Below are 54036 nucleotides of genomic sequence, written 5' to 3' on the forward strand. Positions count from 1 at the left end.
GGTCGGGGCAGGCTCGAACATGCCGTCCAGCCATGCCGCTGGACGCGCCATGTGAATCCCGGACAGGCTTCGTGCAACTAGGCCGTTGTTGACGGTTCCTTGGAAACCCGAACGTCATCGAGCATTAATGAGACGTTGTTGCATAAAAATTTGAGCGGGATTCACTTGGTGGATCCTGACTGTTAAATCGGACGCATGCCCACGCCTTCTCTGATCCGCCACCGCACGGCGAACTGATCAGCCTACAATGCCGCGCCGTGCAAGCGGAGCCCGTTGTCGGTCTAGTTCGACCCCACCATGGTTTTGCCCGTGGAGAAGCCCGGCAGGCGGGGACGGCCCGAGGCCTTCTCGGATGTCGCGATCCGGACCTGCCTGACGTTGAAAGTGCTCTTCGGCCGTCCGCTTCGCCAGACGGTTGGACTGGCCGGGAGCCTGATCCGGATGGCGGGCCTTGAATGGCCGGTACCGGACTTTTCTAAGCTGAGCCGCCGCCAGACGCGGATCGCGGTGCAGATCCCGTATCGCGCCCCCGGTCTGCCGCTGAACCTCCTGATCGATAGTACCGGCATCAAGTTCCGTGGTGACGACGAGTGGCTGGCCCGCAAGCATGGCTCCTCGCGTGGAAAACAATGGAGGAAGGTACGTATCGCCATGGACGCAGGCACGGGCGACGTCCGGGCGGTCGAGTTCACCTCGAGCCGCCAGGGTGACAGCCCCCTGTTACCGGAGTTGTTGGCACAGATCCCGCCGGGCGAGCCGATCGGCACCGTTACCGCAGATGGTGCCTACGACACCCGGAAGTGCCATGACGCAATTATCGAACGAGGTGCAAACGGGATCATACCCATTCGCCGCAACGGGCGCGTATGGAGGGAAGATTATTCCGCTGCCATCGCACGAAACGAGAGCCTGCGGGCAACCCGACATTTGGGCCGGGCGTTCTGGAAGAGGTGGACCGAATACCACGTTCGCAGCCGGATCGAAGCGCGCATGAACTGCTGGAAGCTCTTCGGCGAAAGGATCATGTCGCAAGAGCCCGGCCGCCACACAGCCGAAATCCAAATCCGCATCGCCATCATGAACTGCACCTTGGCCCTCGAAAGGACTGAGATCGAGCCTGTCACCTGAACCGAGCGGGGAAGAGGGGCGGCACGCTTGACGCAGGGATAGCACAACACCGTCAAGCTGAAGGCTCGCCTCCGCCGCATCGGCGCACGTGCTTACGATCCCCTTCTCCAAGCCCTGAGCGACATCTGCGGCCTGTTCGATCCCGGGGAGTGCCGGAACTTCTTCAGTGCCGCAGGATACGTGCCTGATTAAACGCAAACCGCTTTAACCGGAACGATCGGTGCTGCCACGGTCGCCGGAAGGGCTTCAGCGCAGGCGTCGTTCGGTCGTTGCGTCGAAATACAGCGCGTTTGCAGGGTCGAAGCGCAACGCGACCTGCGTCCCCTCCGGAATCTCTCCATCGCTCCGGGTCTCGACCACGATCCGCGCGTCTTTGCCGTCGACCAGGTAGTCGTAGGCGACACCGCCGAGACGCTCGCGGATGTCGAGCCGGAGCGCCGATGCGCCTTCGTACACGCTCAGGTGCTGCGGACGGAGCCCTACGATGACGGGGGCCCCCTCACCCGGCAAGGTCACGTCGGTCTCGATCGGCACATCACTCAGGAGCGAAGCCACGACCTTGCCGTCTTTGACGGTCCCCTCGATGAAGTTCATCGAGGGCGAGCCGATGAATCCCGCGACGAATTTATTGTCGGGATCGGAGTAGAGGTGCATCGGCGTGCCCACCTGCTCGATATGGCCGGCGCGCAGCACCACGATCTTGTCGGCCAGAGTCATCGCCTCCACCTGATCGTGAGTGACGTAGATCATGGTCGCGCCGATCTCCTTGTGAAGGCGCGCGATCTCGATCCGCATGTCGACCCGAAGCTCGGCATCGAGGTTGGAAAGCGGCTCGTCGAACAGGAACACCTCGGGCCCGCGCACGATGGCGCGACCGATCGCGACGCGCTGGCGCTGGCCGCCGGACAGTGCTTTCGGCTTGCGCTTTAGATAGTCGCCGAGCTTGAGGATGCGGGCGGCCTCGGAGACCTTGCCGCGGATCTCCTCCTTCGGGTGCCCGTTCATCCTCAGGCCGAACCCCATGTTCTCCTCGACCGTCATGTGCGGGTAGAGCGCGTAAGTCTGGAAAACCATCGCCACGCCGCGGTCGGCGGCATCGATACGGGTGACGTCGCGCCCGCCGATGTGGATCGTGCCGTTGCTTGTCTCCTCGAGTCCGGCGATCATCCGCAGAAGCGTGGACTTGCCGCAGCCCGAGGGTCCTACGAAGACGCAGAACTCGCCGTCGTCGATCCGAAGATCGAGATCATGGATGACCTGCACTTCGCCGTATCTCTTGACTGCCTTTTCAAGCGTGACGCCGCTCATGGTATCTTCCTCCCTGGATTCCGTATGTACGTCAGCCCGGGAACTGCCAGTCCGCGGCGGCTCCGGCGATCTCGGTCGCGGTTTCGACCAATGCCGACCGCAGCGCGGCGAGGTCGTCGAGCGTTTTTCGGGCCGTAGCGCTGGTGACGGACAGCGCGCCGAGGACGCGCCCGGCAGGCGCAAGGATCGGCGCCGCGATGCAGACGATACCCGGTTCGTGCTCCTCGCGGTCGTAGGCCACCCCCTCGGCCCGGACCTGCGCCAGTTCCACCTCCAGCGCCGCGGGTGTCGTGATCGTGGTCGCGGTATGGGCGTGGAAGGCCTGCAGCTTCAGCGCGGCCGCACGCTCGTCGTCGGGCAGATGGGCCAGCATCGCCTTGCCGAGGCCGGTGCAATAGGCCGGGCCGACCTTGCCCGCTTCCGAGAACATCTCGATCGGATGACGGGCGTTCCGCTTGTCCATGTAGAGAACCTGACCGCGTGCCAGCTGCGCGAGATGGATCGTTTCGCCGGACCGCGCCGAGAGCGCGTCGAGATAGGGCCGCGCGATCGGCGCCAGTGAGGTCTGCCGCCAGGCCGCATGCGCCAGGCGCACGAGACGCAGTCCGGGCGCATAGGTGCCCGCCGTCGCCTCGAAGGTCAGCATGCCCTGGTTCGTCAGCGTCTGGAGCAGCCGGTAGAGTGTTGCTCTGGGCCAAGGCGATCGGGCCAGCAGTTCGCCGAACCGTACGGGTCGGCCGTGCCCCGCCACCATGTCGAGCACCTCGAGCGCCTTGCCGACGGTACCGTCGCCGCCTGTCTGGGGTGCCTGCTGGTTCATGTGCGGCTGCAGCCTCCGATGGTCGGGTGTTGACAGCCATAGACTGCGTCCCGCATAGTTTCAATAGTTGGACAGATGTTTCACATAATGGAACACCCGATGTCGAATTATAGGGAGGACTTCATGCTCAGACTTTCATGCTCGGCAATGGCGGCGCTGGCGATGACGGCATCGCTGGCGCCGCCTGCGGATGCACAGGATCTGTCCGGCACGCTCACCATCTTCTCGGACATGTCGAATCCGGCGCCGCGCGCGGTGATGGAGGGCATGGCGGAGCGGTTCGACGCGATGCACCCCGACCTCGAGGTCGAACTCACGATCATCGACCGCGAGGCGTACAAGACGCAGATCCGCAACTTTCTTTCCGCGAACCCGCCCGACGTGGCGAACTGGTACGCGGCAAATCGGATGGCGCCGTATGTCGGCGCCGGTCTGTTCGAGGACGTCTCCGATCTCTGGGCAGAGCCCGAGATCTCCGAGAACCTTGCCTCCACCAAAAGCGCTCTGACGCTCGACGGCAAGCAGTGGGGCGTGCCCTACACCTACTATCAGTGGGGCGTGTACTACCGCGAAGACATCTACGAGGAACTGGGTCTTGACGAGCCGCAGGACTGGGCGGCGTTCAAGTCCAACTGCCAGGCGATCCTCGATTCGGGCCGCAAGTGCTTCACCATCGGAACCAAGTTCCTTTGGACCGCAGGCGGCTGGTTCGACTACATCAACTTGCGGACCCATGGCTACGACTTCCACATGCAGCTGACTCAAGGCGAGGTGGAGTGGACCGACGACCGCGTCCGCGAGACCTTCGCCAACTGGCGCGAGCTCATCGACATGGGAGCCTACGTCGACAACCATCAGTCCTACAGCTGGCAGGAAGCGCTGCCGTTCATGGTCAACGGCGAGGCCGCGGCCTACCTGATGGGCAACTTCGCGGCGGCCCCGATGCGCGAGGCCGGGCTCGGGGACGACCAGCTCGACTTCTATCAGTTCCCCGCGATCAACCCCGACGTGGAACTGGCCGAGGACGCGCCGACCGACACGTTCCACATTCCGGCGGGCGCCGACAACAAGGAGGCCGCGCGCGAATTCCTGCGCTTCGTGGTTTCCGCCGAGAACCAGACCGAGATCAACTCCGGCGACGCGTTGGGTCAGTTGCCGGTGAACGCTCAGAGCTCGGTCGACGACGACGAGATGCTGAAGCAGGGCTTCGAAATGCTGTCGTCGAACAGCCCCGGCGGCATCGCGCAGTTCTTCGATCGCGACGCGCCGGCCGAAATGGCCGCGATCGCGATGGAAGGGTTTCAGGAATTCATGGTGTTCCCGGACAACCTCGACGACATCCTCGGTCGTCTGGAGCAGGCCCGCCAGCGCATCTATCAGTAATCCTTGCATGCGTCCCTGCGGTCAGATGCCTGCGGGGGCGCCGGCGACCTTTCCCGCGTCGCGGCTCCGTCCGGACGCTCCATGCACGCTTCCAAGGGAGGAGAGCGCGCCATGACCACCGCCACCTTGCCGGACACCCACGCCGATCGCGGACCGGGTTGGTTCCGACGCAACCGAAGGACTCTCGCGCCTTGGCTCTTTCTGGCCCCGGGGGTGGTGTTCTTCCTGTTCTATGTCGTCTTTCCGGTCTTCCAGAGCTTCCAGATCTCCTTCTACCGCTGGGACGGGCTGAGCGATCCACAATATGTGGGTCTCGCCAATTATCGGGAACTCGCGACCGACCGCGCCTTCGAGGTCTCGGTCTGGAACAACTTCAAGTGGCTGCTGCTCTACCTGCTGGCCATTCCCGGCGGGCTTTTCATCGCGCTCTTCCTGAACCAGACGGTGACGGGAATCCGCGTCTACAAGTCTTTATTCTTCTTCCCCTTCGTGATCAGCCAGGTCGTCGTCGGACTTGTCTTCACATGGTTCTACGATCCGACTTTCGGTCTGCTGAACACGATGCTGCAAGGCATCGGCTTCGGCCCGGTCAACGTACTCGGCGATCCGACGCTCGCGACCTACGGCATCATCGCCGCCGGTCTCTGGCCGCAAGTCGCCTACTGCATGATCCTTTTCCTGACCGGCCTCAACGCGGTCGATCCCGAACAGGTCGAGGCGGCGAGGCTCGACGGCGCCAGGGGGGTCCGGATGCTGTGGTACATCATCCTGCCGCAGCTGCGGCCGGCGACCTTCATCGCCTTCGTGGTGACGATCATCGGGGCGCTGCGCTCGTTCGATCTGATCTCGATCATGACCAATGGCGGGCCGTTCGGCTCGACCCGGGTGCTGTCCTTCTACATGTTCGAGAAGGCGCTGTCGGAATACGGCTTCCGCATGGGCTACGGCGCCGCGATCGCCGTCGTGCTCTTCCTCATCATGCTTTGCTTCATCGCCTATTTCCTGTGGTCGATGTGGCGCCAGGAACAGGGGCGCTGAGATGTTTCCCAGACCGATCCAGCAGGCGTCGCGGGGCGCCCAGATCAGCTACCAGTCACTGATCCCGGTAGCGCTCATCCTGTGGCTCGCGCCCCTGATCGCGGTGGCGATCTTCTCGATCAAGCCGGACACCGACTTCACCACCGGCAACTATTGGAGCTGGCCCTCGCGGTTCGAGGGAGCGGCGAACTACGGCAAGGTCTTCTTCGAATCCGACATGCCGCGGTACCTGATGAACTCGGTGCTGATCACCGTGCCCACGGTGATCGGTGCGGTGGCGCTGTCGTGCATGACCGGCTTCGCGCTTGGCGTCTACAAGTTCCGCGGCAACCTGTGGCTGTTCTTCATGTTCGTCGCGGGCAACTTCGTGCCGTTCCAGATCCTCATGGTGCCGGTGCGGGACCTGACGCTCGATCTGGGGCTCTACAACACCAAGACCGGGCTCGTGCTGTTCCACATCGCGTTCCAGACCGGGTTCTGCACGCTCTTCATGCGCAACTTCATCCGGGCGCTGCCGTTCGAGCTGATCGAGGCCGCCCGGGTCGAGGGCGTGGCCGAGTGGCGGATCTTCTGGTTCGTCGTTCTGCCGCTCATGAAACCCGCCATCGCTGCGCTGTCGGTGCTGATCTTCACCTTCATCTGGAACGACTATTTCTGGGCCGTCGTGCTGACCCAGGGCGCCGAGAGCCAGCCGGTCACCGCCGGCATCACCTCCTTCAACGCGCAGTATCGCGCCGCCTATCACCTGATGAGCGCGGGTTCGATCGTGGCAGCGCTGCCGCCCGTGGCCATGTTCTTCATGATGCAGCGCCATTTCATCGCGGGTCTGACCCTCGGCGCGGTGAAATGATCCGCACGTGGACGCTCGAGGACGAAACCCAAAGCCTCGTCCTCGCCTCCCGGGACGATCGACTGCCGCAGGTCGTCTATTGGGGCCCGCGTCTGCCCTCGGACGAGGCGCGGACGCTGGCCGAGGCGGCCGCCCGCGACGTCACGGGCGGGATGCTCGACCGCAATCCCGACCTGTCGATCTGTCCCGAGGCGTCGCAGACCTTCGCGGGCCAGCCCGGCCTCCTCGTCCGCGCGGCCGACGGTACACCGCTTGTACCGCGCTTCCGTTACGTCGAGGTGCGCACGGCGCCGGGCGCGGTCGATCTGGTCTGGCGGGACGATGATTTTGGTCTGACCTATCATGCGAGACTGGCGCTCGATCCGCAGACCGGGATGATCGCCGCGCGCGCGGCGATCGAAGCCGACGAGGCCGTCCTTCTCGACTGGCTCGCCGCGCCGGTCTTTCCCGCCGCCGATGCCTGCCTCGAGATGATCGACGTCTCGGGCCGGTGGTGCGGCGAGTTCGCGCTCAACCGCGTGCCGTGGGTGCCCGGCATCCGCCTGCGCGAGAACCGCACGGGACGCACCGGACATGAGCATTTGCCGCTGCTCTACCTTCCGGAGGCGGGCGCCACCAATACCGGGGGCTGCGTCACCGCCTTCCATTACGGCTGGTCCGGTGGGCACCGGATGGTTGCCGAGGAACTGCCCGACGGCCGCCGCCAGATTCAGTTCGGCCACGCGGGCCGGACCGAGACCGCGCCGGGCAGGCGGTTCGAGACGGCGACGCTCTACGCCTGTCGCTCCGACCGTGGCCTGAACGGCTGCGCCGTATCCTTCCAGCGCCACCTGCGAGACCGCATCTTGACGTGGCCCAAGCCCGATGCGCCGCGCCCGGTGCATTACAATTGCTGGGAGGCGGTCTATTTCGACCATGCGCTGCCCGAGCTGACCAAGATCGCCAGCCGTGCCGCCGCACTCGGCGCCGAGCGCTTCGTGCTCGATGACGGCTGGTTCGGCCGGCGCGACGACGACGCCGCGGCCCTGGCCGACTGGACCGTCGATCCGCGCAAGTATCCGGACGGCCTCGGCCCTCTGATCGATCACGTGCATGAAGAGGGCATGTCGTTCGGGCTCTGGTTCGAGCCCGAGATGATCAGCCCCGACAGCGATGCCTACCGCGCGCATCCCGACTGGGCGCTAGGCCATGCCGACCAGACGCTGGGGCGCCGGCAAATGGCGCTCGACATGAGCCGCAAGGATGTGCGCGACCATCTGTACGAGCGGATCGCGGAAATTCTGTCGGCCTACGAGGTCGACTACATCAAGTGGGACCACAATCGCGTCCTGCCTCTGCCCGACGGCGCGCAGACGCGCGGCACCTACGCGCTGCTCGACCGGCTGCGCGCCGCCTTTCCCGCCGTCGAGATCGAGAGCTGTGCCAGCGGCGGCGGCCGGATCGATTTCGGGATCCTGGAGCGGACCCAACGTGTCTGGCTCTCGGATTCCAACGATGCGCTCGAACGGATGCGCATCCAGCATGACGCGGCGCTGCTCCTGCCGCTCGCGGTCACCGGCAGCCATGTCGGCCCGCGCCGGTGCCACACCTCGGGTCGGATGCTCGATATCCGCGTACGCGCCTGGGTCGCCGCGCAACGCCACATGGGATTCGAGATGGACCCGCGCGAACTGACCGAGGACGAGGCGGAGGTGCTGACCGAAGTCACCGCCTGGTGGAAACGCAATCGCGACTGGATGCGGCAGGCCGACATTCTGCGGCTCGACAGCGCCGATCCCGCGATAATCGCCGAAGAGCAACTGGCCGCCGATGGCGGACGCTTCGTGGTCTTCGCGGGCAAGGCGCGCAGCTCCGACCAGATCGTGCCGCGTCCGCTGCGGCTGACCGGTCTCGACCCGGCGGCGCGCTACCGCGTCACACTGCTGAACCGCGAGGAAGCGCCGGCGGGCCTGTCGCGCGGGGCGACCGCTCTCTCTGTCGGACCGGTCACGATGTCGGGTCAGGCGCTGATGCATCACGGCCTCGTCCTGCCGTGGAGCTTTCCCGAAACAATGTGGGTGCTCGAGGGCGCGCGGCTGTGATGTCGCGTCAGCCCCCATCCATGCAGGACCACCCCGCGGGACGGAAGCGAGCCGCATGGACATGACCGCCACCTTTTCCGATCTCAACGGAGTCTCCGTCCTCATCACCGGCGGCGGGTCGGGTATCGGCGCCGCGCTGACCGAAGGTTTCCTGCGAATGGGTGCCAGGGTCGCCTGGATCGCCGTCGACCGGGGCACGTCGAATCTGCGGCTCTGGCTCATGGACGCCGAGGGGACCGTGATCGAGAAGCGCGGTTCCGACAAGGGGATGAACGCGCTCGACCGCACCGGGTTCGAGCCGACGCTGGTGGAGATGGCCGTCGACGTACTGCCCGAGAACGGTTTGGCGCCGGTGATCGTCTGCGGGATAGCGGGCTCGCGCCAAGGTTGGACCGAGGCGCCCTACTTCCCCGCGACAGCGCGGGCGCAGATGAATGGACGGACCACATGAGTCGAGAGATCATCGCGATCCTGCGCGGCATCACGCCCGATGACGCGGTCTCGGTCTGCGAGGCGCTGATCAGCGCGGGCATCGACCGGATCGAGGTGCCGCTCAACTCGCCCGAGCCCTTCGACAGCATCGGCCGCATGGTGGAGACGGCCGGCGATCGCGCGGTAATCGGCGCATGCATGGTCGTCTCCCCCGATTGCAATCCCGAGGTGATCCGCGCCACCAAGGCGGCGGGCATGCTGTCCTATCCCGGCGTCTTTGCCGCAACGGAATGCTTTGCGGCACTCCGCGCGGGTGCCGACGGGCTGAAGGTCTTTCCGGCCGGCAAGCTCGGCACCGACGGGCTGAAAGCGCTGTCCGCAGTACTGCCGCGCGAGACCAGGATCTATGCCGTAGGCGGCGTCGGGCCCGGCGATTTCGCCGCGTGGCATGCTGCCGGCACGACCGGCTTCGGCATTGGAACGGGCATCTACACGCCCGGGCTCGGGGTCGCCGAAGTGACCCGCAAGGCCGCCGCCCTGGTCGCCGCCTGGGACGCGCTGCACGTGTGAGCCATTCTGGTGCGAAAGGAAATCCGATGAAACGCACGCTGGGCGTCTGCTATTACCCGGAGCACTGGCCGCGCGAGATCTGGGACGAGGATGCGGCACGCATGGCCGCCGTGGGTCTGACTTGGGTCCGGATCGGCGAATTCGCCTGGAAGCGGATCGAGCCGCAGCCCGACGTGCTCGACTGGACATGGCTCGACGACGCGATCGAGGTGCTCGGCGCGGCGGGGCTGAAGGTCGTACTCGGCACGCCAACCGCGACGCCGCCTCGCTGGGTTCTGAACCGCCATCCCGACATGCTCGCCGTCGACGCGGAGGGGCGCCCGCGCAAGTTCGGCTCGCGTCGCCACTACTGCTTTTCGCACCAGGGCTACCGTGCTGAATGCCGCCGCATCGTGACGCTGATGGCGGACCGGTACGGCCGCAACCAACACGTCGCCGCCTGGCAGACAGACAACGAGTACGGCTGCCACGAAACGGTGATCTCGTACTCCGACGCCGCGGGCGCGGCATTCCGTGACTGGCTCGCGCAGCGCTACCAGTCGGTGGACGCGCTCAACCGCGCATGGGGCAACGCTTTCTGGTCGATGGACTACGACAGCTTCGACGAGATCGACCTGCCCAACCTCACGGTGACCGAGCCGAACCCGGCCCATGCGCTGGACTTCCGGCGGTTCTCCTCCGACCAGGTAGCGAGCTTCAACCGGGCCCAGGTCGAGATCCTGCACGCGCGCACCGATGCGCCGCTCGCGCACAACTACATGGGCCGCGAGATCGGCTTCGATCATTTCCGGGTTGGCGCCGACCTCGATATCGCGAGCTGGGATTCCTATCCGCTGGGCTTCCTCGAGGATCGCGTCGGAGCGGATGCCGAGACCCAGCGGCTCTACGCACGTCAGGGCGACCCGGACTTCCAGGCCTTCCACCACGATCTCTACCGCGCGGTCGGGCGCGGACGCTGGTGGGTGATGGAGCAGCAGCCCGGTCCGGTGAACTGGGCACCCCACAACCCCGCGCCGTTGCCCGGCATGGTCCGGCTCTGGTCGTGGGAGGCCTTCGCCCACGGCGCCGAGGCGGTGTGCTATTTCCGTTGGCGGCAGGCGCCGTTCGCGCAGGAGCAGATGCATTCGGGGCTGCTGCGTCCCGACAGCTCCGACGCCCCCGCGATCGACGAGGCTTGCCAGGTCGCCCGCGAGATTGCAGCGGCGCCCGAGTTGGCACCGGTGCGGGCGCCGGTCGCCCTGATTTTTGATTTCGACGCTGCCTGGGCCTGGCAGGTCCAGCCGCACGGACAGGGGCTGTCCTATTTCGAGCTGGTCTTCGAACATTACCGTGCCCTGCGCCGACAGGGCCTTTCGATCGATATCGTGGCGCCGGAGGCGGACATCGAGGGCTACCGCGTCGTTCTTGCCCCGGGCGTGATGCACATGCCGGACGAGATGAAGTCGCGGCTGGCGCGCAGCGACGCGCAGGTCCTGATCGGGCCGCGCAGCGCCGCCCGCGACGCCAGCTTCTCGATCCCGGTGCCGCTGCCGCCGGCTTGGCCAGGACTGGACGTGACCGTCGCCCGCGTCGAGACGTTGCGCCCGGACCTGCCGGTCACGCTGGCGGGCGGGGGCCACGCCGTCCGCTACCTCGAAACGCTCGAAGGCACCGCCGAGCCGGTGCTCACCACGGCGGCCGGAGCGCCGGTCGCGATGCGCAGCGGCGCGGTGACCTACATGGGCGGCTGGGGCGATGACACGGCGCTGGACCGGCTGGTGGCGGACCTCGCGGCCCGGGCCGGGATCGAGACGCGCAAGATGCTCTCTGGCGTGCGTGTGCGCGAAACCGGCACCGAGCGGTTCTGGTTCAACTATGGTCCCGACCCCGTGGAGACGCCCGTGGGGCGGCTGGAACCGGCAGGGATGTTGCGTGAAAGGTTGGTTACCTGACCGGAAACCAATCGGTCGCAGCAGTCGGTCTCAGCGGAGTCCGCGGGAAAGTTCAGCGCGCGGGTGCGTCTGGAGGACGGGCGTAGGAATATGACGGTTGCATCAACGCTCCACTCGGGCGCGGACTTTCACACCGTCGGCAGAAAAACCCTGTTTGTCCGGATCGCCATCGCTCTCTGCGAATGACCGGTACGGCGACCTGCGCTTCGCTTCGGAGTTCCAGATGCTTCGGCCGAGCGCGCCCCGCCGGATATTCTGCACGTGGACTGGAGAAGTAGCGAACGACTGAAAAGTCCAAGGTTTCGAAGTCTAAGGTTTGCGGCTGCTGAATGCTCGCCATTCAGCGGCGATAAACCTGACAAGGAGGAAAGCGCGGGCGGATTTCGGTGCTATGGGAATCGTGGTTCAGGGCGTTCTCAGGCGATGCGCCGAACTTCGGGCCCGCTGACGCCGAGCGGCGCAGGCCCGTCGATTTTGGCAGACCGATGTTGTCGCGCGGTGTTCCGTTTGGCCATCCGGGACCTGTTTCGATGCAAGTTCTGATCGAACGGTCACACACACTATTGGGTCCGACGCCTCGGGATCGCAGGGCCGGGTGTGACGGGTGGATCATGCGGCATCCTCCCCCGGCGGCGCGCGGGACTGCGGGATCCGGTCGCGGGGTAAGGTCTCGACGACGCGCATCGCACCGCCGCATCGGGGGCATGCCTGGCACGGGTCTTGCGCATCGGCATCTGTGCGCCCGTTCTTGCCGGTTGTTCGATCCGGCTCTCGCTCCGTGTCTATCAGACGCCTGATCGTCTCGATCCTGTCGCGGCGGATGCCGTTGGCGAGGAAGCCGGTGTGGCGGATGCGGTGGAAGCCGGACGGCAGGACGTGGACCAGGAACCGGCGGATGAACTCGATCGTGGCCAGGCGCATGACCCTCATCCGATCTCAGCGCTTGATGCGGTAGTCCTTCCACCGGAAGGCCACGGTGCCGGCGTCCGCGCTGACGAGACGGTGGTTCGAAATAGCCACCCGGTGGGTGTACCGGCTGAGATAGGCCAGGACCGCCTCGGGGCCGCCGAAGGGCGGCTTGGCGTAGACGACCCAGTCGACCTTGCGCAGCGGCGCGAGATGGGCCGCGAAGGTGCTCGTGTCGGCCAGCTCCGACAGATCGCCGAAGAAGGCCAGCTCGCCCGCCTCGTGCAGCCTGACCAATTCTTCGAGGAACAGGCGCCGGAACAGCCTCGATCTTGGCATGACCCAGCGGGACCTGGATCACCCGGATATCGGTCTTACCCTCCATCAGATGGGTGGCGAAGCTGTGTCGCAGCGTGTGCGGCGAGACCCTCTTCCTGATCTCGGCGAAGTCGCAAGCCGCGCCGAACGCGCGGTTGAACTGCCGAGTCGAGATCGGGTCGACCCGGTTGCGAGCGGGAAAGAGCCAGCCCGCGGGCCGGGCTTCGCGGTATTAGTCGCGCAGCAGCGTCAGCAGGCTGGGCGACAGCATCACATGCCGGTGCTTGCAGCCCTTTCCCTGATCGATCCGGATCAGCATCCGGTCACTGTCGATATCGGTTTCACGGAGATGGGTCACCTCGCTGGCACGAAGGCCGCCGCCATGTGCGGTACGCAGGGACCGTGGCTCCGGCGGGGCCGCGTAAGCCCGAGCAACGAACGCGGCCCGGTACTTCAGGCCGGGGCCCTGGGCGACTTCGAGAATGCGCGTCACCTCCTCGGCGCTGAGCACCACCGGGATCTTCTTCGCCAGACGCTGATACCGCATGTGGCGGTTCATCTCGGCGCGCGTGGGTCGCTGACGGTCTGGTTCGATCCCGGCATGGCTTGGCACGCGGCGCCGTCGGGCAAGCGCGGCGCGCAGCCGGTCTAGAGCGAAGCTGCGATCCAGGCCTGCCTGACCCCTGCCCGGCAGGTCATCACGCAGTGATGTCCCGAAAGGGATCGAAGTTCTCTTCGGCCTGCCGCTGCGACAGACGAACGGCTTCGTCGCGAGCCTGCTGAAGCTGGCAGGGCTCGACTGGCCAGTCCCGGCCTCTGTGCCGGCGGCAGAAGATCCTGGCCCTGCAACTGCCCTATCGTGGCAGCGGCGGGCTGCTGCACCTGCTCGTGCCCTCCCGGGATCATGCTGCGCATGACCCTGCGGGGCAGCGGATGGCGCCTATGACGGCCGGACCTGTCGCGACGCTATCGCCCGCCGGGGCGCCGACGCGAGCATCCCGCCGGGACGCAACGCCAAGCCGTGGAAGAAGGACAGCCCGGGGCGGGGGCGAGAAACGAGGCCCTGCGTGCGATCAAGCGCTTCGGCCGGGCGTTCTGGCGCAAGTGGAGCGGATCCCATCGCCGCAGCCGTGCGGAAACGAAGCCTCTCGGGACATTGCTGCGCAATGCCCTGCCGGCCAATGGATGAACCGCCTGAAGCTGCTGGGTCAGAGGCTCGCCGCCCGCGACTCCGATCGACAGACCGCCGAGCGTCAAATCCGCATCGCCATCCTCAACCGCTCCACCGCCCTCGGTATCCCCGTGACGCGGCCCGTCGGATGAAATCAGACGGGGAAAGGGAACCTTCAGCCTTCAGACGCTTCGTGCAACAGCGCCCTACCCGGCCCATCATCGACGCCGCACCGTGTTGACACTCCGCTTCCACTATCATACCGACCAACCGTCGGTTTTTAAGGTTGGAGCGATGCGGTGGATCACGACGGCGACTCCCGCACCCAGATCAATCTGCAGTCCAAGCGGGTCCGCCTGGCGCGGGACATGCGACGGTCGCAGATCCTCGACGCCGCGCAGGCGCTGTTCGTCGCGCGCGGCTGGGACGCCGTGACCATCGCCGACGTGCTGGCCGAGGCGGGCATCTCGAAGGGCGGCTTCTACCACCACTTCTCCGCCAAGGAGGATCTGCTCGACGCCTTGGTGGAGCGCTTCACCGAGCGGGCGATGGACGGCACGGCCGGGGCGCGGGAAGCTGAAGGCGACGCACTGGCACGCTTCAACACATTCGTCGACGCGTCGAACCGGTGGCGGGCCGAGCACGGACCCGAGCTGCGCTTCTTCCTCGACGTGATGCTGCAGCCGGGCAACGAGACGCAGTTCGCGCGCATCAACGCCGCCTCGGCGGAGGTCACGCTGCCGGTCCTGCGCGGGCTGATCGAGGAAGGCGCGTGCTCCGGGCGCTTCGATGTTCCCGACGCGGGGCTAGTGGCGGAAACGATCCTCGCCCTTGGGCATGGCCGCCGCGCGGCGCTGCGCGCGGCCGTGAAGGCGACCGACGCGGGCGATCTTGACGCCGCCGCGCTGACGCTGGAGGCGCGGATGGCGGGCGAGGCCCGGCTGATCGACCGGCTGCTGGGCCTGCCGCCGGGCAGCGTCGTGCTTTCGGAGGCGGGCAAGCACCGCGAGATGCTGGCCGCCATTGCCGCGCCGTGCGGCGACCGACGACCGCGGGCACCGAAACCAACCCGGACACCGAAACCAGGCAGCGAAAGGAGACCCCCATGCTGACCGTCAAGGAACTGAAACCGAACGTCTACGAGCTGACGCTGAAGGGCGTCGTCGACAAGACGGACATCGAGACTATGGAGCGGGAGTTGACGCCTGCGCTCAAGGGCGACGGCCCTCTAAGCCTGATCCTGCGCGCGGAGGAGTGGCGCGACATCACCGCCGACGCCATGGCCGCCGACATGCGCTTCGAGTTCGGCCTCCTGCCGCAATGGGCGAAGATCGCCCGGATGGCCGTCGTCACCGACCTGCAGGCATTCGAGGCGCTGATGCGGTGGGTCGACCCGATCGTGCCGATGATCCACATGCGCTCCTTCCCCGCCTCCGAGGCCGCGGCGGCCGAGGCCTTCGCGTCGGACCTGCCGGACCGCGCCGCCGCCGCGGACGGTTCGGGCATCCGGCTCCTGTCGGACGGCTCGGACGGGCTGGTCGCCTTCGAGGTGACGGGCCGGATCACGAAGTCGGACGTCGACGCCGTCTTCGCGCCGCTGGAGGACGTGATGCAGGGCGACCGCAAGGTCGGCGTCCTGGCGAAGTTCAACGACTGGGACGGGTTCGACCCCGGCCTCTTCACGGATGCCGGCGGAATGATGGGCTCCAAGATGGGAATGGCGGGCCACATGACGCGCTACGCTGTCGTCGGCGCGCCCGGCTGGATGCGGGGCATGGTGTCGGCCATGGCGCCGATGATGCCCTTCGAGATGCGCAGCTTCGAGGCGTCCGATGCCGCGCAGGCCGAGGCCTGGGCCCGCGCGGGCTGAACGACAACGGTTCGCCGCCTCGCGGCGCGGCGCGGCGAACCGTCCGACCACATCGGACGCGTGGCCACGGAGGCACGGGAATGGGACGTTTGCAGGACGGGATCGCCCTCGTCACGGGCGGCGCGGCGGGGATCCGGCTGGAAACGGCGCGGCTCTGCCTGGCCGAGGGCGCGCGGGTGGCGCTGGTGGACTCGTGCGTCGCGGATCTCGCGCGGCGACCGCCGATCCGGACGGCGGCGCGGACGTGCTGACGATCACGGCGGACGTGAGCGGAGAGGAGGACACCCGGCGCTACGTCTCGGAGACGGTTCGGGCGTTCGGGCATATCGACGTCCTCTTCAACAACGCCGGGATCGGGGGCCGTGTGGTCCCGCTAACCGAGCGGAGCGTCGAGGACTTCGACCGCGTGATCGCGGTGAATGTGCGGAGTGCGTTCCTGAGCTTGAGGCAGGTCCTCCCGGCCATGAAGAAGGGGCGGGCCGGCAGCGTCGTCAAGATGTCGTCCATCGCCGGGCTGAAAGGCAGCCCGAACGTCGCGCGCTACATTCCCTCCAAGCACGCCGTCGTGGACTTGACCCGTGCGGCGGCGGTAGAGGCGGCGTCGTTCGGCGTGCGCGTCCACTCGGTCCACCCCTCCCCGGTCGATACGCGGATGATGCGGTCGCTGGAGGCGCAGTTTGACCCAGATCATGGTGACGCGGCGAAGCGCGGGCTAGTGTCACAGACACCGCTCGGCCGCTACGGCCGGTCCATGGACGTGGCGCAGTTGGCGCTGTTCCCCGCCCCCGACGCGTCGCGCTTCGTCACCGGGGCGCGATATGCGGTCGGCGGCGGCATGGCCGCGACCTGACCGCCCCAAAAGATTGGAGCTCGCTTGATGAAACATTTCCGCCTCGCCTTCGGCGCCCTCGCCGTGCTGGCCGCGATCGGCGCGGTGGCCTGGTACGTCTGGGATCGGAACACCGGCGGCCTGCCCGCGGGCATCGCCGCGGGCAACGGCCGGATCGAGGCCGATCAGATCGACGTGGCGACCCGCACGCCGGGCCGCGTGGCCGAGATCCGCGTGGCCGAGGGCGCGTTGGTCGAGGCGGGCGAGGTGCTGGCGGTGATGGACACGCGCGAGCTGGAGGCGCAACGCGCGCGGGCGCGGGCCGACGCCGCCCGTGCGGCGAGCCAGGTCGAGGAGGTCGCGGCCCTGATTGCACAGCGCCGGGCCGAACTGGCGTTGGCGGAGGACGAGTATGCGCGCGCCCGGACGCTGGCCGAGCGCGGCGTCAACGCGGCGTCGGTGGCCGAGCAGCAGGCCACGCGACGCGCCTCCGCCGGGGCGGCGCTGGACGCGGCGATCGCGCAGCTCCACACCGCCGAGCGCGGGGTCGAGGCGGCCGAGGCGCTGGTCGGCCAGTACGAGACGCAGATCGAGGACGCGACGCTGACCGCGCCGATCTTCGGCCGCGTCCTCTACCGCCTCGCGCAACCGGGCGAGGTACTTGCGGGCGGCGGCAAGGTCCTGACGCTGCTCGACCTGTCCCAAGTCTATATGGAGGTTTTCCTGCCCGCGAACGAGGCCGCGACCACGGCGATCGGCGCCGAGGCGCGCATCCGGCTCGACGCCGTCCCCTACGCGATCCCCGCCTATGTCAGCTTCGTCTCGCCCGAGGCGCAGTTCACGCCCAAGCAGGTCGAGACCGCCGACGAGCGCGAAAAGCTGATGTTCCGCGTCAAGGTCCGCGTGCCCGAGGAGCTGGTGCGCGCCTATATCGATCAGGTGAAGACCGGGCTGCGCGGCGAGGCCTTCATCCGCCTGCTGGGCGATGAAGGGGCACCGTGGCCCGCCGGCTTCGTCGGCCAGCCGATCCCCGAGGACGCGTTGCCGCCCGCTGCCGCAGCCGTCGCGGACTGATGCCGGTGGACCGCGACGCACCCCCGGTCGCCCGCCTGGGCGGCGTCACGCATCGCTACGGCAAGGTGCCGGCGCTCGACGACGTGACGTTGGATTTGCCGGCCGGCCGGATGCTGGGCCTGATCGGTCCCGACGGCGTGGGCAAATCCACCCTGCTCGGCCTCCTGTCGGGCGCCCGGAAGATTCAGGCGGGGAATGTGGAGGTGCTAGGCGGATCGATGGCCGACGCGGCGCATCGGGAGGGGGTCTACACCCGCGCGGCATACATGCCCCAGGGGCTGGGCAAGAACCTCTACCAAGAACTCAGCGTCTTCGAGAACCTCGACTTCTTCGGCCGCCTCTTCGGCCACGGCGCAGCCGAGCGCCGCCGCCGGATCGACCGCCTCCTGCGTGCCACCGGGCTCGACCCGTTCCCCGACCGGCCCGCGGGCAAGCTGTCGGGCGGGATGAAGCAGAAGCTGGGCCTGTGCTGCGCGCTGATCCACGATCCCGACTTCCTGATCCTCGACGAGCCGACCACCGGCGTCGATCCGCTCTCACGGAGGCAGTTCTGGGATCTGATCGACGACATCCGCGAGGACCGGCCGGGGATGAGCGTTCTGGTCTCGACCGCCTATATGGAGGAGGCCGAGAGGTTCGACTGGCTGGCGGCGATGGACGCCGGCCGCATCCTGGCCACCGGCACGCCGGACGAGCTGCGTGTGCGCACCGGGGCGGACGACCTGGAGGCGGCGTTCGTCTCTCTCCTGCCGCCGGGCAAACGCCGTGCGGAGGGGGCGCTGGAGATACCCCCGCGCGCGCCGCGGGAGGGCGAATCCGCGATCGTCGCCAAGGGCCTTACCCGGCGCTTCGGCGATTTCACCGCCGTGCGCGACGTCAGCTTCGAGATCGAGCGAGGCGAGATCTTCGGCTTCCTCGGCTCGAACGGGTGCGGAAAGACCACCACGATGAAGATGCTGACGGGCCTCCTGCCCGCCTCCGAAGGCGAGGCGTGGCTGTTTGGCGAGCCGGCCGATGCGAACAACATCGAGACCCGCCGGCGCGTCGGGTTCATGTCGCAGAACTTCTCGCTCTGGGGCGGCTTGACGGTCCGCGAGAACCTCGCGCTTCACGCGCGGCTCTTCCGTATCGACCGCGCGGAGATCGCCCCGCGGATCGACGGGCTTCTCAACGAGTTCGACCTCGTCCCCCATGCGGGTGCAATCACGGGCGACCTGCCGCTGGGGCTCAAGCAGCGGCTGTCGCTGGCCTGCGCGATCATCCACCGCCCCGACATGCTGATCCTCGACGAGCCGACCTCCGGCGTCGATCCGGTCGCGCGCGACGAGTTCTGGGCGCTGCTGATCGGTCTGTCGCGACGCGATCACGTCACCATCTTCATCTCGACGCACTTCATGAACGAGGCGATGCGCTGCGACCGCATCTCGCTGATGCATGCGGGCGAGGTGCTGGTCTACGACACCCCGCAGAACCTGGCGGCCGAGGATGGCTCGACCTCGCTGGAGGAGACCTTCATCCGCTACATCGAGAGCGCCATCGGCGAGCCCGCAGACATCGGCGCCGCGACATTGGCGCCCGCCGCGGACGCGCCCCGGCGGCCGCAGCCTCGGCCGCCTTCTTGCCGTCAGTCGGCGCGAGATGCTGGAGGTGACGCGCGACCCGATCCGGCTCGCCTTCGCGTTCCTTGGCTCGATGGTGCTGATGCTGATGTTCGCCTACGGCATCTCGTCGGACGTCGAGGACCTGCGCTTCGCCGCCTTCGACCAGGATCGCACCCCCGAGAGCCGCGCCTACCTCGCCAACTTCGAGGGCTCCCCCTACTTCATCGAGCTGCCGCCCGTCGCGAGCCTCGACCAGCTCGAGACGCGGATGGCGGCGGGCGAGGTGACGTTGGCGCTGGAGATCCCATCGGGCTTCGGCCGCGCGGTCACGACCGGCGAGCCGACGCGTGTCGCCGCCTGGATCGACGGGGCCAACACCCTGCGCGCCGCCACCATCGAGGGCTACGTCCAGGGCGCGCACGCGACCTTCCTCGGCGACCGCGCCACGGCGGCAGGCCTCTCCGGAGCGGCCGGCCCGGTTGTCGAGATCGAGCCACGCTACCGCTACAACCCCAGCTTCGAGAGTATCTACTCGATGGCGCCCTCCGTGCCCGCGATCCTCCTGATGCTGTTCCCCGCCATCCTCATGGCGGTCTCCATCGCGCGCGAGCGCGAGATCGGCACGATCACCAACTTCTACGTCACGCCGACCTCGAAGCTAGAGTTCCTGCTCGGCAAGCAGCTTCCCTACGTCGCCGTCGGCTTCGTCAACTGGCTGATCCTGACGGCGATGGCGGTGCTTCTGTTCGGCGTGCCGCTGACCGGCAGCGCGTCGGCGCTGGCGCTCGGGGCGCTGACCTACGTCTTCGCCGCGACCGGATTCGGCCTGATCGTCGCGGTCTTCACCCGCAGCCAGGTGGCGGCGGTCTTCGCCACCATGATCCTCGCCATGCTGCCTACCGTGCAGTTTTCGGGCCTCAACCAACCGGTCTCGACGCTCGAGGGCGCGGCGCGGGTCATGGGGCAGCTCTGGCCCACCAACTACTTCATGCAGATGAGCGTGGGCGCCTTCAACAAGGGGCTCGGTTTCGGCGCGCTCGGGACGAACATCCTGCTGATCGCGGCCTTCGTTCCGGTCTTCGTCGGCACCGCCGCGCTGCTGCTCCAGAAGCAGGAGCGGTGATGCGCGCCCTCGGCAACATCCTGTGGCTCACCGGCAAGGAGCTGCGGACGCTGTGGCGCGACTTCGTGCTGCTGCTGCTCGTCATCTACTCCTTCGGGCCGGGCATGTATGTCGAGTCCAACGCCGCCGGCGAGACGATCAGCAATGCCGCCGTCGCCTTCGTGGACGAGGACCGATCCTCCCTGTCGCGCGGCCTGCGCACCGCGCTCTACCCGCCCTGGTTCCTGGAGCCGCGCCTGATCGAGGCGGACGACGTCGACCGCATGATGGACTGGGGCGAGGTCACCTTCGTCGTCGTCGTCCCGCGCGGGTTCGAAGCCGACGTCCGGGCAGGCCGCACGCCCGAGCTTCAGATCAACATCGACGCGACCAAGACGCAGGCCGCGGGCGTCGGCACCGGCTACCTCACCGCGATCCTGACCGAGGAGGCGCAGCGCTTCGCCGCCCGCGCCGACGTCACGGCCGACCCGCCCATCGACCTGGTGGTACGGCGCGCTTTCAACCCCGCCGGCAACAACGTCTGGTTCGCGGCGATCGGGGGATTGCTGAATTCGCTTTCCATGCTGACGATCGTGCTGGTCGGCGCCGCATTGATCCGCGAGCGCGAGCACGGCACCATCGAGCACCTGCTGACGATGCCGGTCACGCCGATCGAGATCGCGCTGGCCAAGGTGCTGGCGAATGGCGGCGTGATCTTCGCGGCCTTCACCTTCTCGCTGTTCGTCGTGGTCGAGGGCGCGCTCGGCATTCCCTTCGCGGGCTCGCAGGCGCTCCTGCTGGCCGGGACGGCGATCTACGTCTTCGCCGCCGCCGCGATCGGCCTGCTTTTGGGCATCGTGGCGCGGACCATGGCGCAGTTCGCGCTGCTCATCATGCTCGTCATCATGCCGATCATGATCCTGTCGGGCGGCATGACCCCGGTGGAGAGCCAGCCCGCCTGGCTGCAGCCCATCACCTGGCTGCTGCCCTCGCGGCACTACATGGCCTTCGCCGAGGCGATCTTCTACCGCGGCGCGGGCCTGAGCATCGTTTGGGCCGACTTCCTCTGGACCTTCCTGCTCGGCGCGGCCTTCCTCGCGCTCGGCCTCGTCCTCTTCCGCCGCTCGGTCGCGGGGGGCTGACGGATGCGGCCCCTCCCCCTTGCCGCGCTCCTGCCCGCCGCATGCGCTTCGCGCGCCCCGCTCGTCCTCGCCCCGGACGCGCCGGGCCGCGTTCACGGGATCCTCGTCGCCGCGACGCGCGCGGAGGCGGGACAGGGAGCCGACCTACGGGCGCTACGCCGTCGCCGTGCCGCCCTGTCACGTGCCGGGCACCGTCGCTTGGCCGGACGCCACGCCCGATCCGGCAACGGACATCACCGTGTCGAATGCCGCGCTCACGGACGACCGCGCGGCGTTCCGCACCGGGATCGACCCGCGACCGTCGGAGCGGCCCCGGGGGCGGCGCGAGGTCGTCGTGTTTGTCCCCGGCTACAACGCGAACTTCGCCGAAGAGCTCTACCGCTTCGCGCAGACGGTCCACGACTTTGGGACGACCGTCTTGCCGATCCTCTATTCCTGGCCGCCGGCCGCGCCGGCGGGCGACTACCTTTACGATCGCGACAGCGTGCTCTTCGTCCGTGGCGGGCTGGAGGCGCAGATCGACCTCGTGGCCGACCTGGGGTGGACAGCGTCACGTCGGTCGCCCCTTCCCTCGGCTCGCAACTCCTGAGGGAGACGCCGCGGACCCGAGCGCTGCGTACAGGTGGCGCGCTTTGGCCCGAACTGGGCCACGTCGCCCTGATCTCGCCCGACGTCGAAGCGGGCATGTTCCGCCAGCAGGTCGCGCCGATCAAGATGTCGCCGGAACCATTCGTGATCTTCGCCTCCGCGCGAGATCGGGCGCTGCGCCTGTCCGAATGGCCGAGCGGGTCCGGCCGACTGGGCGGGATCGACGACGTCGCCGCGTTGTCGGGCCCCGACGTCACCGTGATCCACACCGGCGCCGCTGCGGCCCGAGGCGCGCACCACCTCACGCCGGTCGCGTCGCCCTGGATGATCTCGGTCTTGCGGGGGCTGCAGGCGAACGAGCGCTTCGCCTTGGGCCGGCCGGAGCCCTCGGCGGCGCTGCCGATCCGGATCGTGGCCAGCGGCAATGCCTTGGTCCTGGTGATCGCGCCACCCACGGCGCTCACCCGCTGATGCGAAGGAGTATGCCGATGTTCTTGCAGGGCGCCGTCGCGTCGATGGACGTTTGCAGGCTCGCACCCCGGCTCGGCCCCGCCGTGGTCTGGCTCGTGCTGGCGCTTCTCCTCGCCACGCCCGCAGTCGCTCAGACGATGCCGGACCTCGCGGGCGGGGCGGAGCCCGTCGCGACGACCGTCGTCGATCCCTTTGGTCGTGACACGCTCCGGGGCATGGTCGACGGCCTGATCGACGCGCTGGCCGACGCGGATACGGATCGAGCGGCGCGCTACCTCGATCTGTCGGCCGTCCCGGAGGCGCTGCGGGAATTGCGGAGCGCCGAGTTCGCCACCGCGATCGAGGCGGTGCTGGACCGCTCGGGCGGTATCCTCCCGACTTACCTTCTGAGCACCGCGCCGGAAGGGAACACCGACGACGGCCTGCCTGCCGACGAGGACGGCTTTGCGGTGATCCGTACCGATGAGGGCTCCACCGAGCTCACCGCGCATCGGGTGACCGGACCGGAGGGCGCGCAGGTCTGGCAGGTGACGCCCGAAACGCTCGCCCTGGTCCGCCGCCTGTCATGGACGGCGCCCGTCGGCCTGGTCGACCGTCTCACCCCCGCTTCGTGGGCCGTGCCGCGGTTCGCCGGCGCCCCGATTACGCATTGGGCGGCCTTGGTCGTGCTCGCGCTCGCGTCGCTCGCCATTGCCCGCACCGTGGCGCTCGCGCTCCTCTGGATCGCCGGGCGCGCCTGGTCCCCACTGAGGACGGGTCGGACAGCGCATGTCGGGCAGGCCGTCCTTCTGCCGATCGGGCTGTTCCTCGCTTGCGTTCTGTTCTCGCTCGCGAGCTTCCTCGCCGGCATCTCCGTGATCGCGCGCGCCCTCGTGGCGCCCCTCGTCGAGATCGTGGCCTGGTTGGCGCTTGCCTGGCTGGTCTGGCGCGCCATCGACGCCGCGACCCGCGCGAGCTTGGACAGCATGACGCGTCGAGGCAGGGTCGGCGCCATCTCGGTGGTGACCCTGATCCGGCGCGGCGGCAAGATCATGATCATCGCCGTCGCCGTCGCCGCCGTCCTCGGTTCGCTTGGCGTCAATCTGACGGGCTGGATCGCGGCGCTCGGTCTGGGCGGCCTGGCCTTCGCGCTCGGCGCGCAGAAGACCATCGAGCACTTCGTGGGCTCGCTGACGCTGATCGCCGATCAGCCCGTGCGCGTCGGCGACTTCTGCCAGGTCGACGGCTTGCTGGGCACGGTCGAGGACATCGGCATGCGTTCGACCCGCATTCGCACCCTCGATCGGACGCTGGTGACGATTCCCAACGGCGTCATGTCCGGGGCGACGATCGAGAACTACACCAGCCGGGACCGCTTTTTGTTCCGCAAGACCCTGTCGTTGCGCTACGAAACCACGTCCGACCAGATGCGCGTCGTGCTCTGGCGGCTGCGCGGCCTGCTCGAGGCCGACGCACGCGTGACCGAGGATCCGGCCCGCGTGCGGTTTCTCGACTTCGCCGACAGCTCGCTCGACCTGGAGATCTTTGCCTACGTGCTGGCCGAGGATTACGACGCGTTCCTCGCCGTCGGCGAGGATCTGAACCTCGCGATCATGGACGTCGTGGACGAATGCGGCGCCCGCTTCGCCTTCCCGTCGCGCACCGTCTACCTCGAAAAGAGCCTGACCCCACAGGAAACCCAAGGAGTATCGCATGGAAACGAAGATGAAAGCCGCCGTCGTGACCGAGTTCGGGCGGCCGCTCGACATTCGTGAGATTCCGGTGCCTCGGATCGGCCCGGGGCAGGTTCTCGTGCGCGTCCGGGCGTCCGGCGTCTGCCACACCGACCTGCACGCGGCGGAAGGCGATTGGCCGGTGAAGCCGCACGTGCCGTTCGTGCCGGGCCACGAGGGGGTCGGCGAGGTCGCGGAGATCGGCGCGGGGGTCACGCATCTGAAGGAAGGAGACCGGGTAGGCGTGCCTTGGCTGCACACGGCCTGCGGCCGTTGCGAGCATTGCGTCGGCGGATGGGAAACGCTGTGCGACACGCAGCAGAACACCGGTTACAGCGTCGACGGGGCCTATGCCGATTACGTCGCCGCGGATGCCAACTTTGTCGGCGTCATTCCGGCCGGCCTGGACTGGGGCCCGGCTTCGCCGGTGCTCTGCGCGGGCGTGACGGTCTACAAGGGTCTCAAGGAGACCGAGGTGCGGCCGGGTCAGTGGGTCGCGATCAGCGGCATCGGCGGACTCGGGCACATGGCCGTGCAATACGCGAAGGCCATGGGCATGAACGTGGTGGCCGTGGACGTGGCGGACGACAAGCTCGACCTGGCCCGCGCGCTCGGGGCCGACGAGGTAATCAACGCCAAGGAGGTCGACCCGGCAAAGGAAGTCTCGTCGAACCTGGGCGGCGTGCACGGGGCGCTGGTGACGGCGCCGTCGCGCCCGGCCTTCGCGCAGGCCGTGGGCATGCTGCGCAAGCATGGCACTCTGTCCCTCGTCGGAATTCCGCCGGGCGATTTTCCCCTTCCGATCTTCGAGGTCGTCCTCAAGCGGCTGACGGTCCGTGGCTCCATCGTCGGGACGCGGCTGGACCTCGCCGAGTCGCTGGCCCTTGCTGCGGAGGGCAAGGTCGAGACGGAGTTCGCCTGGGACGAGCTGGACAACATCAACGCCATCTTCGACCGCATGCGCGAGGGCAAGATCGAAGGTCGGGTCGTGCTGCGGATGTGATCGTTCGGATTCCTGCGGTTCGGAATGACCTCGATCCTCGGAGGCGACCAGCCCCCGTTTGAACGTCAGAGCACGACAAGGAGGAGGGCGCCGCCCGCCAGAGCGTAGAGGGCGCAGGCCGGCGCGGTGCGGGCGAGGATGTCGCCCTCGCGCGCCACGAGGCCCACGGTCGCGCTGCCGGCGATGATGTTGTGCGGCGCGACGACGTTGCCGATCGCGGCGCCGAAGCCCTGCGCCGCCAGCATCGCCACCGGCGGCAGCGACAGCGCGGCGGCGCTCGAGACCTGGAACTCGCTGAAGAGGATGTTCGAGGCCGTCGCCGAGCCGGTGACGAAGGTGCCGAGAACTCCTACCGCGGGCGCCGCCAGCGGCCAGAGCGGCCCGGCGCGCGCCGCTGCCCCGGCGAGGGCGTCGATCATGCCGGAATGGACCATGACCCGGCTGAGCGCGAGCATCGCGAGAAGCGCCAGCGCCACCGGTCCCAGTCGACGCAATGCGGCGCCGAGGGCCGGCGCGACCTCGGCGCCGCGCCCCGTCGCGATGGCGCCGATCAGAAGTCCTGCGAAGAGCAGCGTGCCGGGGTGGTAGAGCGGCTGGAACGCGCCCGAGAAGACCCCGGCGAAGGACCAGTCGAGGGCGAGACCGCCGAGCCCTTCGCGCAGCGGCGGCACGAGGCGAGTGGCGAGCACCAGCGCGAGGATCAGCATGTAGGGCACGAGGTCGCGCCCGAGGCCGCCGAAACCGCCGTTCTTGCCCGACCGGTGCCGGAGCACGGTCGCGAAGACGGCGAGGCCCGCGAGCGCGCCGCCGAGCGACGGCAACTCGGGCCCGGCAAGCGCCGCGATCGCCAAGAAGGGGACCAGGAACGACGCCGCCGCGAAGCCGGTCCAGCCGAGGTCGCGGCGGGTCAGCGGTCCGTCGCCCGCGAGCCGCATCACGGCCAGGAGCAGGAGCGTGCCGAGCGCGGCATGCAGCGCTGCGGTCGCCCGCGCGATCTCGGTCGCGGGCAGGCCGGTGATCTCGGCCTGCGTCAGCGCCGGCGTGCCGACCGCGCCGAACGAGACCCCAGCGGCGTGGCCCAGAAGCGCCAGCGCCACCGCCCGGACCGGAGGGAAGCCGATTCCGACAAGCAGCGGCGCGGCGAGGGCGACCGGCGTGCCGAACCCCGCCGCGCCCTCCATGAAGAGGCCGAAGAACCAGGCGATCAGAACCGCTTGCAGCCGCCGGTCGTCGGTGAGCCCAGCCAAGGCATCACGGATGCGGTCCACCGCGCCGGTCGCGCGCTGGAACTCGTAGAGCGCCAGCGCCGGCAGGATGATCCAGAAGATCACGGCCGTGGAATGCAGCGCCTCGGCGGCGAGGCCCAGCCCCGCCTGCGTTTCGGGCACCGGTCCGGCCAAGTCGAAGGCGGCAAGCGCCACGACGGCCGCAGCAGCGAGCCCCGCGACCCCGGCCCGCGCCGCCGACCAGCGCAGCCCCGCCATCCCGACGAGCACCACCGCAAGCGGTGCGAGCGCAAGGAGCGCGGGCACCCGTTCAGCCGGACCGGCCGACGGCGCTCATGCCCGATGCGCCTCCGCGCGGACTTCGTGCGGCACGCGGCCGTCGCGCTCGAAGGCGTCGATGTTGGCGATTGTCGTCTCGGCGATGGCCTGCAGCGCCTCGCGCGTGAAGAAGCCCTGATGCCCGGTGACCAGCACGTTGGGAAAGGTCAGCAGCCGCGCGAACACGTCGTCGGGGATGAAGCGGTTCGACAGGTCCTCGAAGAACAGATCCCCCTCCTCCTCGTAGACGTCGAGGCCGAGCGCGCCGATCGCGCCGCGCTTCAGCCCCCGGATCAGCGCGCGGGTGTCCACGACCGCGCCGCGCGAGGTATTGATGAGCATGACGCCGGGCTTCATGCCCGCGATCGCCGCGTCGTCGATCAAGTGATGCGTGGCGGGCGTCAGCGGGCATTGCAGGGTGACGATGTCGCTTCGCCGCAGCAGCTCGTCCATCTCGACATAGTCGACGCCCATCGCCTCGCAATCGGGGTTCGGCGTCGGGTCGTGCGCCAGCACTTCGCAGCCGAAGCCCGCCATGATCCTGGCGACGACGCTGCCGATGAGGCCGGTGCCGACGACACCGACGGTCTTGCCGTGGAGATCCATTCCCATCAGCCCGTCGAGCGCGAAGTTGCCCTCGCGGACCCGGTTGTAGGCGCGATGGATGTGCCGGTTGAGCGTCAGGATCAGCGCCACGGTGTGCTCGGCGACGGCATGCGGCGAATACGCCGGCACGCGGGCCACCGTCAGCCCCGCCGCCGCGGCGGCCTCGAGATCGACGTGGTTGAACCCGGCCGAACGCAGCGCGATCAGACGAACGCCCGCCTGCGCCAACCCGCCGACGACCTCGGCGCCGAGGTCGTCGTTGACGAAGGCGCAGACCACCTCCGCCCCTTCGGCGAGCCGGACCGTCTCGGGCGTCAACCGCGCCTCGAGGAAGCGCATTTCGTGGCCGCCCCTGGCTCGGCCGAGAAAGGCCTCGTCGTGCGGCTTGCTGCTGAAGACGGCGACGCGCATCGACAGGTCCCTCCCTTCCCCTCGCGGACCTTGCGGCCGGGTGCGTCCGACGTCAACACGGCGGGGTCTGGCCCGCGTCGATCGCGCCGCTATAGTCCCGGCCGCAAGAGCTTTCCGGAGGAGCCAATGCTGCGCCCGCGCCGATACCCGCCCCGTGACGTGTTTCCGGTCGATCCCTGGGCGCTCACCGCGACGCGGTTCGACGCCGATCTGCTTGAGCGCTATCCCGGCCAGGCCGAGACCATGTTCGCGATCTCGAACGGCTATCTGGGCGTGCGCGGCACGATGGACGAAGGTAGCCCGGTCGAGGAGCCGGGCACCTACCTCAACGGGTTTTACGAGACGCGGCCGATCACCTACGGCGAGAGCGCCTACGGCTTCCCGAAGGTCGGCCAGAGCATGCTCACCTGCCCCGATGGCAGCGTCATCCGCCTGACCGTCGACGACGAGCCGTTCGAGCTTTCCCGCGCCGAGGTTCTGGGCTTCTCGCGCCGGCTGGACCTGAGGCGCGGCGTGCTGACGCGCGACGTGACCTGGGCGACGCCGCGCGGACACCGGTTGCGGCTCAGGACGACGCGGCTGGTGTCGCTGGCGATGAAGCACGTGGCCGCGGTTCACTGGAAGCTCGTGCCCGAGGACGACGTCGACCTGCTGATCTCCTCCGATCTCGTCGAGCGCGCGCCGCTGCCGGTCGAGGACTTCGACCCGCGCCTCGCCGATGCGCCCGGCGCGCGGGTGCTGAACCCGACCGGCACCGAATGCGGCGGGCTTCGTGCGGTCATGGGTTACGTCACCGGCGGCTCGCGCCTCGCGCTCGGTTGCGGCATGGACCACCGGCTCGAGACGGCATGTCCGCACGACGCCGGCGCCGCCTGCGGCGCGGAGGGCGCCACGGTCACGATCCGCGTCGCCGGCAAGGCGGGCGAGCCGATCCGCTTGACCAAGTTCGTGGCCTACCACCACGCCCCCAAGGAAGCGGAGGATACACGCGCCGCCGCTGGCCGCAGCCTCGATCACGCGATAGCGACCGGGTTTCCGGCCCTTCTCGCCCGCCAGGAGGACGAGGTCGGTGACTTCTGGCAACGCGCCGACGTCGAGATCGACGGCGATCCGGCGACGCAGCAGATGGTACGCTGGAACCTGTTCCAGTTGATGCAGGCCTCGGCGCGCGTCCACGGCCACGGCATAGGTGCCCGCGGTCTGACCGGGCGCAGCTACGAGGGGCACTACTTCTGGGATACCGAGATCTACGTCCTGCCATTCCTGATCTACACCGCGCCCGACATCGCTCGCGCCGTGCTGAAGTTCCGCTACGACATGCTGCCAAAGGCCCGCGCGCGCGCGACCGAGCTGGGGCATCGCGGCGCGACCTTCCCATGGCGGACGATCAACGGCGACGAGGCGTCGGCCTATTACGCCGCCGGCACCGCGCAATACCACATCAACGCTGACATCGCCTATGCGCTCGGGAAGTATGTCGAGGTCACCGGCGATGATGACTTCATGGTCCGCTACGGCGCAGAGATCCTCGTGGAGACCGCACGATTCTGGCTCGATCTCGGCTTCTTCTCGAAGCGCCGCGACGGACGGTTCTGCATTAACGCCGTAACCGGGCCCGACGAATACAATGCCGTCGTCGACAACAACTACTTCACCAACCTGATGGCGCAGGCGAACCTGCGCCAGGCCGCGGCGGTGGTGGCGGCGCTCGATGCGCCGGCGCGGGCGGTCCTGGCGCAGCGCACGGGACTGGCCGAGGGCGAGCCTGCAGAATGGGTCGAGGCCGCGGACCGGATGTACCTGCCCTTCGACGAGCGGCTTGGCGTCCACCCGCAGGACGACAGCTTCCTCGACAAGGAGGTCTGGGATTTCGAGAACACCCCCGACGAGCATTATCCGCTGCTGCTGCACCACCATCCGCTGAACCTCTACCGGTCGCAGGTCATCAAGCAGGCCGACACGCTGCTCGCGATGTTCCTGATGAACGGGCGGTTCTCAGGCGAGGAGAAGAAGCGCAACTTCGACTATTACGACCCGATCACGACGCATGACAGCTCGCTTTCGGTCTGCATCCAGTCGATCATCGCAGGCGAGATCGGCTATCGCGCCAAGGCGTGCGACTACTTCCAGTTCGCCGCGGCGATGGATCTTTCCGACATCGGCGGCAACGTGAAGCACGGGGCGCACGTCGCCTCGATCGGGGGCACCTGGCTGGCGCTGATCTACGGCTTTGCGGGCCTGCGCGACGGCGGCGGCAGGATCGCCTTTCGCCCATGGCTGCCCGACGACTGGACGGGCCTGCGGTTTCCCCTGACGGTGCGCGGCCGGCACATCCGCGTCGCCGTGGGTCGCGAGACGACGATCTATCGTTTGGAGGCGGGGGAGCCGATCGAAATCTTCCACGACGGAGAGCCTGTACGCCTGAGCCCGCGGGAGCCGGAGGCGCGACGGCGTACGCCCGCAACCGCCAAGGCGGAACCTTGCCTCGGACACGGCGCCTCGAACCCAGCCGTTCCCGGAACGGCGATGTGAGACCCTAAGCGACGGCGACCTCGGAGAGATCACCCACCACGACGTCGGCGCCCGCCGCCCGCAGCGCGTCGACCCGAGCGTCATGCCCGACGCCGATGACGCGGGCAAAGCCCGCGCGGCGTCCAGCCTGCACGCCCGCGACCGCGTCTTCGAACAGCGCGGCACGGCCCGCGCCGACGCCGAGCCGTCGGAGGGCCTCGACGAAAATCGCCGGATCGGGCTTGCCGGGCAGATCATTGCGGGACGCTACGACCCCATCGACCCGAACCTCGACGAACCGGGCGAGCCCGGTCGCGTCGAGCACCGCCTCCGCGTTCGCGCTCGACGAGGCGACGGCGACCCGGATGCCGGCCCCGCGCAGCGCCGCGAGCAACGCCTCCGCCCCCCGCAGCGGTGCCGCGTCCCGCACCAGCCGCGCCCGCACCAGTTCGTTCTTGCGTCGCGCCAGCCCGGCGACGGTCGCGGTACCCGGCGGATCGTCCGTCGCGCCCTCAGCCAAAACGATGCTGCGGGATGCGAGAAAAGCCCGAACGCCCTCCAGACGTGGCCTGCCATCGACATAGGCGAGGTAATCGGCGCGGGTGAACTCGGGCAGCGGGTCCGGCCGGTCACAAAGAAACGCGTCGAACATCTCCTTCCAGGCCGCCTCGTGCAGGCTCGCCGTATCGGTCAGCACGCCGTCGAGGTCGAACACCACAGCGTCGAGGTCGTTGCGCGAGAGCTGCAAGGCCTGTTTGCCCATGAAGTTGCTCCTCAGCTTCGTATTGCTCTCCAACCGACCCGGGAACCGGACACGCCTCGTCTGAACCGTCCCGCGTTTGTCGAAGGTGATTTCGGTTGGTTTCTACGCCGCCATGCCGGCGGTCTCCAGCGTGTCGTAGCAGGCGGCTTCGGCTTCGGCCGGCGGGACGTGCCCGATGGGCTCCAGCAGGCTGCGGGTGTTGAACCAGTCGACCCATTCGAAAGTGGCGAGCTCGACGGCCTCGAACGAGCGCCAGGCCCGCGTAGGTAAATGACCTCGGTCTTGAAGGGGCCGATCACGGTCTCGGCGAGTGCGTTGTCGTGACTGTCGCCGACGCTGCCGACCGACGGCTCGATCCCTTCCTCCGCAAGCCGCCCCGTGAACCGATTGGCCAGGTATTGCGCGCCGTGGTCCGTGTGTGACGAGCCCTGCGCCTCTTGCAGGCTGACAGTCGTGGATCGCCTGCTTCAAGGCGTCGAGAACGAAGCTCGCGGTCGCACTGCCGCTGACGCGCCATTCCACGATCCGACGGGCGTAGGTGTCGATGACGAAGGCCACATAAACGAAACCGGCTCACGCCGCCAAGGAGGTGACGTCGCTCACCCACAGCCTGTTGGGCGCCGGGGCCTGAAACCGTCGGTTCACCTTGTCGCGCGGGCATGACTGGGTTGGATCGGGAATAGTCGTCCTGATCCGCTTGCCGCGCACGGCGTCCTGCAATAATCCCATGGCACGCATCAGCCCCTCGACCGTGCATCGAGCAACGGCGAAGCTCTCGCGTCGTAGCTGCCGGCAGACCTTCCGGGCGCCGTGGAGCCGAAATTCTCGACGTGGCCGCGCGCGATCTCGGCCCGCAGTTCCCGGCCCGCCTCGCACGGTCGGACAGTCGGACAGTCGGACAGTCGGACAGTCGGGAAGGATCGTCCCGCCGCGCTCGATGCGCATGATACGTCGACGGGGCGATCGGCAGCAGCCGGCAAATCGGCTCGACCCCGTAGAGTCCGCGATGGTCGTCCCCTCTCGAGACATTGCCTGCGGCGATGCCCTGCCGGGCAATGGATGAACGCGACCATCGCTTCAACGGGCGGTCGAGCTCCATCCCGCTGCCCGGCAGCGGCCTGCTGGCAAACTGCGAGAGGGGGGACAGAATATGCCGACGCTTTGCGCAGGATCCCGTTGGCTTGACGCAGCTCACGGTTCTCACGCTCAAGCTGTCTGATCCGATCCCGCTCCTCGCTGGTCAGTCCAGGCCGGAGCCCGTCGTCGCGCTTGGCCTGCCGTACCCAATTGCGTCGCGTCTCACCGCTGCACCCGATCTTCACCGCGATCGACTGGATCGCGGACCACCGGCTCCCATGCGCCCCGCGGTGCTCCTGCACCATCCGAACCGCCCGCTCCCGAACCTCCGGCCATCGCGGGGCCGTCGCATGGAACGACAGGCCCGGCTGGATCACGGTCCGTTGCGCGCGTGTGGGCGGCAACGTCTCCCGTGCGCGCAATTCGTTCAGGTCGCCCCCGAGGATCGCGGGGCCGCCGAAATGGTCCTCCGCCCGCAGCACCCGCGCCATCCGCCGCAAGCGGTCCGTCCGCCGCAGGCCGAGATGCAACGCGCCGATAGTCAGGGCTGCGCCACGTCCGACGCAGCGGGCGAGCGCCGCCCCGCGCGGCTCCAGGCCCGGCGGATCGATCGCCTCGAGGTCTGAGACCTCCCAAACAAACCCGGGGGCGAGCAGGATGGCGTTCCCGTGATGGTCGATGGTCGATGGTCGATGGACGGTGTGGCGGGATCGGCGTCAATCATCGACCAGCGTTCGGCGTGTACCATGGCGGGTGGTAGCGCGGGCGGCCGGGGCGGCAGCCGCTTGTCGGCTTCCTGAAGCGAGACGATGTCGGCGCGAACCCGCCCTGGCACGCGCAAGACGCGGACGGAATCGCGGCGCCGGTTGAGACCCACGGCCCTGCGAATGTTTCCGCACGCGATCCGCTGCTGCGTCGTCACAGGAGCGGTCCGAACAGGCGCGCGACAGGGGCCAGGGCGCGGACATGCCAGGGACCGGGGATCTCGACCGGGGTGGCGCGCGCGAAATCCTCCGCGAGCATCGCCTCCACCCGGGCGGCGAAGTTCCGATTCTCGATCAGCGCCGTCTCCTCGAAGTTCAGCAGCGCCGAGCGGATGTCGAGGTTGACGGTGCCGATCGAGGCAACGTCGTCGTCGATCAGCATGACCTTGGAGTGCATGAAGCCGGGCCGGTATGCGTGCACCGCTATGCCGGCTGCGACGAGATCGCGCGCGGCGGCGCGGGACGCATACCAGGCGAGGACGTTGTCGGAGGGCGCGGGGATCAGGATGCGGACGTCGGCGCCGCGCAGGGCGACCAGCTTCAGGGCCGTCGCAAGGTCGGCATGCGGCACCAGATAGGGCGTGGCGATCCAGAGGCGGCGCGTCGCCAGTCCGACGAGCCCGCAGAGGAGCAGGCTTCCCCGTTCGAGCGCGTCCGTTGCGCCGAAGCCCGCCACGAGACCCTGGCAGGGTCCGGGCGCTTCAGGTTTCGACGGCAGCTCTGCCGCGGGCCGCAGCGTCTCGCCGGTCAGACCGGCCCAGTCGGCGGCGAAGATCGCGCGCAGTTGGTCGACCATGGGGCCTTCAAGGCGGATATGAGTGTCGCGCCAGGCGTCGAACCGGGCGCCCCCGTCGATGTACTCGTCGCCGACGTTGATCCCACCGGTGAAGCCGATCTGCCCATCGACGACGACCGCCTTACGATGGTTGCGGAAGTTTACCCCGATGCGCCCCAACGCACGGTGCGGCGCGACGATCCCCTGAAACCGGACGCCCTCGGCCTTGAGAGCGCGGACGTAGCGGAATCCGAGGAATATCGAGCCCACCACGTCGCACAGGACGCGCACATCCACGCCACGCCTGGCGGCGGCCGTCAGGCGCGCCCGCAGCGCCTCGCCAGTCCCGTCCGCGCGGATAATATAGAACTGGACAAGAACCTCGCGCTCCGCCCCGTCGATGGCCGCGAAAATCGCGTCGAACGTCTCGCGTCCGTCAATCAGGAGGGTGGCGGCGTTGCCCTCCGTTACCCGCGCGCCCACGATGCCGGTGAGCGCATCGAGCCGGGCGCCCGCCGGGGCGGAGGTCGCCTCGGCCTCCTGCGCGCCCTTCGGCGATGTCGAGCGCGCGACGGAGCTGAACAGCGCGAAGGCAGGGATGGCGAGCAGGGGGAACGCAATCAGGAACACGACCCAGGCCGCGGCCCCCTGCGGGGTGCGCGCCGTCGTCAGGGCCGCGCGTGCCACGAAAAGCCCCGCGAGCGTGAGGGCAATCTGCATGCCGATGCCAAGGAAGATCACGATAGTGTCCCAACGGTTGGTGCAGGAGGCCGCGTGCGGAGCCCTCGGCGTAGCGCAGCGCGCGGCCGGGGGTAACGCTGACGGTCACCGCAGATCTTCGGAAAAAATTCGGGTTGCAAGGCTCAGAACAAAAACCGGAGACGACGATGGCCGACGATAGAATGACGCTGCCTGGGCTTGTTGAAAAGGAGACCGGGCGATCTCGTGCGCGGGTTTTGGCGCGATGTCACACGGAATCGTCGGCGACCACCACGTCCGGGACCATCTCGTGCCCTTCGCTCGGCTCCGGGATGTTCCAGATGCCGCGCTCCATCGGGCAGCTTGGCGAAAAAGAGCGGAAAATGCGCGGTGCGGCATTCTCGACGACGACCGGCAGCAAGACGTTCGCTCCGGCCGAATGTGCGCGGCCAGACCATTCGCGCAGATCCGGCTCGCCGCGGATCGGCCAACAGACGGCGATCCGCAAGCCCGGTCGTGACGCGGCGATCGCATCGAGGGCGCCTGCCAGCGTGGTCGTCATCGCGGTGCGGTCGGAACTGGAAATGCGCCTGCGGGCCTCCATCAGCCGGGCCCGTTCGGTCTTGCGGAACCGCGCGACATCCCGCACTGTCTCGGGATCGACGGGTTGCCCGTCGATCAGTTCGTGCGCGAAGCAGGCGGGGGCCACCTCAGAACGCCAGCGGACCCATCTCGTTCAGCGGATGGCCGAAGATCCACGAGAACAGGGGAACCGCGATCAGCAGTCCCACGAGCTCGAAGCTGACGGCTTGTCGGATACGATCGGAGGTGCTGCGCATGAACGGCGCCCGCTTCTCGTCCGGGCCGTCCCGAATACTGTCTCGATCGTCGAGCGAGGTCGTCCTCGAAACCGGAGATAAGGCCGGCTGGGAAAGCTTCGATCTGAGACGCCCCTCAGGCCGCCCGCCGCTCGTCCGAGCCTCGGAGGAGAAGCCCGATGACGTCGGACCGGGTCAGGATACCGGCCAGCTTTCCCGCTCGCGTCACGGGCACGACCTCGACCCCCTGCCCCGCGAACCGATCTAGAAGCAGCCCGACCGGCAGATCGTGAGGCACGGCTGCTGTCGCCGGCCGCATGACATCCGAAGTCACAAGCGTAGAGCGCTTCTGTCGCAGAGCCGTCACCGGTCCGGCTGCGATGAGGGGCGCAATGAGATCGGCTTGCAGCACGAGACCGAGGAGCTTCCCGTGGGCGTCGATGACGGGCAGGCTCTTGATCGCGTTCTTCCGGAACAGTCTCGCCAATTCAGTGAGCGGCGCGTCCGGACGCGCGGTGATCAGATCGCGGGTCATCACGTCGGCGCAGGTGGTCCCATCGAAACGATGATGCGCCGCCTCTTCCTCCGCCGCCGCCAGCAGACGGCCAAGATCCGCAACGCCGAGATTGGTGGACTGGTTGAAGCGCGCGAGGAGCGCGCCGAGGTCGTCATTCGTCAGCCCGAGCCGCAACGCCGCCTCGCGACCCTCCGGGGTGTCGGCCTGCCGGAACGGATAGGCGCGGCCGGTAAGATGGTTGTAGCCGATGGCGGCGACGACGAGCGCGGCCGTGGTAATTCCGACCGGTGCAAGTGCGAACCAGACACCCGCTTCCAGGACCGGCTCCGGATCGAGCACGCTCAGCAGCGCCACCGCGCCGCCCGGCGGATGCAAGGCACGCAGCAGCATCATCGCCAGGATCGCTCCGCCGACGGCCAGGCCGGCCGTCCATGGCGCAGGAACAAAGGTCAGGGCCGCGAGCGCGACCAGGGCCGAAATGACGTTGCCGACGAGAGCCGACCACGGCTGCGCGAGCGGGCTGTTGGGTACCGCGAAGAGCAAGACCGCACTCGCCCCGAGGGGGGCGAAGAGCGCGACGGTCAGCCCCGCAACAGGGCGACCCGTGGCGACGAGGAGAGAACACAGGCAGAGCCCGACAACGGCCCCTGCCGCGGCGCGTAGCTGCTCCGGGAGACGAAAGGGCGACATGGCCGGCAGGAGATGTCGGAGAGAACGCATCGAGGGGGAAACACGCACTTAGGGGGCGGATCGCCGTGCCGACAAGCACAGCAGACACCCTCTGCCCTATTGATGTGCGAAAGTGAAATCCCGGTTGGCGAAGCCAAATTCAAGGGCACATTGTCTGGCAAGATGCCAGTAAGCTCGTGCGCGCCATCCGGACATCGCTAGGTAGAATTCAGAGCGCGGCAATAAAGAACGCTGACGCAGGATCACATTCCACTCGGTCACTCGTCTTGCCCGCCCGGACCGGGCCGCGTCAGGATGAAAAGCATCGCCCCCGCCAGAACAAGAGCCTGAAGGCCCAGAATCGAAGGCGGCAGTTTCACCAGCGAGCCAATCCCCAGGATCACCGCCATGGAAACACACGCGAGTGCTTTGTCGCGCCTCGCAATCGCTCCATGCGCTTCCCAGTCGCGCAGCGCCCCTCCGACGCGAGGATGATCCATCAGGCGGTGCCGCAGGGCCGGCGATCCTTTTCCGAAGGTCCAGGCCGCGACGATAAGAAACGGTGTCGTGGGCAGAAGCGGCAGCAGGATACCGATCATCCCGAGGCCGAACGAGACGGCGCCGCAGGCAACCCAGATCGCCCGTGGGACATGGCTCCCGGGTCCACGCGTACCGGTCATGCCAACCTCGGGTTCGGCGGCGTGGAGGATCGGCCGTAGCTGCTGCGCCGGTCGACGATGTTGCCGTGGATCGAGGCGGCGATGCGCTCGGCCCGCCCGATCACATGCGCGGCCCCGGGCGGCGGGCAGGTTTCCCGGGCCGCCTCTGAGAACAGGTCGAGCCAGCGGTCGAAATGGGCCTTCTCCATCGGCAGAAAAAGATGCGCGCGCATGGGCGAACCGTGATAGCGGCCTGTCATCAGGGCGACGGACGACCAGAACGCGACCATGCGGTCGAGATGCGGTCCCCAGTCGGATATCCGTTCGGTGAAGATTGGCCCTAGAAGCGGATCGCGCCGGGCCAGGTCGTAGAACGCGTGGACGAGGCGCGTCAGCACGGCATCGTCGAGCCCGGTCCGATCCATCAGGGCGCGGGTGACCTCCGGCCGAAGCGTGACGACCTCTCGGGGCGCGGGGACGGGACTGGACATGGCGTTCGGCCTTGAATCGGTATCCGATATGCGATTTTATACTTGTCGATTGCCGCCGTAAAGTCCCGAGGACGTCCGATGCGCCTGACCGCCTTCACCGATTTCGGCTTCCGTGCCCTGATGCGGATCGCGAGCGAGCCGGACCGCGCCTTCTCGACCGCCGAGATTGCCGACGAGTTCGGTATCTCTCGCCATCACCTGACGAAGACGATGGCGGTGCTCGCCGCCGCCGGATTCCTGACCACACGGCGCGGCGCCGGCGGCGGGGCGATGCTCGCGCGACCGGCGGGGCAGATCGGGCTGGGCGCGGTGATGCGGGTGCTCGAGCGCGAGCAGGCGCTGGTCGAGTGCTTTCGCGCCGATGGCGGGGCCTGCGTGATCACGCCGGAATGTCGTCTGAAGCACTTCTTCGCCGAGGCCGAGGAGGCGTTCCTTGCCCGGCTCGACGGCTACACGCTGGCCGATTGCACGCTGGCGCCGCGCGCGCGGCCCGTGGCGGAGGCGCTGTCGTGAAGCTGGATATCAACGCGGCGGGGGTCGAGGTTCCGGCGGACGAATTGGCCCCGCTCCTGGAGATGGCGCCGCCCGAGCTGCGTCGCCAGATGCGCGAGGGCGGCGTGACCAGCCTCTACGAGACGGGCGAGGACGAGGATGCAGGCCGGTTCCGCGTCACCTTCCGGTCGGCGCACTGGCGGGTGCGCTTCACCTGCGCGAGCGACGGGACGGTGCTGAGCCGGCAGCGCAACCGCCGCGGCGGGCCGTGAGAGCGGGAACTGCGGCGCGGATGCGCGGCTGGGCCGGGCCGGCGGTGCTGAGCTTCGGCTTCCGGCCGTTCTTTCTGCTCGGCGGCCTCTGGGCCGCCGGGGCCATGGCGGTGTGGATCGCGATGCTGTCGGGCGACCTGACGACGCCGACCCGCTTCGACCCCGTGGCCTGGCACGCGCACGAGTTCCTGTTCGGGTATCTCGGCGCCGTGATCGGCGGGTTTCTCCTGACGGCAGTGCCGAACTGGACCGGGCGGCTGCCGGTGACGGGGTGGGGGCTCGGCGGGCTCGTCCTGCTCTGGCTCGCGGGCCGCGTGGGCGTCGCGACCTCGGAATTGATCGGACCGCTCGCGGCCGGCATCCTCGACCTTGCCTTCCCGGTTTGCCTCGCGGCCGTGCTCCTGCACGAGGTCGTGGTGGGACGGACCTGGCGCAATCTGCCGGTCCTGGCGCTGCTCGCGGTCTTTGCGACCGCGAACGGCCTGTTCCACGTCGAGGGAACAGTCGGCGCTGGTGTACGACTGGGGCTGGCGACCGCCCTGATGATGATCGCCTTCGTCGGCGGCCGGATCGTCCCGAGCTTCACCCGGAACTGGCTGGTGAAGCGAGGTCTGGATGCGCCCCCGTCGTCGCCCATGCAGGGCTTCGACAAGGTGACGCTGGCCTTCACGGGCGCGGCGCTTCTGCTCTGGGTGGCTTGGCCCGATCGCGCCCCGACCGGTGCGGCGTTGATCGTCGCCGGCGGGGTGCAGGTCCTGCGGCTTGCGCGCTGGCAGGGGCATCGGACCCGGGGCGAGCCGCTGGTCTGGGTGCTCCATGCCGGCTACGCGTTCCTGCCGCTCGGCGCGCTGGTGATGGGGGCGGCGATCCTTGCGCCGGACCGCGTCGCACCCGCGGCCGCGCAGCACCTCTGGATGGCCGGGGCGATCGGGCTGATGACGCTGGCGGTGATGACGCGCGCGACGCTTGGCCATACCGGGCGCACGCTGCATGCCGGCCCCGCGACGGTCGCGATCTATCTGGCGGTCATCGGCGCAACCTTCGTGCGGCTATGGGCGGGTCTCTGGCCTGCGGCCGCACCCGTGCTCCATGCCGCGTCGGGCACGCTCTGGACCGCCGCCTTTCTGGGCTTCGCGATGACCTACGGCCCGATGTTGTTGCTGCCCCGACGATGACGGGCTGGATCGCGTTCGCCGCCGCCTTCGCCGCGTTCTTCGTCAGCCATTCGGTTCCTCTCCGTCCGCCGGTCCGCGCGCGGCTCGTCCGCCTGCTCGGGCCGCGCAGGTTCGCCGTCGCCTATTCGGCGCTGTCGCTCGCCGCCTTGGCCTGGCTCGTCGTCGCTGCGGGACGCGCGCCCTATGTGGCGCTCTGGCCCCGCCTGCCGTGGCAGTCCTACGTCCCGCTCGCCGCCATGGCGCTCGCCTGCCTCATCGCGGCCTTCGCCGTCGCCCGGCCGAACCCGTTCTCGTTCGGCGGCAGATCCGGAGGGTTCGACCCGTCCCGCCCCGGCATCGTGCGCTGGATGCGACACCCGCTGCTGGCCGCGCTGGCGCTCTGGTCGGCGAGCCATATGGTGCCGAACGGCGATCTGGCGTATGTCCTGCTGTTTGGCACCTTCGCGGGCTTCGCCCTCCTGGGGATGCGGGTCGTCGATGAGCGCAGGCAGCGCGTGATGGGAGCGGCGCGTTGGACGGCGCTGCATCGCGCGGTCGCCGCCTGCCCGCCCCTGCCGTGCCCGGCATCGCTTCCGGGCGCGGCGCTTCGGCTCGCCCTCGCGGTGGCGCTCTATGCCGCGCTCCTCATGCTTCACCCGGTGGTGATCGGCGTCTCGCCGTTGCCCTGATCATCCGGGACTGTCGTCCTTCAAGGTCGGAAGACGGGGCGGGTGCTCCAGGGAAATGCTTGCCGAGGCGTTTCCCGGCAGTGTGGATCTCGAGGTCAGCGCATCCGTCGGAAGTTCATCCTCAGCGGTAGCCCACATTATTACGTAGTCGAACAGCAAGTCCCCTTCGTGGCGGACATTCTCCCAAAGATATTGGAGGACGTCAAACGTCGATGCCCGGGCGATCGTTCATCCGGGCATCATCCCGTCCCTTCCTCAAGCGCCGATCGGCCGGGGCGGCACGACCTGCTCCATCAGGTCGTTGTCCCACTCGCCGTCGACGACGAAATGCGCCTCGGCCCCGAGCAGCGCGGCCTCGATCAGGTTGTGGTTGACGTAGGCGTAGGTGCCCGGCTGCTCGAAGGTGTACATCGCCGCCATGGCCGATCCGCCGCGGCAGAACCACGTCTCGAGTCCGGTCAGCGGTGCGTCGCTGAACGATCCGGCCTCCCAGACTTGATTGCCGTGCCCGCCGATCAGGTGGGGCCGTGAATCGCGGTTGGCCTGGTTGTGGATCATCAGCACCGTCTGGCCGACCGCAGACCGGATCGCGCCGCGCCCCGTCAGGGCGCCGACGGCGCCGTTGAAGACCGAATGGGTCGGGATCAACGTCCGCATCGCCGCAAGGCTGTCGGCGTAGTCCTCTCCGGCGGTGGCGTACTGGACGAAGTCGCCGCTCGCGTCCCGCGGCAGGTAGTAGTCCTGCTCCCCGATATAGGCGATCTGGTCGTAGCGCAGCGGATTGCCGTCACCGTCCTTCAACCCGTCGCGCGGCAGGACCATGATTGCCCCGTTCATGCCGTGGCAGACGTGGTAGGGGATCATCGCCCCGCCGGGCGCGCAATGATAGGTGAAGCAGCCGGGCTTTGTCGCCTTCCAGCGCAGCACCGTCTCCTCGCCGGGATAGATATGCGTCAGCGCCCCGCCGCCAAGCGCTCCGGTGGAGGCGTGGAAGTCGATGTTGTGCTCCAGCATGCTGTTCATCGGGTTGCGCAGTGTCAGTTCGACATAGTCGCCCTCGTGCACGACGATGAGCGGACCGGGGACCGAGCCCTCGTAGGTCAGCGCCCAGATGCTGGCGCCGGTATCCTCGTCCACCACCATCAGGCGCTCGCGGATCGTCATCTCGATCTCGAAGATCTTCGGCGGACCGCTCGCGACCTGCTCGTGCTCCGGCGCGTTTGGCGGCGGCACGAGGCGCTGCCGGACGCGCTCCAGCCCCGACAGGTCGGCCGGCGCGGCGTGGGTGATGGCGTCGGCCTGCGCCTTGATGACGGACGCGCCGGCCATGCGCGAGCGGGGCAGCGGCGCGCGGGCGGGGGCGCCATGGGCGAGCGTCCCGGTAAGCGCCGCCGCGCCAGCCAGGGCCGTGCCGCGCAGCATGCCGCGGCGGGTGGTCGTCGGACAGGAGGCCCTCCGGCCGCCGTCTGCCGTGATCGTCCGTTCTTGATCGTCGGTCTTCATCTCGCGTCCTCCACACAACGGTTCAGGGACCCCGCCCGCGCGGGGCGGGGCGATCGGGCAAGGTCAGAGACCGAGCTCCTCGATCTGCATGACGAAGCGCTCCATTGCGTTGGGCGGAATGCGGCCGGCGAGGAACTCTCCGGGGACCTCCGACACGTCGCCCACGGCGACGGTCATCACCATGCCCATGGCGTAGTGCGGGAGGCACTTGATGCCGTAGAGACCGTCGGTCTCCAGCGTGACCTCGATCTCCTCGTTGATCCGGCCCTTGAAGGCGTCCGCGCCCTCCGGCGTCATCTCGAGAATGCTCTCGGCGTTGTGTCCGCGATCAGCGGCGAGGAACTTGACGGTGTCGCCCGGCGCGACTCGAAGGAAGGCCGGCTCGAATACCATGACCTCCCCGCCCTCGCCGCGGTTTAGCATCCGGACCTCATGGGTCTCGGCGAAACCGCCGGTGGCGGACATCGCCGCAAGGGCCAGTCCGGTGATCGTCGTCCTGAGCATGGCGCATCTCCTCGTCGCGCGTGTTTCGGATGCCACCCGCCTACGCCCGGTTTGAATCGGCGTTCTTGATGCAGATCAAATAAAATGGTATTCGAGATACCTATTTTGTGGAGGTGCCTCGAACCGGCGGCCATGACGCGCTAAGCTTGGCGCGCGGAGGACGACACGATGCGCCAAGACATTCACAACGCCGACGTCCCCGTGCTGTGTCGCGCCTGCGAGGCGCGTCATCGCGGGATCTGCGGCGCGCTCGACGCAAACGAGCTTCTGCGGCTCGGACGCAGGAGCAGCCGTCACGAGCACGGTGCCGGCACGACGCTCGTCGCGGTCGGCGATCGGCCCGAGCATTGCTCGAACATCCTCAGCGGCGTGGTGAAGCTGTCGAAGCTGCTGGCGGACGGGCGCCAGCAGGTGGTCGAGCTGCAGTTCGCGCCCGACTTCCTGGGTCGGCCCTTCGCCGAGCAGAGCGACGTCCTGGTCGAGGCGGCGACCGACGTGCGGCTCTGTTCGTTCCCGCGCCTTGCGCTCGAGGCGATGATGGCCGACGCGCCCGCCCTCGAGAACCGGATGCATCGGCAGGCGCTGCGCCAGCTCGACGATGCGCGCGACTGGATGATGACGCTCGGCCGGAAGAATGCCGCCGAGAAGGTGGCATCGTTCCTGCTGATGATCGCGCGCCACGTGCGGCCGCAGGACGACGGGTATTCGTCACGTTTCGATCTGCCGCTCAGCCGCTCCGACATTGCCGACTTCCTGGGCCTTACGATCGAGACGATCAGCCGCCAACTCACCAGGTTGCGTAAAGACGGAACGATCGGGATCGAGAGGGCGCGTCATGTCACGGTGCAGGATCTCGAAGCACTGAAGCGCGCCGCCGCAATCTGACCTTGGCGATCAGCCCGACTCCAGTCGACGGTATAGCGGCAGGACAATGTCGCGGTCGAAGGCCGAATGCCGTCGGAGCGGCTGGAACAGGCCGCGCATCAGGAAGCCCAGGCGGTCGGCGTCGGCGCGGCGCGGATCGCGGACAAAGCGCATGACGGATTCCGCGACCATGACGGCATGGTCCTCGTCTTCGATATGCTCCGCCCTGAGGCGCGCGATTGTGACTTCGAGCCCGGCGCCGCTTGCGAGAATTGCGGGAAAGATGCGCGCTTCTTCGAGATCCTGGCACGCGCGCAAGGTCGGGTAGAGTTCTTCGGCCAGAACCGTCGCTGCCAAGGTGTCGATGCGGTCAGGGAGCGTGTCCGCCAGCGCTTCCAGTTCATGGCAGACCTGCTCCTGTCCCGAGATCAGAACCTCGAAGCGCAACGCAGGGCTGTTGGGTTCCCCGACTATTCCGGTGGGCGTCCGCACCCCGTCGCCTCCCGTGACTGAATGATCTCCGAGAACCATAATTCCATATCCCGTCCATGATTTGACATGGATCAAGAAACGGGAACGACGTGAGCGGTAGGAGGACGGTGAACGCAACTTTCGGACGTCGCCGTGCCCGTTTCCGCTTCGGACAATTTCGCCAGGATCGAAAAGATCACGCTGTCCGCACCCTCCATCCGGTGCGGTGGCTGTGTAGCGGCGATCGAATGCGCACTCGCGGCGCTTCCGGCCGTGCATGACGCGCGCGCCAATCTGACGCTCCGTCGGATTACGGTGTCGCTTGCGCGGGGCGGTATCGGGCCGGACACCATCCTCGCCGAACTGGATCGGATCGGACATCCGGCGACCTTGATCGACGATACCGACCTTTCTGGCGAGACCCGTGATCGGACCGCGCAGGCGCTGCTGCGTGCCGTGGCGGTCGCGGGCTTCGGCGCGATGAACGTCATGCTTCTGTCGGTGGCCGTCTGGTCCGGGGCAGGCGGGGCGACGCGCGAGACGTTCCACTTGATCTCGGCCCTGATCGCCCTGCCGGTCGTGGCCTATGCGGGGCGGTTTTTCTTCGCCTCGGCCTGGGGAGCGCTGCGGACGGGGCGCATGAACATGGACGTGCCGATCGCGCTTGCGATCACGCTGGCGCTGACGCTGAGCCTGTTCGAGACGGCGCATGGCGGCGAGGAGGTGTTCTTCGACGCGGCGGTGACGCTGACCTTCTTCCTTCTGATCGGGCGCTATCTGGATCACCGGATGCGCGACCGGGCGCGGAGCGCGATGACCGGGCTCGCACGGCTCGCGGTGCGCGAGGCACTGGAGGTCGCACCCTCCGGCGGACTCCGGCCCGTCGCGGTCGAGTCGATCGTGCCGGGGATGGTCCTGCGGATACCGGCGGGCGAGCGCCTGCCCGTCGATGCCCGCATCGTCGCGGGCACCAGCGATCTCGACCGCGCCCTCGTGACGGGCGAGTCGCGCCCGGTCGCGGTGGCGGCGGGCTTCGAGGTCGAGGCCGGGGCGCTGAACCTGACCGGCCCGGTCGACGCGGTCGCGCTGCGCCCGGTGAGCGAGAGCTTCCTTGCGCAGATGATGGGGATGCTGGCCACCGCCGAGGCGGGGCGCGGGCGCTACGTGCGGATCGCCGATCGCGCGGCGCGGCTCTATGCGCCGCTCATCCATCTGCTGGCTCTGGCGACCTTCGCGGGATGGCTGGCCGCGACCGGCGATTGGCAGCACGCCGCCTTCGTGGCGATCAGCGTGCTCATCGTCACCTGCCCCTGCGCCCTGGCGCTTGCCGTGCCGGTCGCGCATGTGGTCGCGGCCGGCCGGCTCATGGCCGAGGGTGTCCTGATGAAGGACGGTTCCGCGCTGGAGCGTTTGGCGGGCATCGACCGCATCGTCTGGGACAAGACGGGCACGCTGACCACCGGGACACCGGCGCTCGCGGCTCTGCCCGCGATGGAGACCGCGACCGAAGCGGCGCTGGCGGCGCTGGCCGCACGCTCGGCGCATCCCGCGGCGCGCGCGATCGCCGCGCGCCTCCCCGTCCCGAATCTGGCGCTGGAGGACGTAGCGGAGCGTCCGGGATTCGGCGTGGAGGGGCTGATCGGTGGGCGGCGTGCGCGGCTCGGCCGTGCCTCCTGGGTGGCCGAGATCGCAACCGGCCTGACGGAGGGCGACGGGCCAGCTTTCGCCTTCGAGGGGGAAGCCATGCTGCGCCTTCCGCTATCCGAAAGCCTGCGCAACGGTGCGGCGGAGGCGGTGGCGGCGCTGGCGCGGCGGGGCCTGCCCAGCGAGATCCTGTCGGGCGACGTGGCGTCGGCCGTCACGCGGATTGCCGCCCGGCTCGATATCGCGGAGATGCGCCACGAACTCACGCCCGCCCGCAAGATCGCCCGGCTCGAGGCACTGCGCGATGCCGGCCATCGCCCGCTGATGGTGGGCGACGGGCTCAACGACACCGCGGCGCTGGCCGCGGCGCATGTGTCGATGTCGCCGGCCTCGGCGTCCGAGGCTGGTCGTGCCGCCGCGGATTTCGTGTTCCTGCGCGACGATCTGGAGGCCGTACCCCTGACGTGGAAAATCGCAAGGCGCACGGCCGAAATCGTCCGGCAGAACTTCGGTCTTGCGATCCTCTACAACTGCATCGCCGTGCCGCTTGCCACGGCCGGTCTCGTCACGCCGCTGATCGCCGCGATCGCGATGTCGGCCTCGTCGATCGCGGTAGTGGCGAATTCGCTGCGGCTGAACAGGCGTCAAACGAGAACACCGGCGCGAAACTCGACGCTCCGGGAGGTGCCGGCATGACGATCCTCTATTTGCTGATCCCGGTCACCCTGGTGATGGGCGCCGCCGGGCTCGGCGCCTTCTTCTGGAGCCTTCGGGCCCAGCAATACGACGACCTCGCAGGCGATGCCGAGCGCATCCTGCATGACGGCCGGGACGAGCCGCTTCCGCCAAGAAAGGAGACCGCAAGATGATGACGCGTCTGACCGTCGCGGAGCGACAGAGCGCCATGTTCATCTCGGGCCTGGTCGCCGTCGCAGGCTTCGCCATGGCCGTCGCCGGTCACGGCGATCCGATGGGCGCGCATGGCTGGATCACGCTCCTCTTCGCCGCGACGCTGTTCTTCCTCGCCGGGGAGGCGCTCTATCACGACGAGCCGACCGAGGATCGCTCAGCGGAGTACTACGACGACCCGACCAAGGCCGGCATTCTGATCTCTCTCGCCTGGGCGGTGATCGGCATGGGGATGGGGGTCTGGGTCGCAGCGCAGCTCGCCTGGCCCGATCTCCGCTTCGACGCAGCCTGGTCGAGCTTCGGGCGTCTGCGACCGGTCCACACCTCGGGCGTGATCTTCGGCTTCGGCGGCAACGCCCTGATCGCCACGTCCTTCCACGTGATGCAGCGCACCAGCCGGGCGCGGCTCGCCGGCCATGTCTCGCCGTGGTTCGTGCTGCTGGGCTTCAACCTCTTCTGCATCATCGCCGCGTCGGGCTACCTGATGGGCGTCACCCAGTCCAAGGAATACGCCGAGCCGGAATGGTACGCCGACCTGTGGCTGGTGGTCGTCTGGGTCGTCTACTTCGTGCTCTACGTCCGCACGCTGGCGCGCCGCAACGAGCCGCATATCTACGTCGCGAACTGGTACTACATGGCCTTCATTCTGGTCGTGGCGATCCTGCACATCGTCAACAATCTGGCCGTTCCCGCCAGCTTCGGCGCCGCCAAGAGCTATTCCGCCTTCGCCGGGGTGCAGGATGCGATGACCCAGTGGTGGTACGGCCACAACGCGGTGGCGTTCTTTCTGACCGCCGGATTTCTCGGCATGCTGTACTATTACCTGCCCAAGCGGGCCGAGCGGCCGATCTATTCCTACCGCCTGTCGATCCTGAGCTTCTGGGGGATCGTGTTCTTCTACATCTGGGCGGGGTCGCATCACCTGCATTACACCGCCCTGCCGCAATGGGCACAGACGCTGGGCATGACCTTCTCGGTGATGCTGCTGGTGCCGTCATGGGCCAGCGCGGGCAACGCGCTGATGACGCTCAACGGCGCCTGGGACAAGGTCCGCACCGACGCGACTTTGCGGTTCATGATGATGGCGGCGGTGTTCTACGGGCTGTCCACCTTCGAGGGGTCGTTCATGGCGGTGCGCGCGGTCAATTCGCTGTCGCATTACACCGACTGGACCGTGGGCCACGTCCATGCGGGCGCAATGGGTTGGGTCGCGCTGATCACCTTCGGGTCGATCTATACCGTCGTGCCGCTGCTCTGGCGCAGGGAGACGATGTATAGCTGGAAGCTCGTCGAGTGGCACTTCTGGCTCGCCCTGGCCGGGACCGTCATCTACATTTTCGCGATGTGGAACAGCGGCATCACCCAGGGGCTGATGTGGCGCACCTACACCGAGAGCGGCACGCTCGCCTATTCCTTCCTCGAAACGATGCTGGCGATGTACCCGTACTATGTCGCTCGGGTCATCGGCGGGTCGCTGTTCCTCGTGGGTGCGATCCTCGCGGCCTTCAACGTCGTGATGACGATCCGGAATGTCGGGTACCGGGCTCCGCAGATCGACTATCCAACGGCGTCGGAGGCGGGTGAGCCCGCCATCCCGGCTGCGGAGTGATTCCGATGTTCAGAAAGCTCCTCAAACCCTTCGCGCGCTTTTTCGAGATGCACGCGCGCACCCATTACCGGGCGGAGCGGCACTCCTTCGCGCTCGCCGCCGGCATCATCCTCGCCGCGAGCGTCGGCGGGTTCATCGAGATCGCCCCGCTCTTCACGATCGACGAAACGGTCGAGGCCGCGCCCGACATGCGGCTCTATACCCCGCTCGAACAGGCCGGGCGCGATATCTACATCCGCGAGGGCTGCTATGCGTGCCACAGCCAGATGATCCGCGCGCTCCAGGACGAGGTGGACCGCTACGGTCCCTATTCTCTGGCCGTCGAGAGCCAATACGACCACCCGATGCTCTGGGGGTCGAAGCGTACCGGCCCGGATCTTGCCCGTGTAGGCGAGAAATATTCCGACGACTGGCAGATGCGCCATCTCGTCGATCCCCGCGCGCTGGTGCCTGGGTCGGTGATGCCGCAATACGCCTTTCTGCTCGACGCGGAGCTGGAGACGGCCAGCCTGCCGGACCGTCTCGCCGCCCTGCGCGCCGTGGGCGTGCCCTATGACGACGCCCAGATCGTGAACGCCGCCATCGATGCCCGTGGCCAGACGCTGCCCGACACCGATTGGGCCGAGGGGGTCGCGGAACGCTACGGCGAAGAGACCAACATCCGGCACTTCGACGGGCGGCCGGGCGAGCTGACCGAAATGGACGCGCTCGTCGCCTACCTCCAGATTCTGGGCGGCCTGACGGACCTGCCGGCCGAAATGCAAGCGGCGAGAGGAGATTGACCGATGGAACTGACGTATGAATGGACCTCGGCCTTCGCCAAGTCCTTCGGGTTGATCTATCTGATGGTCCTGTCACTGGGCATCACGGTCTATGCCTTCTGGCCGTCCCTCGGAAAACGCTTCGATCGTGCCGCGAAAAGCGTGCTCGACGACGAGGAGGGACCATGTCGGTAAAGGAGCGCGATCCGCTGACCGGGCACGAGACCACCGGTCATGAATGGAACGGGATCACCGAACTCAACACGCGCGTCCCGCGGGTGATCTGGTGGACCATCGGCATCAGCCACGTCTGGGCGCTGGTCTACTGGGTGCTGATGCCGGCCTGGCCTTTGGTGCATACATATACCAAGGGACTTCTGGGCTATGATCAGCAACTCGTCGTCGATGACCGCGTTGCCAAGGCCTACCGGCAGCTCGAGACCTGGCGGGCGCCGCTGACCGAGCTGCCTGCCCACCAGATCCGCGAAATCCCCGAGATCATGGCGCATGTGAACGCCACCGCTCCGGCGCTCTTCGGCGATTACTGCGCCGCCTGTCACGGGACGGAAGCGGCCGGCGGCCCGGGCTTTCCCAGCCTCGTCGACGACGCCTGGCTCTGGGGTGGCGATGCGGAAACCATCATGGAAACGCTGCGCGTCGGTATCAACGCCCCGCATCCCGAAAGCCGCATCGCCCAGATGCTCGCCTTCGGCGCTTTGGACATCCTGACCCGGCCGCAGATCCGAGCGGTCGTGGATTACGTTCAATCCCTCTCCGGGCTCGAGACGGAGGCCACGCCGGAGGTTCTGGCCGAGGGCGAGACGATCTTCGCCGAGAATTGCGTGAGCTGTCATGGCGAGGATGCCCGCGGCATCCGCGACCTCGGCGCACCCGACCTGACCGACGACACCTGGATTTATGGCGGCGACGATGCGACGATGTTCACCACGGTCAATCTCGGGCGCCAGGGCTGGATGCCTTCGTTCGAGACGCGGCTGTCTGCCGCCCAGCGGATGATGCTCACGCTTTACCTACAGGATCTGGACGCGGAGGCGGGCGAATGACCCGCCCGCGCATGATCGGCATCTCCGCCGCAATCCTGCTCGTCGCGGGCTTCGCCGCGGCCAACGCGCACCTCGTCACCGTCGCCATCGGCACTCAGCCCGATTGCGTCCTCGTCACCTCACAGAAAGAAGGCGCCGCCCTTCCGCGCGCGGCGAAACCGTCATGCTGAGCGATCGCACCGGCCCTCCGTCCCCGGACAACCCCCATGCGGGCGGAATGATCCCCAAGGTGGTTCCGCCGCTCCCGCGCCCCAATCCCCGCGCCCGCGACCTGCCCTGGCGCACGGCCTTCGTCTGGCTACGCGCGGGATGGTCCGATCTTTGGACCAATCCGCTTCCCAGCCTGCTCTACGGGTTCGGCGTCTTCGTCCTCTCCGTCTTCATCGTCTGGGGTCTGTTCCGGTTCGGCTACGAATACGCGCTCTTTCCCGCGCTGGCAGGGTTCCTGGTCGTCGGGCCGCTGATCGCCAACGGCCTTTACGAAAAAAGCCGTCATCTCGAACAGAAAAGGCGGATCGGCCTGGCGGGAATGATCTTCGTGAAGCCGCGCTCCAGCTATCAGGCGCTCTTCATGGGTGCCCTTCTGCTGGGGCTCTTCATGCTCTGGCAGCGATCGGCGGTCCTGATCTACGCCCTCTTCTTCGGCCTCGTTCCGTTCCCCGGCACCGACGAGTTGTTGCCGATGCTTTTCCTGACGCCGACAGGCTGGGCTTTGCTTCTGACGGGCAGCGTGGTCGGCGCACTTTTCGCCGCGTTCGCCTTCGCCATCAGCGTCTTCGCCATGCCGATGCTGCTCACGGAACGCACCGACGCGCTGTCGGCGCTCGGGATCAGCATGGCCATGGTATGGAACAATCTCGCCGTGATGCTGGCTTGGGGGGGCGTCGTGCTGGGCCTGTTCCTGATCTCGGTCGCGACTGCTTTCGTCGGCCTGATCGTCGTCTTTCCCGTCCTCGGCCACGCCACCTGGCACGCCTACCGCACGATCCGGGCAGACGACCCGCGGAATGGCGAGACCGAGCGCATGTTCATTCGCCCGGCGTGAGACTTTCGAGCCGTCGCCAGTGAGCGCGTCGCTCCATGTCTGCGACACTGCGCTGCTGGCAAGATCATCTGCTGATCAAAGATTACTGCCGATCCTGGATCCCCAAGCGGCAGGTGACGATCAGCGAGGCCGACCTGCCCGATGCCGGCCTGCGCCTCGACCTCGCGCGACTGGCTTCATGCCGGGTTTGCAACGCGGGCTTCCGGGCCGTCGTTATCGACCATTTCGCCCGCCCCGACGCCCCCATGACGAAGGCGGCGGAAGGGGGACGCTGCGACGGAACTTCCAGGGCTATACCTGCGATACGGCAGAAATGCCGATCGGGCTCGGCGCCTCCACGATCTTGCGGCTGCCTGCGGGTCATGCGCAGACCGCGCCGCGCAATGCCCACTGGCGCGTGTACCACGGCCGACCTGCGACTGCGCACGGACATGCCCTCGCCGCCGAGGATCGGCTCCGGGCCCAGGTGATCGAGCGCCTTCCGTGCGACTTCGCCATTGATCCATCCGCCTTCGAGGATCGGGACGCGGTGCACGCCCTGACCGGACCGATCGCCTCGGCCTGGCGTGGCGCGTTTGCGCTCGACGGGGGGGGGTCTCTTCAGGTCCGGTCCGGCATAAAACACCTCGTCTGAATGATGGCCGTCGAGGACGACGCCTATACGGTGCCGGAGGGGCGGCGCAGCATGGCGGTCTGACTGGATGGGGCCTCAGCTTTGAATGCTCCGTAGGGACGCGGTGAGGGCGAGCACGTCAGCCGGCATCGGCGTGTCGAGTCCGTCATTCTCGACGATGACCGTATCGCCGAGGTCGCGCGCGCCGAATTCCGGCATCAGGAGAGCGAGGCGCATGGGGCAGTCCTTGTCGGTTCGTGCAGTGGCAAATTGCAAGATCCGGGGATCGCTTGCCGCACGATCTCCGCGTCGAGCGCCACGGGCTCTGCCATCACCGCTTCCACCTCGGCGCTGTAGCCCTGCCGTCCGAGATCGTTTCGGAGTACCTTGGCATTCGCCGCGCGCGTCTCCTCGATACTGTCGGACCAGTTGTCCGGGAACGCGATGACGCCGTATTCCCCCGCCCCGTAGGCGTAGACGGGCATCCGGGGCATCGCGTCCATGACCACCACCGAGAGATGAACTCCCAGGTCTCGGACGCTCTCCAGGAGCGGCGCCAATTCGCTCGGTTGGTCGTCGGCGTCCAGGAGAAGAAGTATCGTCGCGTTCCGCATGTTGCCGCTCCCGAGCTTGGCTTGGGAAAGCACAAGCGATCCGGGCACAAAGCATTCTTGACCGAAATCAAATTGACGAGACGCTGTTGCGTTTGTTCAGCGCAGACCGGAACTTTCCCGTTGCTGATGATGATGTCATCATGGGAGACTTCCGCCTTGGTTCCGGGCCGCGCTTATGAGGATGAGATATTGAAGCCGCTATCGACGTAGATGGTCTGCCCGGTCACGAAGCGGGCGGCGGGCGACAGCAGGAAGGTCGCCATCGCCCCGATCTGGTCGATAGTGACGAGCTGGCCCATCGGTGCGCGCGCGGCCGCCGCCTCCATCAGTCGGTCAAAATGACTGAGGCCCGAAGCTGCACGCGTGCGCACCGGACCGGGCGAGAGCGCATTGACCCGGATCGCTTGCGGCCCGAGCTCGTGCGCGAGATAGCGGACGGTCGACTCGAGCGCCGCCTTCACCGGGCCCATGATGCCATAGCCGGGCACGACCTTTTCCGAGCCATAGAAGCTCATCGTCAGAATGGCGCCGCCCTCGCGCATCAGCGGTTCGGCCCTTCGCGTGAGGCGAACCAGCGAATGGCACGAGACGTCGATCGCCGTTGCGAAGCCGTCGGCCGAACTGTCGAGCACGGGGCCCTGCAGATCCTCCTTGGGCGCGAAGGCGATCGAATGGACAAGGAAGTCGAGCGTGCCCCATTGTTCGGCGATCGTCTGGAACAGGGCATCCATCTGCTCGGGCTTCGTGACGTCGAGCGGCAGCAGGATCGGCGCCTCCACGGCCCGCGCGACCGGCTCCACATGCGGAAGCGCCTTGTCGTTCAAGTAGGTAAGCGCGATCTCGGCGCCCGCCTCGTGCAGCGCCACCGCGCATCCCGCAGCGAGGGATTCCTTGTTGGCGACGCCGACGACCAACCCGCGCATCATGCCTGCTCCAAAAGGTCGCGTACGTGGATGGCCATCATCTTCTCCTCGCTGGTCGGGATGACGAGTGTTTCGAACGCGTCAGCATCGCCAGGCGCTCGACCACGCCATCGCGGACCTGGGCGGCATTCTCGCCGATGCCGGCGAAAAACACCGAGGCGTCGAGGCCACCAAAGGATACCGCCATCATCGCCGTGAACTGCGCCACCTTGAGGATGAAAAAGTCAATCGCGAACCCCGCACCTGCCTGGCCAGCTCTGTTCATGTCTTCCGAGGCATTGCCTGGTCGGTGATCAGAAGGTCGATGTCCGGCCGCCCGGTCATCGTCTCGAGCGCCTTCGTCGGTAGTGTCCCAGCCCGTAGTGTAGGAGGCCGCGCGCGGAGCCATTTGGCGTAGCGCAGCACGTGGCTGGTCTGGCGGCCACCGCGCTTCTTCGTAGTCTGAGGTTGTTCGACGACCGACGACAACGAAGGAGAGCACGATGACCGAGACCATGATCGACCTTCCGGGGGTGATCGCCAAGAGCGACGACACGGACTTTCTGCGCGAGCTGATCCAGGATGCCGCGCAGCGACTGGTGGACATTGAGGTGTCTGCCGCGTGCGGAGCCGGGCATGGCGAGCGCAGCTCGGAGCGGGAGAACCAGCGCAACGGCTACCGGCCGCGGCAATGGGATACGCGCGCGGGCACGCTCGGGCTGAACATTCCGAAGCTGCGCAAGGGCAGCTGTTTCCCGACCTTCCTGGAGCCGCGCAGATCGGCCGACCCTTGCGAGGTTGCTGATTCACTTGGAGTACCTGAAGTCAGTTCGCGCCAGCATCGGCCCGACGCAGTACGAGCAGGACATCGCGTCGGGTAAGCTGCTTCAGGCGAATGACATCGGGTGTCACATACCAGCGGCAGTTCGGCGCGTGATCCTGAAGGCTGTCCATCCCGATCCGGTCAAGCGGTACACCAGCGCCCTTGAGATGCGGCGCGCGCTCGAGAAGCTGAACTATCCGGGGCACTGGACCGTCGACGCTGCCGGCAATGAGGTCGGCAAGTACGGGACTTACGCATTTTCGCACTCAGCCGTGCCGGTTGGTGGTGCGAAGTTCGACGTAATCTGCAGCAAGCCCACGCCAGATCGGCTGAAAGGTCTGCGCGGGACAAACCAAGACATCTACGACACGCTCGTCCTCGGCACGACGATCGCAGAGGTGGTTCGGGAAAACTGAACAGCCGGGATAAGTGGATTTTCCGCGCCACGGCGGCATGATTGTCGCGAGCGAG

52 protein-coding genes and 8 pseudogenes are annotated in these 54036 nt (G+C 67.8%); 39 read left to right on the top strand and 21 right to left on the bottom strand.

The genetic code is table 11. The features are described from left to right. Positions 1–195: 195 nt before the first annotated feature. Positions 196–1128: pseudogene (locus Q1B08_RS15775) on the top strand (IS5 family transposase). 246 nt (positions 1129–1374) lie between these two features. On the opposite strand, the gene ugpC reads toward Q1B08_RS15775, so the two are convergent. Further along, positions 1375–2436 carry a sn-glycerol-3-phosphate ABC transporter ATP-binding protein UgpC gene (gene ugpC / locus Q1B08_RS15780; protein WP_299821005.1) on the bottom strand — a complete coding sequence of 354 codons (1062 nt, stop codon included), beginning with the start codon at positions 2434–2436 and terminating at the stop codon, positions 1375–1377. Positions 2437–2467: 31 nt separating this feature from the next. Continuing rightward, positions 2468–3256 carry an IclR family transcriptional regulator gene (locus Q1B08_RS15785; RefSeq protein ID WP_299821008.1) on the bottom strand — a complete coding sequence of 263 codons (789 nt, stop codon included), beginning with the start codon at positions 3254–3256 and terminating at the stop codon, positions 2468–2470. A gap of 123 nt (positions 3257–3379) precedes the next feature. On the opposite strand from Q1B08_RS15785, the gene Q1B08_RS15790 reads away from it, so the two are divergent. The 7 genes from Q1B08_RS15790 to Q1B08_RS15820 all read left to right on the top strand — a co-directional run bounded on the left by Q1B08_RS15790 (position 3380) and on the right by Q1B08_RS15820 (position 11541). Beyond that, the gene (locus Q1B08_RS15790) at positions 3380–4639 is read left to right on the top strand and encodes an ABC transporter substrate-binding protein (protein ID WP_299821011.1); all 1260 of its coding nucleotides are present in this window, start codon (positions 3380–3382) and stop codon (positions 4637–4639) included. Positions 4640–4750: 111 nt separating this feature from the next. Further along, positions 4751–5677: a sugar ABC transporter permease gene (locus Q1B08_RS15795; protein ID WP_299821014.1), complete on the top strand. Its 927-nt coding sequence runs from the start codon at positions 4751–4753 to the stop codon at positions 5675–5677. Between the two features lies 1 nt (position 5678). Next, on the top strand, positions 5679–6527 hold the full coding sequence (locus tag Q1B08_RS15800) for a carbohydrate ABC transporter permease (RefSeq protein WP_299821017.1): 849 nt from the start codon (positions 5679–5681) through the stop codon (positions 6525–6527). After that, complete coding sequence (locus Q1B08_RS15805; protein WP_299821019.1) at positions 6524–8608, top strand: alpha-galactosidase; 2085 nt, start codon at positions 6524–6526, stop codon at positions 8606–8608. The genes Q1B08_RS15800 and Q1B08_RS15805 overlap by 4 nt, the downstream gene beginning before the upstream one ends. 55 nt (positions 8609–8663) lie before the next feature. After that, positions 8664–9059 carry a 2-dehydro-3-deoxygalactonokinase gene (locus Q1B08_RS15810; RefSeq protein ID WP_299821021.1) on the top strand — a complete coding sequence of 132 codons (396 nt, stop codon included), beginning with the start codon at positions 8664–8666 and terminating at the stop codon, positions 9057–9059. Next, positions 9056–9610, top strand: coding sequence for a 2-dehydro-3-deoxy-6-phosphogalactonate aldolase (locus Q1B08_RS15815; RefSeq protein WP_299821023.1), 555 nt, complete (start codon positions 9056–9058; stop codon positions 9608–9610). The genes Q1B08_RS15810 and Q1B08_RS15815 overlap by 4 nt, the downstream gene beginning before the upstream one ends. Before the next feature lie 26 nt (positions 9611–9636). Then, positions 9637–11541 (top strand): beta-galactosidase, encoded by a 1905-nt coding sequence (locus Q1B08_RS15820; RefSeq protein WP_299821026.1) that lies wholly within the window; start codon positions 9637–9639, stop codon positions 11539–11541. 609 nt (positions 11542–12150) lie between these two features. Here the strand turns inward: Q1B08_RS15820 and Q1B08_RS15825 are convergent. Together Q1B08_RS15825 and Q1B08_RS15830 are read right to left on the bottom strand one after the other, a co-directional pair. Continuing rightward, a pseudogene (locus tag Q1B08_RS15825) lies at positions 12151–12777 on the bottom strand (transposase); the annotation flags it as partial. 49 nt (positions 12778–12826) lie between these two features. Then, a pseudogene (locus Q1B08_RS15830) lies at positions 12827–13324 on the bottom strand (tyrosine-type recombinase/integrase); the annotation flags it as partial. Positions 13325–13333: 9 nt separating this feature from the next. On the opposite strand from Q1B08_RS15830, the pseudogene Q1B08_RS15835 reads away from it, so the two are divergent. The 13 genes and pseudogenes from Q1B08_RS15835 to adhP all read left to right on the top strand — a co-directional run. Further along, positions 13334–14088, top strand: a pseudogene (locus tag Q1B08_RS15835) (transposase); the annotation flags it as partial. A 147-nt stretch (positions 14089–14235) separates the two neighbouring features. After that, positions 14236–15048: a TetR/AcrR family transcriptional regulator gene (locus tag Q1B08_RS15840; protein WP_299821029.1), complete on the top strand. Its 813-nt coding sequence runs from the start codon at positions 14236–14238 to the stop codon at positions 15046–15048. Then, positions 15042–15806: an STAS/SEC14 domain-containing protein gene (locus tag Q1B08_RS15845; protein ID WP_299821031.1), complete on the top strand. Its 765-nt coding sequence runs from the start codon at positions 15042–15044 to the stop codon at positions 15804–15806. The genes Q1B08_RS15840 and Q1B08_RS15845 overlap by 7 nt, the downstream gene beginning before the upstream one ends. An 80-nt stretch (positions 15807–15886) precedes the next feature. Next, entirely contained in the window at positions 15887–16057 is a 171-nt protein-coding gene (locus Q1B08_RS15850; RefSeq protein WP_299821033.1) for a hypothetical protein, read from the top strand. After that, positions 16051–16656 (top strand): SDR family oxidoreductase, encoded by a 606-nt coding sequence (locus Q1B08_RS15855; protein ID WP_299821036.1) that lies wholly within the window; start codon positions 16051–16053, stop codon positions 16654–16656. Before Q1B08_RS15850 ends, Q1B08_RS15855 begins: the two co-directional genes overlap by 7 nt. Positions 16657–16683: 27 nt before the next feature. Next, the gene (locus Q1B08_RS15860; RefSeq protein WP_299821039.1) at positions 16684–17709 is read left to right on the top strand and encodes an HlyD family efflux transporter periplasmic adaptor subunit; all 1026 of its coding nucleotides are present in this window, start codon (positions 16684–16686) and stop codon (positions 17707–17709) included. 110 nt (positions 17710–17819) lie between these two features. Beyond that, a pseudogene (locus tag Q1B08_RS22065) lies at positions 17820–18950 on the top strand (ATP-binding cassette domain-containing protein); the annotation flags it as partial. 406 nt (positions 18951–19356) lie between these two features. Further along, a complete protein-coding gene (locus tag Q1B08_RS22070) occupies positions 19357–20433 on the top strand; it encodes an ABC transporter permease (protein WP_366140035.1) in 1077 nt (358 codons plus the stop codon). Next, positions 20433–21554: an ABC transporter permease gene (locus tag Q1B08_RS15870; protein WP_299821042.1), complete on the top strand. Its 1122-nt coding sequence runs from the start codon at positions 20433–20435 to the stop codon at positions 21552–21554. The genes Q1B08_RS22070 and Q1B08_RS15870 overlap by 1 nt, the downstream gene beginning before the upstream one ends. Positions 21555–21720: 166 nt before the next feature. After that, positions 21721–22143 carry an alpha/beta hydrolase gene (locus Q1B08_RS15875; protein WP_299821045.1) on the top strand — a complete coding sequence of 141 codons (423 nt, stop codon included), beginning with the start codon at positions 21721–21723 and terminating at the stop codon, positions 22141–22143. Next, positions 22095–22613, top strand: a complete 519-nt coding sequence (locus tag Q1B08_RS15880; RefSeq protein ID WP_299821048.1) for an alpha/beta hydrolase — start codon at positions 22095–22097, stop codon at positions 22611–22613. The genes Q1B08_RS15875 and Q1B08_RS15880 overlap by 49 nt, the downstream gene beginning before the upstream one ends. A gap of 17 nt (positions 22614–22630) precedes the next feature. Further along, positions 22631–24367, top strand: a complete 1737-nt coding sequence (locus Q1B08_RS15885) for a mechanosensitive ion channel family protein (RefSeq protein ID WP_299821051.1) — start codon at positions 22631–22633, stop codon at positions 24365–24367. Beyond that, complete coding sequence (gene adhP / locus Q1B08_RS15890; RefSeq protein ID WP_299821054.1) at positions 24306–25328, top strand: alcohol dehydrogenase AdhP; 1023 nt, start codon at positions 24306–24308, stop codon at positions 25326–25328. The genes Q1B08_RS15885 and adhP overlap by 62 nt, the downstream gene beginning before the upstream one ends. 65 nt (positions 25329–25393) lie before the next feature. Here adhP and Q1B08_RS15895 read toward each other — a convergent pair whose 3' ends face one another. Continuing rightward, positions 25394–26860, bottom strand: coding sequence for an L-lactate permease (locus Q1B08_RS15895; protein WP_299821057.1), 1467 nt, complete (start codon positions 26858–26860; stop codon positions 25394–25396). 27 nt (positions 26861–26887) lie between these two features. After that, entirely contained in the window at positions 26888–27889 is a 1002-nt protein-coding gene (locus Q1B08_RS15900; protein WP_299821060.1) for a 2-hydroxyacid dehydrogenase, read from the bottom strand. Between the two features lie 126 nt (positions 27890–28015). Here Q1B08_RS15900 and Q1B08_RS15905 point away from each other — a divergent pair, with 126 nt between their 5' ends. Next, positions 28016–30421, top strand: a complete 2406-nt coding sequence (locus Q1B08_RS15905) for a glycosyl hydrolase family 65 protein (RefSeq protein ID WP_299821063.1) — start codon at positions 28016–28018, stop codon at positions 30419–30421. 4 nt (positions 30422–30425) lie between these two features. Here Q1B08_RS15905 and Q1B08_RS15910 read toward each other — a convergent pair whose 3' ends face one another. The 8 genes and pseudogenes from Q1B08_RS15910 to Q1B08_RS15945 all read right to left on the bottom strand — a co-directional run bounded on the left by Q1B08_RS15910 (position 30426) and on the right by Q1B08_RS15945 (position 37632). Then, the gene (locus Q1B08_RS15910) at positions 30426–31163 is read right to left on the bottom strand and encodes a beta-phosphoglucomutase family hydrolase (RefSeq protein WP_299821066.1); all 738 of its coding nucleotides are present in this window, start codon (positions 31161–31163) and stop codon (positions 30426–30428) included. Positions 31164–31265: 102 nt separating this feature from the next. Further along, positions 31266–32545, bottom strand: a pseudogene (locus Q1B08_RS15915) (IS3 family transposase). Positions 32546–33158: 613 nt separating this feature from the next. Then, positions 33159–34520: a cardiolipin synthase gene (cls, locus tag Q1B08_RS15920; RefSeq protein ID WP_299821069.1), complete on the bottom strand. Its 1362-nt coding sequence runs from the start codon at positions 34518–34520 to the stop codon at positions 33159–33161. Between the two features lie 226 nt (positions 34521–34746). Continuing rightward, on the bottom strand, positions 34747–35187 hold the full coding sequence (locus Q1B08_RS15925) for a 5-formyltetrahydrofolate cyclo-ligase (protein ID WP_366140036.1): 441 nt from the start codon (positions 35185–35187) through the stop codon (positions 34747–34749). A 1-nt stretch (position 35188) separates the two neighbouring features. Continuing rightward, complete coding sequence (locus Q1B08_RS15930) at positions 35189–35317, bottom strand: chlorhexidine efflux transporter (RefSeq protein ID WP_299821072.1); 129 nt, start codon at positions 35315–35317, stop codon at positions 35189–35191. Positions 35318–35432: 115 nt separating this feature from the next. Then, positions 35433–36503: an HPP family protein gene (locus Q1B08_RS15935; RefSeq protein WP_299821075.1), complete on the bottom strand. Its 1071-nt coding sequence runs from the start codon at positions 36501–36503 to the stop codon at positions 35433–35435. A 257-nt stretch (positions 36504–36760) separates the two neighbouring features. Then, positions 36761–37162: a YbaN family protein gene (locus Q1B08_RS15940; protein WP_299821078.1), complete on the bottom strand. Its 402-nt coding sequence runs from the start codon at positions 37160–37162 to the stop codon at positions 36761–36763. Beyond that, complete coding sequence (locus Q1B08_RS15945; protein WP_299821081.1) at positions 37159–37632, bottom strand: group III truncated hemoglobin; 474 nt, start codon at positions 37630–37632, stop codon at positions 37159–37161. The genes Q1B08_RS15940 and Q1B08_RS15945 overlap by 4 nt, the downstream gene beginning before the upstream one ends. A gap of 78 nt (positions 37633–37710) precedes the next feature. Here Q1B08_RS15945 and Q1B08_RS15950 point away from each other — a divergent pair, with 78 nt between their 5' ends. The 4 genes from Q1B08_RS15950 to Q1B08_RS15965 are packed head-to-tail and all read left to right on the top strand — an operon-like array spanning position 37711 to position 40239. After that, on the top strand, positions 37711–38145 hold the full coding sequence (locus Q1B08_RS15950; protein ID WP_299821084.1) for an Rrf2 family transcriptional regulator: 435 nt from the start codon (positions 37711–37713) through the stop codon (positions 38143–38145). After that, entirely contained in the window at positions 38142–38396 is a 255-nt protein-coding gene (locus tag Q1B08_RS15955; RefSeq protein ID WP_299821087.1) for a DUF6522 family protein, read from the top strand. The genes Q1B08_RS15950 and Q1B08_RS15955 overlap by 4 nt, the downstream gene beginning before the upstream one ends. Further along, entirely contained in the window at positions 38393–39571 is a 1179-nt protein-coding gene (locus tag Q1B08_RS15960; RefSeq protein WP_299821090.1) for an NnrS family protein, read from the top strand. Before Q1B08_RS15955 ends, Q1B08_RS15960 begins: the two co-directional genes overlap by 4 nt. After that, complete coding sequence (locus Q1B08_RS15965) at positions 39568–40239, top strand: NnrU family protein (RefSeq protein ID WP_299821093.1); 672 nt, start codon at positions 39568–39570, stop codon at positions 40237–40239. Before Q1B08_RS15960 ends, Q1B08_RS15965 begins: the two co-directional genes overlap by 4 nt. Positions 40240–40494: 255 nt before the next feature. On the opposite strand, the gene nirK is transcribed toward Q1B08_RS15965, so the two are convergent. Together nirK and Q1B08_RS15975 are read right to left on the bottom strand one after the other, a co-directional pair. After that, positions 40495–41661, bottom strand: coding sequence for a copper-containing nitrite reductase (gene nirK, locus Q1B08_RS15970; RefSeq protein ID WP_299821147.1), 1167 nt, complete (start codon positions 41659–41661; stop codon positions 40495–40497). A 144-nt stretch (positions 41662–41805) separates the two neighbouring features. Further along, entirely contained in the window at positions 41806–42246 is a 441-nt protein-coding gene (locus Q1B08_RS15975; protein WP_299821096.1) for a pseudoazurin, read from the bottom strand. A gap of 168 nt (positions 42247–42414) precedes the next feature. Here Q1B08_RS15975 and Q1B08_RS15980 point away from each other — a divergent pair, with 168 nt between their 5' ends. Next, the gene (locus Q1B08_RS15980; protein WP_299821099.1) at positions 42415–43131 is read left to right on the top strand and encodes a Crp/Fnr family transcriptional regulator; all 717 of its coding nucleotides are present in this window, start codon (positions 42415–42417) and stop codon (positions 43129–43131) included. Positions 43132–43140: 9 nt separating this feature from the next. Here Q1B08_RS15980 and Q1B08_RS15985 read toward each other — a convergent pair whose 3' ends face one another. Next, on the bottom strand, positions 43141–43677 hold the full coding sequence (locus Q1B08_RS15985) for a hemerythrin domain-containing protein (RefSeq protein ID WP_366140037.1): 537 nt from the start codon (positions 43675–43677) through the stop codon (positions 43141–43143). Positions 43678–43734: 57 nt separating this feature from the next. On the opposite strand from Q1B08_RS15985, the pseudogene Q1B08_RS22075 reads away from it, so the two are divergent. The 10 genes and pseudogenes from Q1B08_RS22075 to Q1B08_RS16030 form a co-directional block, all read left to right on the top strand. Beyond that, positions 43735–43848: pseudogene (locus Q1B08_RS22075) on the top strand (hypothetical protein); the annotation flags it as partial. 123 nt (positions 43849–43971) lie between these two features. After that, positions 43972–45921 (top strand): heavy metal translocating P-type ATPase, encoded by a 1950-nt coding sequence (locus Q1B08_RS15990; protein WP_299821104.1) that lies wholly within the window; start codon positions 43972–43974, stop codon positions 45919–45921. Further along, positions 45918–46094 carry a cbb3-type cytochrome oxidase assembly protein CcoS gene (gene ccoS, locus Q1B08_RS15995; protein WP_299655756.1) on the top strand — a complete coding sequence of 59 codons (177 nt, stop codon included), beginning with the start codon at positions 45918–45920 and terminating at the stop codon, positions 46092–46094. Before Q1B08_RS15990 ends, ccoS begins: the two co-directional genes overlap by 4 nt. After that, positions 46091–47743 (top strand): cytochrome-c oxidase, cbb3-type subunit I, encoded by a 1653-nt coding sequence (gene ccoN / locus Q1B08_RS16000; RefSeq protein ID WP_299821107.1) that lies wholly within the window; start codon positions 46091–46093, stop codon positions 47741–47743. Before ccoS ends, ccoN begins: the two co-directional genes overlap by 4 nt. 5 nt (positions 47744–47748) lie before the next feature. After that, positions 47749–48525 carry a cytochrome-c oxidase, cbb3-type subunit II gene (ccoO, locus tag Q1B08_RS16005; RefSeq protein WP_299821110.1) on the top strand — a complete coding sequence of 259 codons (777 nt, stop codon included), beginning with the start codon at positions 47749–47751 and terminating at the stop codon, positions 48523–48525. A 3-nt stretch (positions 48526–48528) separates the two neighbouring features. Beyond that, the gene (locus Q1B08_RS16010) at positions 48529–48699 is read left to right on the top strand and encodes a cbb3-type cytochrome c oxidase subunit 3 (protein ID WP_299821113.1); all 171 of its coding nucleotides are present in this window, start codon (positions 48529–48531) and stop codon (positions 48697–48699) included. Next, positions 48690–49568 (top strand): cytochrome-c oxidase, cbb3-type subunit III, encoded by an 879-nt coding sequence (gene ccoP, locus Q1B08_RS16015; RefSeq protein WP_299821116.1) that lies wholly within the window; start codon positions 48690–48692, stop codon positions 49566–49568. The genes Q1B08_RS16010 and ccoP overlap by 10 nt, the downstream gene beginning before the upstream one ends. Then, positions 49565–49738, top strand: a complete 174-nt coding sequence (locus Q1B08_RS16020) for a hypothetical protein (protein ID WP_299821119.1) — start codon at positions 49565–49567, stop codon at positions 49736–49738. The genes ccoP and Q1B08_RS16020 overlap by 4 nt, the downstream gene beginning before the upstream one ends. After that, positions 49732–50613 (top strand): DUF2189 domain-containing protein, encoded by an 882-nt coding sequence (locus tag Q1B08_RS16025; RefSeq protein WP_299821122.1) that lies wholly within the window; start codon positions 49732–49734, stop codon positions 50611–50613. Before Q1B08_RS16020 ends, Q1B08_RS16025 begins: the two co-directional genes overlap by 7 nt. Before the next feature lie 313 nt (positions 50614–50926). Next, a complete protein-coding gene (locus Q1B08_RS16030) occupies positions 50927–51247 on the top strand; it encodes a hypothetical protein (protein ID WP_299821125.1) in 321 nt (106 codons plus the stop codon). A gap of 75 nt (positions 51248–51322) precedes the next feature. On the opposite strand, the gene Q1B08_RS16035 is transcribed toward Q1B08_RS16030, so the two are convergent. The 4 genes from Q1B08_RS16035 to Q1B08_RS16050 form a co-directional block, all read right to left on the bottom strand. Next, positions 51323–51463, bottom strand: a complete 141-nt coding sequence (locus Q1B08_RS16035) for a hypothetical protein (protein WP_299821128.1) — start codon at positions 51461–51463, stop codon at positions 51323–51325. After that, on the bottom strand, positions 51445–51840 hold the full coding sequence (locus tag Q1B08_RS16040) for a hypothetical protein (protein WP_299821131.1): 396 nt from the start codon (positions 51838–51840) through the stop codon (positions 51445–51447). The genes Q1B08_RS16035 and Q1B08_RS16040 overlap by 19 nt, the downstream gene beginning before the upstream one ends. A 173-nt stretch (positions 51841–52013) precedes the next feature. Continuing rightward, positions 52014–52766, bottom strand: a complete 753-nt coding sequence (gene fabI / locus Q1B08_RS16045; RefSeq protein ID WP_299821134.1) for an enoyl-ACP reductase FabI — start codon at positions 52764–52766, stop codon at positions 52014–52016. 34 nt (positions 52767–52800) lie between these two features. Further along, positions 52801–53259: a hypothetical protein gene (locus tag Q1B08_RS16050; protein ID WP_299821137.1), complete on the bottom strand. Its 459-nt coding sequence runs from the start codon at positions 53257–53259 to the stop codon at positions 52801–52803. On the opposite strand from Q1B08_RS16050, the pseudogene Q1B08_RS16055 reads away from it, so the two are divergent. Next, a pseudogene (locus Q1B08_RS16055) lies at positions 53246–53530 on the top strand (transposase); the annotation flags it as partial. The gene Q1B08_RS16050 and the pseudogene Q1B08_RS16055 sit on opposite strands and share 14 nt — an antisense overlap. Positions 53531–53552: 22 nt before the next feature. Further along, entirely contained in the window at positions 53553–53981 is a 429-nt protein-coding gene (locus tag Q1B08_RS16060) for a hypothetical protein (RefSeq protein WP_299821141.1), read from the top strand. The last annotated feature ends 55 nt before the right edge of the window (positions 53982–54036 follow it).

The organism is uncultured Jannaschia sp., from assembly GCF_947494025.1.
Taxonomy (GTDB): Bacteria; Pseudomonadota; Alphaproteobacteria; order Rhodobacterales; family Rhodobacteraceae; genus Jannaschia.

Bases quoted from the DNA above. Each gene is read 5' to 3' on its own strand.
- Q1B08_RS15815 (WP_299821023.1), top strand. From the start codon at position 9,056: ATGAGTCGAGAGATCATCGCGATCCTGCGCGGCATCACGCCCGATGAC.
- Q1B08_RS15860 (WP_299821039.1), top strand. From the start codon at position 16,684: ATGAAACATTTCCGCCTCGCCTTCGGCGCCCTCGCCGTGCTGGCCGCG.
- ccoN (WP_299821107.1), top strand. From the start codon at position 46,091: ATGATGACGCGTCTGACCGTCGCGGAGCGACAGAGCGCCATGTTCATC.
- Q1B08_RS15910 (WP_299821066.1), bottom strand. From the start codon at position 31,163: ATGGGCAAACAGGCCTTGCAGCTCTCGCGCAACGACCTCGACGCTGTG.
- Q1B08_RS15980 (WP_299821099.1), top strand. From the start codon at position 42,415: ATGCGCCAAGACATTCACAACGCCGACGTCCCCGTGCTGTGTCGCGCC.
- Q1B08_RS15795 (WP_299821014.1), top strand. From the start codon at position 4,751: ATGACCACCGCCACCTTGCCGGACACCCACGCCGATCGCGGACCGGGT.
- Q1B08_RS15905 (WP_299821063.1), top strand. From the start codon at position 28,016: ATGCTGCGCCCGCGCCGATACCCGCCCCGTGACGTGTTTCCGGTCGAT.
- Q1B08_RS15805 (WP_299821019.1), top strand. From the start codon at position 6,524: ATGATCCGCACGTGGACGCTCGAGGACGAAACCCAAAGCCTCGTCCTC.
- Q1B08_RS16035 (WP_299821128.1), bottom strand. From the start codon at position 51,463: ATGCGCCTCGCTCTCCTGATGCCGGAATTCGGCGCGCGCGACCTCGGC.
- Q1B08_RS15940 (WP_299821078.1), bottom strand. From the start codon at position 37,162: ATGACCGGTACGCGTGGACCCGGGAGCCATGTCCCACGGGCGATCTGG.
- Q1B08_RS16040 (WP_299821131.1), bottom strand. From the start codon at position 51,840: ATGCGGAACGCGACGATACTTCTTCTCCTGGACGCCGACGACCAACCG.
- Q1B08_RS15870 (WP_299821042.1), top strand. From the start codon at position 20,433: ATGCGCGCCCTCGGCAACATCCTGTGGCTCACCGGCAAGGAGCTGCGG.
- Q1B08_RS15950 (WP_299821084.1), top strand. From the start codon at position 37,711: ATGCGCCTGACCGCCTTCACCGATTTCGGCTTCCGTGCCCTGATGCGG.
- Q1B08_RS15845 (WP_299821031.1), top strand. From the start codon at position 15,042: ATGCTGACCGTCAAGGAACTGAAACCGAACGTCTACGAGCTGACGCTG.
- Q1B08_RS15820 (WP_299821026.1), top strand. From the start codon at position 9,637: ATGAAACGCACGCTGGGCGTCTGCTATTACCCGGAGCACTGGCCGCGC.
- Q1B08_RS16050 (WP_299821137.1), bottom strand. From the start codon at position 53,259: ATGGTCTCGGTCATCGTGCTCTCCTTCGTTGTCGTCGGTCGTCGAACA.
- Q1B08_RS15850 (WP_299821033.1), top strand. From the start codon at position 15,887: ATGGGACGTTTGCAGGACGGGATCGCCCTCGTCACGGGCGGCGCGGCG.
- Q1B08_RS15975 (WP_299821096.1), bottom strand. From the start codon at position 42,246: ATGCTCAGGACGACGATCACCGGACTGGCCCTTGCGGCGATGTCCGCC.
- Q1B08_RS16020 (WP_299821119.1), top strand. From the start codon at position 49,565: ATGACCCGCCCGCGCATGATCGGCATCTCCGCCGCAATCCTGCTCGTC.
- Q1B08_RS15930 (WP_299821072.1), bottom strand. From the start codon at position 35,317: ATGCGCAGCACCTCCGATCGTATCCGACAAGCCGTCAGCTTCGAGCTC.
- Q1B08_RS15965 (WP_299821093.1), top strand. From the start codon at position 39,568: ATGACGGGCTGGATCGCGTTCGCCGCCGCCTTCGCCGCGTTCTTCGTC.
- Q1B08_RS16030 (WP_299821125.1), top strand. From the start codon at position 50,927: ATGCCGATCGGGCTCGGCGCCTCCACGATCTTGCGGCTGCCTGCGGGT.
- Q1B08_RS15945 (WP_299821081.1), bottom strand. From the start codon at position 37,632: ATGTCCAGTCCCGTCCCCGCGCCCCGAGAGGTCGTCACGCTTCGGCCG.
- Q1B08_RS15810 (WP_299821021.1), top strand. From the start codon at position 8,664: ATGGACATGACCGCCACCTTTTCCGATCTCAACGGAGTCTCCGTCCTC.
- Q1B08_RS15800 (WP_299821017.1), top strand. From the start codon at position 5,679: ATGTTTCCCAGACCGATCCAGCAGGCGTCGCGGGGCGCCCAGATCAGC.
- ccoO (WP_299821110.1), top strand. From the start codon at position 47,749: ATGTTCAGAAAGCTCCTCAAACCCTTCGCGCGCTTTTTCGAGATGCAC.
- Q1B08_RS16025 (WP_299821122.1), top strand. From the start codon at position 49,732: ATGCTGAGCGATCGCACCGGCCCTCCGTCCCCGGACAACCCCCATGCG.
- ccoS (WP_299655756.1), top strand. From the start codon at position 45,918: ATGACGATCCTCTATTTGCTGATCCCGGTCACCCTGGTGATGGGCGCC.
- Q1B08_RS15885 (WP_299821051.1), top strand. From the start codon at position 22,631: ATGTTCTTGCAGGGCGCCGTCGCGTCGATGGACGTTTGCAGGCTCGCA.
- Q1B08_RS15900 (WP_299821060.1), bottom strand. From the start codon at position 27,889: ATGCGCGTCGCCGTCTTCAGCAGCAAGCCGCACGACGAGGCCTTTCTC.
- ccoP (WP_299821116.1), top strand. From the start codon at position 48,690: ATGTCGGTAAAGGAGCGCGATCCGCTGACCGGGCACGAGACCACCGGT.
- nirK (WP_299821147.1), bottom strand. From the start codon at position 41,661: ATGCTGCGCGGCACGGCCCTGGCTGGCGCGGCGGCGCTTACCGGGACG.
- ugpC (WP_299821005.1), bottom strand. From the start codon at position 2,436: ATGAGCGGCGTCACGCTTGAAAAGGCAGTCAAGAGATACGGCGAAGTG.
- fabI (WP_299821134.1), bottom strand. From the start codon at position 52,766: ATGATGCGCGGGTTGGTCGTCGGCGTCGCCAACAAGGAATCCCTCGCT.
- Q1B08_RS15790 (WP_299821011.1), top strand. From the start codon at position 3,380: ATGCTCAGACTTTCATGCTCGGCAATGGCGGCGCTGGCGATGACGGCA.
- Q1B08_RS16010 (WP_299821113.1), top strand. From the start codon at position 48,529: ATGGAACTGACGTATGAATGGACCTCGGCCTTCGCCAAGTCCTTCGGG.
- adhP (WP_299821054.1), top strand. From the start codon at position 24,306: ATGGAAACGAAGATGAAAGCCGCCGTCGTGACCGAGTTCGGGCGGCCG.
- Q1B08_RS15935 (WP_299821075.1), bottom strand. From the start codon at position 36,503: ATGTCGCCCTTTCGTCTCCCGGAGCAGCTACGCGCCGCGGCAGGGGCC.
- Q1B08_RS15785 (WP_299821008.1), bottom strand. From the start codon at position 3,256: ATGAACCAGCAGGCACCCCAGACAGGCGGCGACGGTACCGTCGGCAAG.